Source organism: Streptomyces sp. Act143 (assembly GCF_003143935.1).
GTDB lineage: Bacteria > Actinomycetota > Actinomycetes > Streptomycetales > Streptomycetaceae > Streptomyces.
The window spans coordinates 9308575-9363852 of record NZ_QFRX01000001.1; the positions used below are offsets into that span (position 1 = coordinate 9308575).

At 71.9% G+C, this 55278-nt stretch carries 55 protein-coding genes (1 of these 55 only partly in view); 31 read left to right on the top strand and 24 right to left on the bottom strand.

The window, feature by feature from the left end:
* Both DI272_RS42555 and DI272_RS42560 read right to left on the bottom strand, forming a co-directional pair.
* On the bottom strand, positions 1-365 hold the start of the coding sequence (locus DI272_RS42555) for a hypothetical protein (RefSeq protein WP_109500477.1). The gene continues 496 nt to the left of window position 1, outside the view; 365 of the gene's 861 nt are visible here — the first part of the coding sequence; it begins with the start codon at positions 363-365; its stop codon lies beyond the left edge, outside the window.
* Positions 366-498: 133 nt separating this feature from the next.
* Complete coding sequence (locus tag DI272_RS42560) at positions 499-795, bottom strand: hypothetical protein (RefSeq protein ID WP_109500478.1); 297 nt, start codon at positions 793-795, stop codon at positions 499-501.
* Positions 796-897: 102 nt separating this feature from the next.
* On the opposite strand from DI272_RS42560, the gene DI272_RS42565 reads away from it, so the two are divergent.
* Positions 898-1794, top strand: a complete 897-nt coding sequence (locus DI272_RS42565) for an oxygenase MpaB family protein (RefSeq protein WP_181387482.1) — start codon at positions 898-900, stop codon at positions 1792-1794.
* Here the strand turns inward: DI272_RS42565 and DI272_RS42570 are convergent.
* Entirely contained in the window at positions 1780-2304 is a 525-nt protein-coding gene (locus DI272_RS42570; RefSeq protein ID WP_109500479.1) for a PadR family transcriptional regulator, read from the bottom strand. The genes DI272_RS42565 and DI272_RS42570 overlap by 15 nt on opposite strands.
* A 117-nt stretch (positions 2305-2421) precedes the next feature.
* On the opposite strand from DI272_RS42570, the gene DI272_RS42575 reads away from it, so the two are divergent.
* Positions 2422-3177, top strand: a complete 756-nt coding sequence (locus tag DI272_RS42575) for an alpha/beta fold hydrolase (RefSeq protein WP_109501330.1) — start codon at positions 2422-2424, stop codon at positions 3175-3177.
* 7 nt (positions 3178-3184) lie between these two features.
* On the opposite strand, the gene DI272_RS42580 is transcribed toward DI272_RS42575, so the two are convergent.
* A complete protein-coding gene (locus tag DI272_RS42580; protein ID WP_109501331.1) occupies positions 3185-3784 on the bottom strand; it encodes a class I SAM-dependent methyltransferase in 600 nt (199 codons plus the stop codon).
* Positions 3785-3936: 152 nt separating this feature from the next.
* On the opposite strand from DI272_RS42580, the gene DI272_RS42585 reads away from it, so the two are divergent.
* From DI272_RS42585 to DI272_RS42615, 7 genes are all read left to right on the top strand, one after another.
* Positions 3937-4710 (top strand): MHYT domain-containing protein, encoded by a 774-nt coding sequence (locus tag DI272_RS42585; protein ID WP_109500480.1) that lies wholly within the window; start codon positions 3937-3939, stop codon positions 4708-4710.
* Positions 4711-4753: 43 nt separating this feature from the next.
* Complete coding sequence (locus DI272_RS42590; protein WP_109500481.1) at positions 4754-7345, top strand: nitrate- and nitrite sensing domain-containing protein; 2592 nt, start codon at positions 4754-4756, stop codon at positions 7343-7345.
* On the top strand, positions 7342-7776 hold the full coding sequence (locus tag DI272_RS42595) for a roadblock/LC7 domain-containing protein (protein WP_109500482.1): 435 nt from the start codon (positions 7342-7344) through the stop codon (positions 7774-7776). Before DI272_RS42590 ends, DI272_RS42595 begins: the two co-directional genes overlap by 4 nt.
* Positions 7777-7796: 20 nt before the next feature.
* Positions 7797-8210, top strand: a complete 414-nt coding sequence (locus DI272_RS42600; RefSeq protein WP_109500483.1) for a DUF742 domain-containing protein — start codon at positions 7797-7799, stop codon at positions 8208-8210.
* Positions 8211-8358: 148 nt separating this feature from the next.
* Positions 8359-8964 carry an ATP/GTP-binding protein gene (locus tag DI272_RS42605; RefSeq protein ID WP_109500484.1) on the top strand — a complete coding sequence of 202 codons (606 nt, stop codon included), beginning with the start codon at positions 8359-8361 and terminating at the stop codon, positions 8962-8964.
* A gap of 197 nt (positions 8965-9161) precedes the next feature.
* Positions 9162-9575, top strand: coding sequence for a roadblock/LC7 domain-containing protein (locus DI272_RS42610; RefSeq protein ID WP_109500485.1), 414 nt, complete (start codon positions 9162-9164; stop codon positions 9573-9575).
* Between the two features lie 126 nt (positions 9576-9701).
* Positions 9702-10589: a DUF6397 family protein gene (locus DI272_RS42615; protein WP_109500486.1), complete on the top strand. Its 888-nt coding sequence runs from the start codon at positions 9702-9704 to the stop codon at positions 10587-10589.
* A 34-nt stretch (positions 10590-10623) separates the two neighbouring features.
* Here DI272_RS42615 and DI272_RS42620 read toward each other — a convergent pair whose 3' ends face one another.
* Complete coding sequence (locus tag DI272_RS42620) at positions 10624-11493, bottom strand: acyl-CoA thioesterase II (protein ID WP_109500487.1); 870 nt, start codon at positions 11491-11493, stop codon at positions 10624-10626.
* Between the two features lie 19 nt (positions 11494-11512).
* Complete coding sequence (locus tag DI272_RS42625; RefSeq protein ID WP_109500488.1) at positions 11513-14026, bottom strand: RNA helicase; 2514 nt, start codon at positions 14024-14026, stop codon at positions 11513-11515.
* A gap of 145 nt (positions 14027-14171) precedes the next feature.
* Here DI272_RS42625 and DI272_RS42630 point away from each other — a divergent pair, with 145 nt between their 5' ends.
* Positions 14172-14966 carry a metal-dependent hydrolase gene (locus DI272_RS42630; protein ID WP_109500489.1) on the top strand — a complete coding sequence of 265 codons (795 nt, stop codon included), beginning with the start codon at positions 14172-14174 and terminating at the stop codon, positions 14964-14966.
* Positions 14967-15010: 44 nt separating this feature from the next.
* Here the strand turns inward: DI272_RS42630 and DI272_RS42635 are convergent, their stop codons facing one another.
* The 4 genes from DI272_RS42635 to DI272_RS42650 form a co-directional block, all read right to left on the bottom strand.
* Entirely contained in the window at positions 15011-15271 is a 261-nt protein-coding gene (locus DI272_RS42635) for a type B 50S ribosomal protein L31 (protein ID WP_109500490.1), read from the bottom strand.
* A 15-nt stretch (positions 15272-15286) separates the two neighbouring features.
* A complete protein-coding gene (locus tag DI272_RS42640; protein ID WP_109500491.1) occupies positions 15287-15757 on the bottom strand; it encodes a DUF5709 domain-containing protein in 471 nt (156 codons plus the stop codon).
* Between the two features lie 432 nt (positions 15758-16189).
* A complete protein-coding gene (locus DI272_RS42645; protein ID WP_109500492.1) occupies positions 16190-17971 on the bottom strand; it encodes an ABC transporter ATP-binding protein in 1782 nt (593 codons plus the stop codon).
* Positions 17968-20040 (bottom strand): ABC transporter ATP-binding protein, encoded by a 2073-nt coding sequence (locus tag DI272_RS42650; RefSeq protein WP_109500493.1) that lies wholly within the window; start codon positions 20038-20040, stop codon positions 17968-17970. The genes DI272_RS42645 and DI272_RS42650 overlap by 4 nt, the downstream gene beginning before the upstream one ends.
* A 145-nt stretch (positions 20041-20185) precedes the next feature.
* On the opposite strand from DI272_RS42650, the gene DI272_RS42655 reads away from it, so the two are divergent.
* The 3 genes from DI272_RS42655 (at position 20186) to DI272_RS42665 (ending at position 24116) form a co-directional block, all read left to right on the top strand.
* Positions 20186-20926: a L,D-transpeptidase family protein gene (locus DI272_RS42655; protein WP_258314843.1), complete on the top strand. Its 741-nt coding sequence runs from the start codon at positions 20186-20188 to the stop codon at positions 20924-20926.
* Between the two features lie 57 nt (positions 20927-20983).
* Entirely contained in the window at positions 20984-22582 is a 1599-nt protein-coding gene (locus DI272_RS42660; RefSeq protein WP_258314844.1) for a peptide-N4-asparagine amidase, read from the top strand.
* A 172-nt stretch (positions 22583-22754) separates the two neighbouring features.
* Entirely contained in the window at positions 22755-24116 is a 1362-nt protein-coding gene (locus DI272_RS42665) for a cation:dicarboxylate symporter family transporter (RefSeq protein ID WP_109500496.1), read from the top strand.
* Positions 24117-24169: 53 nt separating this feature from the next.
* On the opposite strand, the gene DI272_RS42670 is transcribed toward DI272_RS42665, so the two are convergent.
* Positions 24170-24658: a MarR family winged helix-turn-helix transcriptional regulator gene (locus tag DI272_RS42670; RefSeq protein ID WP_109500497.1), complete on the bottom strand. Its 489-nt coding sequence runs from the start codon at positions 24656-24658 to the stop codon at positions 24170-24172.
* A 94-nt stretch (positions 24659-24752) separates the two neighbouring features.
* Between DI272_RS42670 and DI272_RS42675 the strand changes: the two genes are divergently transcribed.
* Positions 24753-26561 (top strand): ABC transporter ATP-binding protein, encoded by a 1809-nt coding sequence (locus DI272_RS42675; RefSeq protein WP_109500498.1) that lies wholly within the window; start codon positions 24753-24755, stop codon positions 26559-26561.
* Positions 26562-26604: 43 nt separating this feature from the next.
* Positions 26605-27447: an endolytic transglycosylase MltG gene (gene mltG / locus DI272_RS42680; RefSeq protein ID WP_109500499.1), complete on the top strand. Its 843-nt coding sequence runs from the start codon at positions 26605-26607 to the stop codon at positions 27445-27447.
* An 18-nt stretch (positions 27448-27465) separates the two neighbouring features.
* Here the strand turns inward: mltG and DI272_RS42685 are convergent, their stop codons facing one another.
* The 5 genes from DI272_RS42685 to DI272_RS46365 form a co-directional block, all read right to left on the bottom strand.
* Positions 27466-28533, bottom strand: a complete 1068-nt coding sequence (locus tag DI272_RS42685; RefSeq protein WP_109500500.1) for an NAD(P)-binding domain-containing protein — start codon at positions 28531-28533, stop codon at positions 27466-27468.
* A gap of 35 nt (positions 28534-28568) precedes the next feature.
* Positions 28569-29591, bottom strand: a complete 1023-nt coding sequence (locus tag DI272_RS42690) for an ABC transporter substrate-binding protein (protein ID WP_109500501.1) — start codon at positions 29589-29591, stop codon at positions 28569-28571.
* A gap of 36 nt (positions 29592-29627) precedes the next feature.
* On the bottom strand, positions 29628-30377 hold the full coding sequence (locus DI272_RS42695) for an ABC transporter ATP-binding protein (RefSeq protein ID WP_109500502.1): 750 nt from the start codon (positions 30375-30377) through the stop codon (positions 29628-29630).
* Positions 30350-31225 (bottom strand): ABC transporter permease, encoded by an 876-nt coding sequence (locus tag DI272_RS42700; protein ID WP_109500503.1) that lies wholly within the window; start codon positions 31223-31225, stop codon positions 30350-30352. The genes DI272_RS42695 and DI272_RS42700 overlap by 28 nt, the downstream gene beginning before the upstream one ends.
* A gap of 104 nt (positions 31226-31329) precedes the next feature.
* The gene (locus tag DI272_RS46365; RefSeq protein ID WP_349817350.1) at positions 31330-31413 is read right to left on the bottom strand and encodes a putative leader peptide; all 84 of its coding nucleotides are present in this window, start codon (positions 31411-31413) and stop codon (positions 31330-31332) included.
* Positions 31414-31536: 123 nt separating this feature from the next.
* Between DI272_RS46365 and DI272_RS42705 the strand changes: the two genes are divergently transcribed.
* The 5 genes from DI272_RS42705 (at position 31537) to DI272_RS42725 (ending at position 34857) form a co-directional block, all read left to right on the top strand.
* Complete coding sequence (locus DI272_RS42705) at positions 31537-31965, top strand: YjbQ family protein (RefSeq protein WP_109500504.1); 429 nt, start codon at positions 31537-31539, stop codon at positions 31963-31965.
* Positions 31966-32161: 196 nt separating this feature from the next.
* Positions 32162-32953 (top strand): GNAT family N-acetyltransferase, encoded by a 792-nt coding sequence (locus DI272_RS42710; protein WP_109500505.1) that lies wholly within the window; start codon positions 32162-32164, stop codon positions 32951-32953.
* The gene (gene infA, locus DI272_RS42715) at positions 32950-33174 is read left to right on the top strand and encodes a translation initiation factor IF-1 (protein WP_109500506.1); all 225 of its coding nucleotides are present in this window, start codon (positions 32950-32952) and stop codon (positions 33172-33174) included. The genes DI272_RS42710 and infA overlap by 4 nt, the downstream gene beginning before the upstream one ends.
* 76 nt (positions 33175-33250) lie before the next feature.
* Positions 33251-33856, top strand: coding sequence for a TetR/AcrR family transcriptional regulator (locus DI272_RS42720; protein ID WP_109500507.1), 606 nt, complete (start codon positions 33251-33253; stop codon positions 33854-33856).
* Between the two features lie 26 nt (positions 33857-33882).
* Complete coding sequence (locus tag DI272_RS42725; RefSeq protein WP_375138098.1) at positions 33883-34857, top strand: DMT family transporter; 975 nt, start codon at positions 33883-33885, stop codon at positions 34855-34857.
* Here the strand turns inward: DI272_RS42725 and DI272_RS42730 are convergent.
* Positions 34851-35735: a S1 family peptidase gene (locus DI272_RS42730; RefSeq protein ID WP_109500508.1), complete on the bottom strand. Its 885-nt coding sequence runs from the start codon at positions 35733-35735 to the stop codon at positions 34851-34853. The two genes, DI272_RS42725 and DI272_RS42730, sit on opposite strands and share 7 nt — an antisense overlap.
* 121 nt (positions 35736-35856) lie before the next feature.
* Between DI272_RS42730 and DI272_RS42735 the strand changes: the two genes are divergently transcribed.
* The 3 genes from DI272_RS42735 (at position 35857) to DI272_RS42745 (ending at position 37324) form a co-directional block, all read left to right on the top strand.
* On the top strand, positions 35857-36216 hold the full coding sequence (locus DI272_RS42735; RefSeq protein ID WP_109500509.1) for a zinc ribbon domain-containing protein YjdM: 360 nt from the start codon (positions 35857-35859) through the stop codon (positions 36214-36216).
* Positions 36217-36415: 199 nt separating this feature from the next.
* Entirely contained in the window at positions 36416-36811 is a 396-nt protein-coding gene (locus tag DI272_RS42740) for a pyridoxamine 5'-phosphate oxidase family protein (RefSeq protein WP_109500510.1), read from the top strand.
* Between the two features lie 162 nt (positions 36812-36973).
* Positions 36974-37324 (top strand): metalloregulator ArsR/SmtB family transcription factor, encoded by a 351-nt coding sequence (locus DI272_RS42745; protein ID WP_181387483.1) that lies wholly within the window; start codon positions 36974-36976, stop codon positions 37322-37324.
* 65 nt (positions 37325-37389) lie between these two features.
* On the opposite strand, the gene DI272_RS42750 is transcribed toward DI272_RS42745, so the two are convergent.
* Positions 37390-38136 carry a DUF3152 domain-containing protein gene (locus DI272_RS42750; protein ID WP_258314845.1) on the bottom strand — a complete coding sequence of 249 codons (747 nt, stop codon included), beginning with the start codon at positions 38134-38136 and terminating at the stop codon, positions 37390-37392.
* Positions 38137-38337: 201 nt separating this feature from the next.
* Between DI272_RS42750 and DI272_RS42755 the strand changes: the two genes are divergently transcribed.
* The 3 genes from DI272_RS42755 to DI272_RS42765 are packed head-to-tail and all read left to right on the top strand — an operon-like array spanning position 38338 to position 41116.
* Entirely contained in the window at positions 38338-39030 is a 693-nt protein-coding gene (locus tag DI272_RS42755; RefSeq protein WP_109500512.1) for a response regulator transcription factor, read from the top strand.
* A complete protein-coding gene (locus tag DI272_RS42760) occupies positions 39027-40616 on the top strand; it encodes a cell wall metabolism sensor histidine kinase WalK (protein WP_258314846.1) in 1590 nt (529 codons plus the stop codon). Before DI272_RS42755 ends, DI272_RS42760 begins: the two co-directional genes overlap by 4 nt.
* Positions 40613-41116, top strand: a complete 504-nt coding sequence (locus tag DI272_RS42765) for a hypothetical protein (RefSeq protein ID WP_258314847.1) — start codon at positions 40613-40615, stop codon at positions 41114-41116. The genes DI272_RS42760 and DI272_RS42765 overlap by 4 nt, the downstream gene beginning before the upstream one ends.
* Here the strand turns inward: DI272_RS42765 and DI272_RS42770 are convergent.
* The 4 genes from DI272_RS42770 to DI272_RS42785 all read right to left on the bottom strand — a co-directional run bounded on the left by DI272_RS42770 (position 41082) and on the right by DI272_RS42785 (position 44909).
* Entirely contained in the window at positions 41082-41477 is a 396-nt protein-coding gene (locus DI272_RS42770; RefSeq protein WP_181387484.1) for a LysR substrate-binding domain-containing protein, read from the bottom strand. The genes DI272_RS42765 and DI272_RS42770 overlap by 35 nt on opposite strands.
* Before the next feature lie 19 nt (positions 41478-41496).
* Entirely contained in the window at positions 41497-42906 is a 1410-nt protein-coding gene (locus DI272_RS42775; protein ID WP_109500515.1) for a S9 family peptidase, read from the bottom strand.
* On the bottom strand, positions 42903-44255 hold the full coding sequence (locus DI272_RS42780) for an MFS transporter (RefSeq protein WP_109500516.1): 1353 nt from the start codon (positions 44253-44255) through the stop codon (positions 42903-42905). Before DI272_RS42780 ends, DI272_RS42775 begins: the two co-directional genes overlap by 4 nt.
* Before the next feature lie 195 nt (positions 44256-44450).
* The gene (locus tag DI272_RS42785; RefSeq protein WP_109500517.1) at positions 44451-44909 is read right to left on the bottom strand and encodes a DUF6174 domain-containing protein; all 459 of its coding nucleotides are present in this window, start codon (positions 44907-44909) and stop codon (positions 44451-44453) included.
* Positions 44910-45065: 156 nt separating this feature from the next.
* Here DI272_RS42785 and DI272_RS42790 point away from each other — a divergent pair, with 156 nt between their 5' ends.
* The 5 genes from DI272_RS42790 to DI272_RS42810 all read left to right on the top strand — a co-directional run bounded on the left by DI272_RS42790 (position 45066) and on the right by DI272_RS42810 (position 53540).
* Positions 45066-46271 (top strand): cysteine desulfurase-like protein, encoded by a 1206-nt coding sequence (locus DI272_RS42790; protein ID WP_109500518.1) that lies wholly within the window; start codon positions 45066-45068, stop codon positions 46269-46271.
* 4 nt (positions 46272-46275) lie between these two features.
* Entirely contained in the window at positions 46276-46854 is a 579-nt protein-coding gene (locus DI272_RS42795; protein ID WP_109500519.1) for a barstar family protein, read from the top strand.
* A 362-nt stretch (positions 46855-47216) separates the two neighbouring features.
* On the top strand, positions 47217-48419 hold the full coding sequence (locus DI272_RS42800; RefSeq protein ID WP_109500520.1) for a cytochrome P450: 1203 nt from the start codon (positions 47217-47219) through the stop codon (positions 48417-48419).
* 76 nt (positions 48420-48495) lie between these two features.
* The gene (locus tag DI272_RS42805) at positions 48496-51870 is read left to right on the top strand and encodes a pyruvate carboxylase (RefSeq protein ID WP_109500521.1); all 3375 of its coding nucleotides are present in this window, start codon (positions 48496-48498) and stop codon (positions 51868-51870) included.
* A 194-nt stretch (positions 51871-52064) separates the two neighbouring features.
* Entirely contained in the window at positions 52065-53540 is a 1476-nt protein-coding gene (locus DI272_RS42810) for an MFS transporter (RefSeq protein WP_109501335.1), read from the top strand.
* Here the strand turns inward: DI272_RS42810 and DI272_RS42815 are convergent.
* Both DI272_RS42815 and DI272_RS42820 read right to left on the bottom strand, forming a co-directional pair.
* Positions 53529-54314: a LuxR C-terminal-related transcriptional regulator gene (locus DI272_RS42815; protein WP_375138099.1), complete on the bottom strand. Its 786-nt coding sequence runs from the start codon at positions 54312-54314 to the stop codon at positions 53529-53531. The genes DI272_RS42810 and DI272_RS42815 overlap by 12 nt on opposite strands.
* Before the next feature lie 523 nt (positions 54315-54837).
* Positions 54838-55236 carry a DUF5997 family protein gene (locus DI272_RS42820; protein ID WP_109500522.1) on the bottom strand — a complete coding sequence of 133 codons (399 nt, stop codon included), beginning with the start codon at positions 55234-55236 and terminating at the stop codon, positions 54838-54840.
* Positions 55237-55278 lie beyond the last annotated feature (42 nt).

Here is a 55278-nt window from a genome sequence, read left to right on the forward strand (position 1 = left end):
GGATCGTGCGGCGCGGGCACGCCCGGCGCCGCGACGGCCACGGCCAGGGGCCAGCCCGGCAGGGCGGCGACCACCGTGTGCTCGTCGGGAGACAGGTCGTACTCCATGCCGCAGTCCCACGACGCGATGGCGACCGCGACCAGCGAGACGTCGTCGATGACGACCGTCCATCGTGAGCCGTCGCCGTCCTGCCCGAGCACCAGGCCGTACCCGTCGGCGAGCGGCGCGAGACCGAGCGCCGCACAGGCCTCCGGATAGTCGTCGCCCAGCACGCTCGGGAACTTCGCCGGCGTCAGCAGCACCGCCGTGAGCACATAGAGCGCATCGTCCGCGGCGGCGACGGCGTCCTCGTCCGTCCCGGCCATCCCAGCCTCCCCATCGGTTCGTCCAACGGCGCGCACCCTAGTGCGAGGGGAAGCAGCTTGTCACGACTCCCATGACCCCGGAGCTGCAGTTTTCCGGCCGGACGGGGCGAATCGACCCCGGTTGACACGTCCTTCAGGCGGCCGGAAGCCCCAGCAGGGCACGGGCCACGGTCCGCGGCGACTCGTCGCGCTCCCGCGCGAGCGCGATGACGGCCCGGCACGCCAGCTCGCTCACCCCGAACGACAACGCCTCCGGCGACACCCAGCCCGCCGCCTCGTCGATCTGCTCCTGGTCGTCCTCCGCGCAGGCCGACACATAGGTCGCCGCGGCCTCGAACAGGTTGTGGGTGCGCTTGTCCCGGCCGTCGTCGATGTCGGCGCGCACGGTGTTGACGAATCTGGCGAACGACTTGCGCATCCTGCCCCACATGCTGACCACCTTCCCCCTGCGTGGTTGCCGGCTCGGCCGATCGGTCATCTCTTCCTACTCAACGTAGAGTTGGAGCTTCAACGGCAGAAGGGGGATGCTGCGGTGAAGCGCTTCGAGCGGCTCGCACGGATACGGCGGATGGATCCGTACGAGGACGCCACGGAGATCTACCGGCTGATGGCTGCGTACGAGTTCCCCTGGGACTTCACCCGCTCCCTGGAGCTGGCCCTTTACCGCACCTACGCCGTCCCGAGCATCGGACGGCTGCTCGCCGAGACGGCGGAGCTCACGGACCGGACGCAGAAGCGGTACGACGACACCTCACTGCTTCTGGACGCCGTCGTCGAGCACGGCTTCGGCAGCGAGGAGGGACGGACGGCGGTCCGGCGCATCAACCAGATGCACCGCAGCTACGACATCACCGACGACGACATGCGCTACGTCCTGTGCACTTTCGTCGTGATGCCCAGGCGGTGGATCGACACCTACGCATGGCGTCGGCTGTCCCGTCACGAGATCGTCGCCTCCGCCGTCCACTACCGCACCCTGGGGCGGCACCTGGGCATCAAGGACATTCCCGGGACGTACGAGGAGTTCGAGGCCTGCCTCGACGCCTACGAGGAGGCCCACTTCGGCTGGGACGAGGAGGCGCGGCGCGTCTCGGACGCCACTCTCGACCTGATGGCGTCCTGGTACCCGCGCGCCTTGGCACCGCTGCTGCGCACCTCGACCCTCGCCCTCCTCGACGAACCGCTGCTGCGCGCCTTCCGCTACCCGGCCCCCGGCGCGGCGACGCGCAGGCTGGTGCGGGGCGCGGTCCGGCTGCGCGGCCGTGCGGTCCGGCTGCTCCCACCGCGCAGCGCACCGCACTTCGCCCGGCAGAACTGGGAGATCAAGGGCTATCCGGACGGCTACCGGCTGGCGGACCTGGGTACCCGCCCGGTTCCCGGGGTCCGCGGTTGTCCGGTACGGCACCTGGACGGATCAGCCGTCGAGTGAGGCGAGGGTGTCCCGCAGCCAGGTGAGTTCGGCCCGGGTTGTGGCGCGCGCGATCGTCAGAATCCCGCGCCGGAAGGGGTCGTCCACCTCCTCCGCGCTCAGCGGCCTGTCGCCTTCGTAGAAGAAGCTCGCCGGTTCCTCCAGGAACGCCAGCCTGCGCCGCAGCACGGCCGCCTGCGCGGGCGCGTCCCGCAGGTGCCGGAGGAACGCGAGCAGCGTGAACCAGCGGTTCTCGTCGGTGATGTCGCGCTGCGTCGGCTCGGCGAGCCGGCGGCGCAGGTCACGACGGCCCTCCTCGGTGAGGGTCAGTACATGCCGCGGGGCGGCGACCGCGCCCGGCTCCGTGGAGCGGGCCAGCAGTCCCGCGTTCTCCAGCCGCTTGATCGCCGGGTAGAGCGTGCTCTCGGCGACGGGCTTCACATGCCCGGTCAGCGCGGTGATGCGTTTGCGCAGCTCGTAGCCGTGCAGCGGCGCGTCGTACAGGAATCCGAGGATGGCGAGCTCCAGCATGCCCGCATTCTGTCGTACGAGCGGTGTACATCGCCTGCTTGATACCCCGTCTTTTATATACCTCGTGACCGATGTATGGTCATCGCGACGGTGCCGAGGGCTGACGGGGAGGACTCGATGAAGGACGCCGCATTCGACGACAAGGGGAGTCGCATCCGCTGGACCGAGGTGCCCGGCGAGGAACCCGCGCGCGTGTACGTGCACGGACTGGGATCGGTCTCGTCCGTCTACCACGCCCACATCGCCGCCCGGCCCGAACTCGCGGGCCGGCGCAGCCTCTTCGTGGACCTGCCGGGGCACGGCGTCAGCGACCGGCCCCAGGACTTCGGCTACACGCTCGCCGACCACGCCGACGCCCTGGCGGCCGCGCTGGACGCGGCGGGTCTGAGCGGCACGGAGGTGATCGGGCACAGTATGGGAGGCGCCGTCGCGATCGTGCTCGCTCACCGGCGGCCCGAGCTGGTCTCCCGGCTGGTGCTCACCGAGGCCAACCTGGACCCCTTCCCGCCGCCTACCGCGGGAAGCAGCGGCATCGCCTCCTACGGGGAGGACGCCTTCGTCGAAGAAGGCGTCGCGCGCGTGCTGGAGAAGGCGGGGCCGCTGTGGGCCGCGACGATGCGGCTGGCCGACCCGCGCGCGCTGCACCGCACGGCGGCCGGGCTGCGGCGCGGGTCCGACCCCGTGATGCGCACGATCCTCGAAGGGCTCAGAGTCGACCGCGTCTATCTGCAGGGCGCATCGAGCGGCGAACTCGAAGGCCGTCAGGCGCTGGAGGCCGCAGGTGTCCGTGTGGTGACCGTCCCCGGCGCCGGACACAACGTCATGTTCGACAACCCCGACGCGTTCGTGGCCGCGGTCGCCGGGAAAGTGTGAGGGGCGGTCAGCCCTCGCGGACGGCCAGCGCCAAGAACCGTGCGTCCTCGTCGACGTACGACGTCATCCGCCACCCGGAACCGGCCAGCAGCGGCCGGAGGCTGGGCTCCGCGCGCAGATCGCCCGGCGTGATCTGCCGCCCCTGACGGGCCGCGAGCGCCGCCCTGCCGATCGGATGGAACAGCGCCAGAGCGCCGCCAGGGCGCACCACACGCGCCAACTCCCGCAAATTCTCCGGCGGATCGGGCAGGTGGGAGATCAACCCCGCGCCGAACACCGCGTCCAGGGACTCCGAGCGCAACGGCAGCGCGGCCACGTCGGCGAGCAGCAGCTGCCCGTCCCGGTCCCGGCCCGCCCGAACGGCGGCCCGGAGCATGGCCGGGGTCAGATCGGCCCCGAGCACCGTTCCCGAGGGCCCCACGGCCGCACGCAGGGGCGGCAGCGCACGGCCGGTGCCGCACCCGGCGTCGAGCACGCGATCGCCCTCGCGCAGTCCGAGCTCGGCCACCGCGGCCGCGTAGGCGGGGCCGTCGTCGGGGAAGCGGGCGTCCCAGTCGGCCGCGCGGGCGGTGAAGAACTCCTGGACATGTGTGTGGTCGTCGCTCATGTTCCGCATGATCTCTCACTGGCAAGGAGGACGCCTCGGTGCACACGTTCGAGCGTGACGCGATCGTTCAGGCGCCTCACTGCGTCATATTGCAACACCTTTCGAAATGCGCCCCCTTTGTGCTCCCGTGCCCCCACTAGCGTCCCGGGGCCATGGGACACCTGGACCACGCCGCCCTCGGCTGGCTGACCCCCGCGCTGTCGTACGTGATGGCCTGCACAGGCGCCGCACTCGGCCTGCGCTGCACCATGCGCGCCCTCGGTGCCACCGGGCGCTCGCGCCGCAACTGGCTCATCACCGCGGCCTCGGCGATCGGCACCGGCATCTGGACCATGCACTTCGTGGCCATGCTCGGTTTCGGCGTCAGTGGCACCGACATCCGCTACGACGTGCCGCTCACCATCGTGAGCCTGCTCGTCGCCATGATCGTCGTCTGTGCCGGTGTCTTCGCCGTCGGCTACAGCCGCGACCGCGCCCGCGCACTCCTCCTCGGCGGGCTCACCACCGGACTCGGCGTCGCCAGCATGCACTACCTGGGCATGGCCGCCGTACGCCTGCACGGACAGGTGCGCTACGACCCCGTGCTCGTCGGACTCTCCGTGGTCATCGCCGTCATGGCCGCGACCGCCGCGCTGTGGGCCGCCCTCAACATCAAGTCGCCCGTCGCCGTCACCATCGCCTCGCTGATCATGGGCGCCGCGGTGAGCAGCATGCACTACACCGGGATGTTCGCGGTGAGCGTGCGGGTCACGCCGTCCGGTGCCGCCCTGTCCGGGGCCACGGCGATGCAGTTCATCTTCCCGCTCGCGGTCGGCCTCGGGTCCTATCTGTTCCTCACCTCGGCCTTCGTCGCACTGTCGCCCTCGACGGGGGAGCGCGAGGCCTCCGCCTCGGCCCAGCGGTCCGTCGAGAACGTCGCCCACTGAGGGCCCTCCGGGCAAGCCGAACCACTCTCCGAGGCAGGAGGCCATGCGAACACCCCGTAGGACCCCCACGACCGGCTCCGGGACACCGGACTCCACCCCGGCCCGCGGGCGCCGCGCACACGCCGGACCGCCGGCCGACGAAGGTCCCGACGAGCCGACGGGCGCCGTCCCCGACGACCCGCCCACACGCGCGGGAGGCTGGCGGATACGCCCGCGCACCGTGCGCGCCAAGATCGTCTGCCTGCTGATGGTGCCCGTGGTCTCCCTCCTCGCCCTGTGGGCGTACGCCACCGTGACCACCGCCCAGGACGTCTCCAGGCTGCGGCAGTTGCAGCGCGTCGACACCGGGATCCGCACCCCGGTCGCCGCGGCCGTCGCCGCGCTCCAGGCCGAGCGCGCCGCCGCGGTCCGCTATGCCACGGACCCGGCGGACAACCGCGGCAGCGACCTCAAGACGCTCGCGGACCGCACCGACAAAGCCGTGGCGAAACTGCGGCTCGGCGAGGGCAACACCGTCGCGGACAGCGAGGAGCTGCCCGCCGGAGTGGCCCGGCGCCTCGAGACCTTCGTCAGCGGTGCCGAGGACCTCGGTTCCCTGCGCACCGCGGTCCTCGACCGCCGGGCCGGCTGGGACGAGACGTACGGGCGGTACACGCGCACCATCTCGACGGCCTTCGCCGTCGGCGGCGCCCTCACCGGCATCCAGGACGCCGAACTCGGCTCCGACGCACGCGTGCTGCTGGAGTTCTCCCGCGCGGGCGAGGCCCTGGCCCAGGAGGACGTCGTGCTCTCCAGCGCCCGGCTCGCCGGACGCCTGGACGGAACGCGACTGCGGCTGTTCACCGGCGCCGTCGACACCCGCCGCGCCCTCACCGACGCCGCCGTCGCCGATCTGCGCGGCTCCGAACGCACCGCCTGGCAGGACCTCGCCGACGGCGGTGACTACGTCGCCGTCGCCACCGTCGAGGACAGGGTCCTCACCCGCCGGGCGGGCGCCGCCGCCATCGCCGCGGCACCCGAGGCCGCCTGGGCCAAGGCACACGCACGCGTGCAGGACGGCATGCGGGCCATCGAGGCGGACGCGGGACGCGGAGTCGCGGACCGCGCCGATCCGTACACCCGCGGACTGCTCACCCCGGCCGGCGCCGCCGTCCTTTTCGGCCTCGCCGCCGTCGCCGCCTCCCTGGTGATCTCCGTACGGATCGGACGCGGCCTGGTCGTCGAGCTGGTCAGCCTGCGCAACAGCGCGCTGGAGATCGCCCGGCGCAAACTCCCCGAGGCCATGCGGAAACTGCGGGCCGGGGAGGAGATCGACGTGCACGCGGAGGCCCCGTCCGGACCGCCCTCCGAGGACGAGACGGGACAGGTCGCCGAGGCCCTCGGCACCGTGCACCGGGCCGCGCTGCGCGCCGCCGTGGAGCGCGCAGAGCTCGCCAGCGGCATCTCCGGGGTGTTCGTCAACCTCGCCCGGCGCAGCCAGGTCCTGGTCCACCGTCAGCTGAGCCTGCTGGACAGCATGGAGCGCCGCTCCGAGGACCCGGGCGAGCTGAGCGACCTCTTCCGCCTCGACCACCTCACCACCCGTATGCGACGGCACGCGGAGAGCCTGATCATTCTCTCCGGGGCCGCACCCGGCCGGGCGTGGCGGATGCCGGTCTCCCTGACCAACGTCGTCCGCGCGGCCGTCTCGGAGGTCGAGGACTACGCGCGCGTGGAGGTGCGACAGCTTCCCGAGGCCGCCGTGGTCGGCGGTGCCGTCGCCGACCTCACCCACCTGCTCGCCGAACTCGTCGAGAACGCCGCACAGTTCTCGCCTCCGCACACGCGCGTGCGCGTCACCGGCGAACCCGTCGGCAACGGTTACGCCGTTGAGGTCGAGGACCGCGGGCTAGGCATGGGCAGGGAGACCCTCGCCGAGGCCAACCGCCGCATCGCGCAGTCCGAGGCGCTCGACCTCTTCGACAGCGACCGGCTCGGCCTGTTCGTGGTCAGCCGCCTCTCAGCCCGGCACGGCATCAAGGTGCACCTGCGCACCTCGCCGTACGGCGGCACCACCGCGGTCGTCCTGCTGCCCACCGCCCTGCTGCACGGCGGGGCGGAGGAACGTTCCCTCCGCCAGGCGGCCGAACCGGAACGCGAATACACGCGCGTGCCCGGCGCCGCCCGGCTCCAGGAGTCCGTCCACGCATCGGCCGACCGCCCCGCCCTGGTGCCCCCCGCGCCGGCGCCGGTGGAGACCAGGACGACAGCGAGGGCGGAGAACAGTGCGGCGGCAAGGGCGGAATCCGAGGCGACGGCGAGGGCCGCGTCCGCGGGCGACACCCCGCCCCCCGGAGTCGCCACCCTGCGCCTGCACCGCCCCCAGGAGGACCCCGAAGGTCCGGACGCGTCGGACGACCTGCCGCGCCGCGTCCGGCAGGCAAGCCTGGCTCCCCAGCTGCGTGCGCCGCGTACCGAGGAGCCGGAACCGCAGCCCACCCCACGGGACGACGACCGGCGCACCCCCGAGCTCGTACGGGACCGCATGGCGGCCTACCGCGACGGCTGGGCACGCGGCGACGGCCGACAGCCCGGCCGCGGCGCCCGCCCGGACGCCCCCGCGACAAGACACAGCAGCGAAGGAGACCCCGCATGATCCAGGACCCGGGCATGAGGGCCGCTCAGCGGTCAGGCGAACTCGACTGGCTGCTGGACGACCTGGTGCTGCGCGTCAGCGAGGTACGGCACGCCGTGGTGCTGTCCAACGACGGCCTCGCCGTGGGGGCGTCGACCGACCTGCGCCGCGAGGACGCCGAGCACCTCGCCGCGGTCGCCTCCGGCTTCCACAGTCTCGCCAAGGGCGCAGGGCGCCACTTCGGCGCGGGCGGGGTGCGCCAGACGATGGTCGAGATGGACGACGGCTTCCTGTTCGTGGCCGCCGCGGGCGACGGCTCCTGCCTGGCCCTCCTCACGGCGGTGACCGCCGACATCGGCCTCGTCGCCTACGAGATGGCCCGCCTGGTGAAACGTGTCGGCGAGCACCTGTACACGGCGCCTCGGGTAGCCGCTCGGCCGCCCGTCGGATGAGACGAGAAGGCGGTCCGCCCATGACGGAGGGCATGACGGGCGCCCCGCGCGAGCAGGGCAGCCAGTGGTACGACGGCGAAGCCGGGCCCCTCGTCCGCCCGTACGCCATGACGGGCGGACGGACCAGACCCGGCCCGACCGGAGTGCGCTTCGACCTCATCGCGCTCGTCACCCTGGACGCGGCGGCGCCCGGCCCCGGTGAGGACACCTCGCTGGGGCCGGAGCACCGGGCGCTGATCGAACTGTGCCGCCTGGAGACCCAGTCGGTCGCCGAACTCTCGGCGGGCGCGGACCTCCCCGTGGGGGTCGTCCGGGTGCTCCTCGGTGACCTCCTGGAACTCGGCTGCGTCACCGTCAGCCGCCCGGTGCCGCCGGCGCAGCTTCCTGACGAACGGATTCTGCGCGAGGTGATCGAAGGACTGCGAGCCCTGTAGATGAAACTTCGAAAGCTCACATGCACGAGTCGGTCACATCGGCCTAATAGCGGTCCAACCCCCCCGAAGGGGTGCCGCAGTTGTCATCATGCTGACTTCACGCACCTGCACCGCCGACCGTTGCCGGCGCTCCCGAGAGAAGTGATCGATGGTCTCCGAGACTTCCGATGCCCAGGGCGGCGAGCCGACCGCGCTGGCGTTGAAGATACTGGTCGCCGGCGGATTCGGCGTGGGCAAGACCACCATGGTGGGCGCGGTCAGCGAGATCAGGCCGCTGCGGACCGAGGAACTGCTCAGCGAGGCCGGTCAACTCGTCGACGACACGGACGGCGTGGACCAGAAGGTCACGACGACGGTCGCCATGGACTTCGGCCGGATCACCATCCGCTCCGGCCTCTCCCTCTACCTCTTCGGCACGCCCGGCCAGGACCGCTTCTGGTTCCTGTGGGACGAGTTGTCGCAGGGCGCCCTCGGTGCCGTGGTCCTCGCGGACACCCGGCGCCTCGAGGACTGCTTCCCCGCGGTCGACTACTTCGAGCACCGGCACATCCCGTTCGTGGTGGCCGTCAACTGCTTCACGGGCGCCCGCACCTACGGCGCCCAGGACGTCTCACGCGCCCTCGACCTGGACAGTGGCACCCCGGTGGTGCTCTGCGACGCCCGTGACCGCGACTCGGGGAAAGAAGTGCTGATCCGGCTCGTCGAGTACGCGGGCCGCATGCACACCGCCCGGCTCCTGGACTCGGTGGGCTGATCCCCGGAGGGTCCCGCGGCGACGGACTGACCGTCGGTGCGCCGAGTCCGGAGCGGGCGACCCGGCGGGAACTGACCGAAGGCCGTCGTTCTTACCTGGGCCATGCCCTGTCCTCCTTGCCCCGGACGCCGGTCGTCGGCAAGGGTGGCGAGGAACTCCTCCGGCCAGGGGGAGACGTCACACGGGGAGACGGAGACATGGCGCAGAACCAGGGACTCGGCTGGCTGCTGGACGATCTGACCGAGCGCGTCGACGACGTCCGGCACGCGTTGGTGCTGTCCACCGACGGCCTGGTGGCGGGGGCCAGCACGGGCCTGCGCCGCGAGGACGCCGAGCACCTCGCCGCCGTCGCGTCCGGACTGCACAGCCTGGCCAAGGGCTCCGGCCGGCACTTCGGCGCCGGCAGAGTCCGCCAGACGATGGTCGAGTTCGACGACGCGGTGCTGTTCGTCACCGCGGCGGGCACCGGCAGCTGTCTGTGCGTGCTCAGCGGCGCGCAGGCCGACATCGGACAGATCGCCTACGAGATGACACTGCTCGTCAACCGGGTCGGCGAGCACCTCGGCGTGGACGTCCGACAGCCCGAGCGAAGCCCGGCCGTAGACCTCTGACCTGCTGATTCGCCATCCCCCGTGGAGTTATCCACAGGCCCGCTCCGAGATTCGCCAGACCGGCTACGGTTTTTGTCACGGCGAACGCACACAGCGTGAGCACCGACTCCACGGGGGAGTACGACCATGACCGGCACCACCCTCACCAGGCCCCAGCAGCTCTCGCTCACTCCGGGCCGCGCAGCGCGCGAACTGGGCCTGAAGCGGAACGAGTTCGACCTGGGCGTCCATCTCGGCCATATCCGGACCGTCCCCGACGAAGGGGGAGGGGGCCGCCGGGTCGCCCGCCGCGAACTCGACCGGCTCCGTGCGGAGGACGGCTTCCCCGAAGCGTTCCAGCAGCGCGTGCGGGCCGTGGGCACCACCGAGGGCGCGGAGATCATGGACATCCCCGCCGGCCGGTTCACCCGCCTGGCGCGTCTCGGTGTGGTGGCGCCGGTGCGCTTCTATCTGAACAGGTACCGGGCCGTGGTCTGGCTCTACCTCGCCGAGGAACTGGGGCAGTGCGCCGCCGACGAGCGGAACGCGGTCCTCCTGCACGCCCGCCGGATGCCCGAAGGCATGCGCGCCCTGCTGGACGAGGGCGTTGACCTGCGCCCGCGGAACTGGCGCGCGCGGCACCAGGAGTTCCTGCTGCGGGTGTGCGACGGCCCGTGGGAGAGCGCCGGAGCCCTCGCCGCCTTCCTCGACCCCGCCCAGATCGCGGAGCTCGTCCGGGACCCGTACGAGCGCTCCTACCTGAACCGCTTCCGTCCCCTGCCGCCGCACCAGGGCGCACCGGGCACGCCCGCCGCCCATCTCACCGAGCGGATCATGACGGCCGACGACCCGGACGAGATCAGCCGCCTGCGGATCCGACTGGCCCAGGCCATGGAGGACGCCCGCACGCTCCGGCCCGCGCCCCGCCCTGCGGGGGAGCAGCGGCCGACCGCACCACCGCCCGCACCCCATGAAGCCGCCTCCCGGGACACGCCCCGAGGACTGCTGAGCCGGCTGCGTCGCAGAAGCGCATGACGCAAGCGCGAGAACGGCGGGTGCCCACCTGGACCTACAGCGCCCGGAACAGCCCCTCCTGGACGACGGACACCAGAAGGCGCCCCTCCAGGTCGTAGATCCGCCCACGGGCCAGGCCCCGTCCACCGGTCGCGATGGGGGACTCCTGGTCGTAGAGAAACCACTCGTCCGCGCGGAACGGCCGGTGGAACCACATGGCGTGATCGAGCGAGGCGATGTCGAAACTCCGCGGACCCCACAGCGGTTCGACCGGGAGGCGCACGGCGTCCAGGAGCGTCATGTCGCTGGCGTAGGTCAGCGCGCAGGTGTGCACGACCGGATCGTCCCCGAGCGGTCCCACCGCGCGCATCCACACCGCGCTGCGCGGCTCGGCGTCCTTGACCTCCTCGGGCGTCCAGCGCAGCCGGTCCACATAGCGGATGTCGAAGGGTTGGCGGCGCGCCATCCGCTCCAACTGTTCCGGCAGGGCGCCCAGATGCCCGCGGATCTCCTCCGCGACCGTCGGCAGGGACTCGGGGGCCGGGACCTTGCGGGCCGGTGGCAACTGATGCTCGAACGGCCCTTCCTCGGGCTGGTGAAAGGAGGCGGTGAGATTGAAGATCGTGCGGCCCTGCTGCACGGCGGTGACCCGGCGGGTCGTGAACGACCGGCCGTCCCGCACCCGTTCGACCTGGTACACGATCGGTACCCCCGGCCGGCCCGGGCGCAGGAAGTACGCGTGCAGCGAGTGCACGGGCCGGTCGCCGTCGGTCGTCCGGGCGGCGGCGACCAGCGCCTGGCCGGCGACCTGGCCGCCGAAGACCCGCTGCAAGGACTCCTGCGGGCTGCGGCCACGGAAGATGTCGAGCTCGATCCGCTCCAGGTCGAGCAGGTCGACCAGCCGCTCGGCCGGGTTCGTCGTCATGACTGCGTCTCTCCTGTGCTCACAGCTGGCCGACGTCGGTGACGCGGACGATCGCGCGGCCCTCCGCGTCGGAGGCCGTCAGATCGACCTCCGCGCTGATGCCCCAGTCGTGGTCGTCGTTCGGGTCGTCGAAGATCTGCCGGACGCGCCACAGACGGTTCTCCGGTTCCTCCTCGATCAGGAGCAGCTTGGGGCCGCGGGCGTCGGGGCCGGTGCCGAGGTCGTCGTACTCGTCCCAGTACTTGTCCATCGCCTCGCCCCAGGCCTCCGCGTCCCAGCCCGACTCGGCGTCCATCTCGCCCAGTTCCTCGACCTGGTCCAGGGCGGCGAGCTCCACGCGACGGAACATGGCGTTGCGGACCAGGACCCGGAAGGCGCGGGCGTTGGTGGTGACCGGCTTGACCTCGTCGGCCTTCTCCTGGGCCTCCTCGGCGGTCATCTCCTCCGGGTTGGCGAGCTGCTCCCACTCGTCCAGCAGGCTGGAGTCGACCTGGCGGACCATCTCGCCGAGCCACTCGATGAGGTCCTGGAGGTCCTCGGACTTGAGGTCGTCGGGGATGTTGTGATCCAGCGTCTTGTAGGCACTGGCGAGGTAGCGCAGGACGATGCCCTCGGTGCGGGCGAGCTCGTAGAACGACACCAACTCCGTGAACGACATGGCCCGTTCGTACATGTCGCGGATGACGGACTTCGGGGAGAGCGGGTGGTCGCCGACCCAGGGGTGGCTCTTGCGGTAGGTGTTGTAGGCGTGGAAGAGCAGCTCTTCCAGCGGCTTCGGGTACGTGATGTCCTGGAGACGCTCCATGCGCTCCTCGTACTCCACGCCGTCGGCCTTCATCGCGGCGACGGCCTCGCCCTTGGCCTTGTTCTGCTGGGCGACGAGGATCTGCCGCGGGTCGTCCAGCGTCGACTCGACGACCGAGACCATGTCGAGTGCGTAGGACGGGGACTCCGGGTCCAGGAGCTCGAACGCGGCGAGGGCGAAGGTGGACAGCGGCTGGTTCAGCGCGAAGTCCTGCTGGAGGTCGACCGTGAGGCGGACGATCCGGCCCTCGGCGTCCGGCTCGTCCAGCTTCTCGACGATGCCGCCGTCCAGCAGCGAGCGGTAGATGGCGATCGCCCGGCGGATGTGCTTGAGCTGCGCCTTGCGCGGCTCGTGGTTGTCCTCCAGCAGATGCCGCATCGCCTCGAAGGCGTTGCCGGGGCGGGCGATCACCGACAGCAGCATCGTGTGCGTCACCCGGAAGCGGGACGTCAAAGGCTCCGGCTCGGAGGCGATCAGCTTCTCGAAGGTGTTCTCCGTCCAGCCGACGAAGCCCTCCGGCGCCTTCTTGCGGACCACCTTGCGCCGCTTCTTCGGGTCGTCGCCGGCCTTGGCGAGCGCCTTCTCGTTCTCGATGACGTGCTCTGGCGCCTGCGCGACCACGAAACCCGCCGTGTCGAAGCCGGCCCGCCCGGCACGGCCGGCGATCTGGTGGAACTCACGGTTGCGCAGGGTGCGCACGCGGTTTCCGTCGTACTTCGTCAGCGCGGTGAACAGCACCGTGCGGATGGGGACGTTGACACCGACGCCGAGGGTGTCGGTGCCGCAGATGACCTTCAGCAGACCGGCCTGCGCGAGTTTCTCCACCAGACGCCGGTACTTGGGCAGCATGCCGGCGTGGTGCACCCCGATGCCGTGCCGGACGTAACGGGAGAGGTTGCGGCCGAACTTGGTGGTGAAGCGGAAGTTGCCGATCAGGTCGGCGATCTGCTCCTTCTCCTCCTTCGAGCACATGTTGATGCTCATCAGCGCCTGCGCCCGCTCCACGGCCTGCGCCTGAGTGAAGTGCACGATGTAGACCGGCGCCTGCCTGGTCTGGAGGAGTTCGGTCAGTGTCTCGGTGAGCGGGGTGAACTTGTACTCGTAGGACAGCGGCACGGGACGGGTCGCCGAGCGGACCACCGCCGTCGGGCGGCCGGTGCGCCGGGTCAGGTCCTTCTCGAACATCGAGACGTCGCCGAGCGTGGCCGACATCAGGATGAACTGCGCCTGGGGCAGCTCCAGGATCGGGATCTGCCAGGCCCAGCCGCGGTCGCCCTCCGCGTAGAAGTGGAACTCGTCCATCACGACCTGGCCGACGTCCGCCTGCTTGCCGTCGCGCAGCGCGATGGACGCGAGCACCTCGGCGGTGCAGCAGATGACGGGGGCGTCGGAGTTCACGGAGGCGTCGCCGGTGAGCATGCCCACGTTCTCGGTGCCGAAGATCTTGCACAGCTCGAAGAACTTCTCCGAGACCAGCGCCTTGATCGGAGCCGTGTAGAAGGTGACCTCGTCACGGGCGAGGGCGGCGAAGTGGGCGGCCGCCGCGATCATGCTCTTGCCGGACCCGGTGGGCGTCGACACGATCACGTTCGCCCCGGAGACCACCTCGATCAGCGCCTCCTCCTGATGCGGGTAGAGGGTGAGCCCGCGCTCCTCCGCCCACGACTCGAAGGCTTCGTAGAGGGCGTCGGGGTCTGCGGTCGGCGGCAGCTGATCGATGAGGGTCACCCACCCATCTTGCCTGCCCCACCCCACTACAGGGGAATCGGATGCGGGCACGAAGATCACGAGCAGTACGCTGTGTCGCCGACGAGGCGTCAGGGCATCCGGTCAACTGCGCAGCGGTACACGAGGAATGGGGCGGGCAACGGCGATGATGGGACCAGCACACTCACTGTCGGGGGCCGCGGCCTGGCTCGGCGTCGGAGCGGCCGCCGCCGCGGCGGGCCACGCGATGCCCTGGCCGGTCCTGCTCGCCGGAGCGCTGATCTGCGCGGGGGCCGCCCTCGCCCCCGACCTGGACCACAAGGCGGCCACCATCTCGCGCGCCTTCGGGCCCATCTCGCGAGGGCTGTGCGAGATCGTCGACAAGCTCTCCTACGCCGTCTACAAGGCGACGAAGAAGCAGGGCGACCCGCGTCGCTCCGGCGGGCACCGCACGCTCACCCACACCTGGCTGTGGGCCGTCCTGATCGGTACCGGTGCCTCGGTCGCGGCGATCACCGGAGGCCGCTGGGCCGTCCTGGCGATCCTCTTCGTGCACATGGTGCTCGCCATCGAGGGCCTGCTGTGGCGGGCGACCCGTGGTTCCAGTGCCGACGTCCTGGTGTGGCTGCTGGCCGCGACCAGTGCGTGGATCATCGCCGGGGTCCTCGACAAGCCGGGCAACGGCTCGGACTGGCTGTTCACGGACCCGGGCCAGGAGTACCTGTGGCTGGGGCTGCCGATCGTGCTGGGCGCGCTGGTCCACGACATCGGGGACGCCCTGACGGTCTCGGGCTGCCCGATCCTGTGGCCGATCCCGGTGGGCCGCAAGCGCTGGTACCCGATCGGTCCGCCCAAGGCCATGCGGTTCCGCGCGGGCAGCTGGATCGAGCTGAAGGTGCTGATGCCAGCGTTCATGGTGCTCGGCGGGGTGGGCTGCGCAGCAGCACTGAATTTCATCTGAGGCAGGCGCACGCGGCCGGTGGCGGGGACGGCCGCAGGGGAATCTCACCCCTCGGAGGCCGCTCCGCCGCCGTACCGGCGCTCGAACTGCGCGATGCGCCCTTCGGAGTCCACGGTGCGGGCCTTGCCGGTGTAGAAGGGGTGGCTCTCCGAGGAGATCTCGACGTCCACCACGGGGTAGGTCTCGCCGTCGTCCCAGTCGATGGTCTGGTCGCTCGTGGCGGTGGACCGGGTCAGGAAGGCGTATCCGGCGGCCCGGTCGCGGAAGACCACCGAGTGGTAGTCGGGGTGCTTGTCCTGCTGCATGCGTGCTCCTCGGGGTCAGCCGGACAGGGAGTCCTCGTCGACGATGTGCATCGCGGCCTCCTCGGCGGAGGCGGCGGCGCCGTCGATGCCCACGTCCGTGGCGATCAGGGCGCTCTCCTCGTCCTCGTGGGCACCTTCGTCCGGTGCCACCAGACGGCCGGAGCGACGGGCGCCGACTTCGTTGTCCAGCAGTTCGCCGTCGGTGCCGTCGCAGTCGCCGATGCCGTCGCCGTCGGGCGCGACGACATCCGGCAGTTCCTCGGCGAGCCGCTGCTCCAGGCTCTCGCCCTGCCACCGCTCGGCGGCTGTCACACCGGTGTGCTCCACCGCCCATGGTCTGTCCGGAGGGGACCAGCCGCGGTCGAGGGGGTCGTCGACACCGTCGTTCTCCAGGGTGTCCTCCGCGTCGAGCAGCCCGGAGTCGTCCTGGATCTCGGATCCGTCGGGCTGGTAGACGTCGTCGCCCCATCCGTCGGCGCTGTTCACGGGTACCTCCAGGTGCTGGGGACGGGCGCGGTCCCGCAGCGGCCGATCGTGCGTCGCCGCTGCGCGGGGCACAGACCGCACCCGGGGAACCCGACCGTCCCCGGGCACTCCCCGAGCCGGTGCCGATATCCAGCCTTCCATCCCCTTTCGGGACCGCGCAACGGCACGGGGGCAAGCGGGGGCGCCGGATCCTGGGAGGTGGAGGGGGAGGAGGGGGGCGAAGGAGGCGGACGGCACGAGGGCGTCGAAGGAGACGAGCGAGGCCGAGGCCGCCCGACGGCTGCTCCGTCCAAAGACGCCGCTCCCCGCCCAGCGGCGGAGCATCCCGTCGCACCCGCCCCCCTCATCCGGTCGCACCCGACCCGCTCGGCCGTCGCACCCGCCCCCCTCATCCCGTGGCGCCCGACCCCCTGGGCGTCGCACCCGACCCGCTCAGCCGTGCCAAGACCTCCACAGCGCCGCATACGCCCCGTCCGCCGCGACCAGGTCGTCATGGCTGCCCAGCTCGCTGATGCGGCCGTTCTCGACGACGGCGATGATGTCCGCGTCGTGGGCGGTGTGCAGCCGGTGGGCGATGGCGACGACGGTGCGGCCGTCGAGGACGCGGGCCAGGGACCGCTCCAGGTGACGCGCCGCGCGCGGGTCGAGCAGGGATGTCGCCTCGTCCAGGACCAGCGTGTGCGGATCGGCCAGCACCAGCCGGGCCAGCGCGATCTGCTGGGCCTGCGCCGGCGTGAGCGCGAGGCCACCCGAGCCGACCTCGGTGTCGAGGCCGTCGTCGAGGGCGCGCGCCCAGCCGTCCGCGTCGACCGCGCCCAGCGCCGCCCACAGCTCGGCGTCCTCGGCACCCGTGCGGGCGAGGAGGAGGTTGTCGCGCAGCGAGCCCACGAACACGTGGTGCTCCTGGTTGACGAGGGCGACGTGCGAGCGGACGCCCTCCGCGGTCATCCGGGACAGCTCCGCGCCGCCCAGGGTGATCCGGCCGTCCCGTGGCGCGTAGATGCCCGCGAGCAGCCGTCCCAGCGTCGACTTCCCCGCACCGGACGGGCCGACCAGCGCCATCCGGGTGCCGGGGGCGACCTCCAGAGACACCTTGCGGAGCACGTCGACGCCCTCCAGGTAGCCGAAGTGCACCCGGTCCGCGTGCACATGGCGCCCCTCGGGGGACACCGAGGCGTCACCGGCGTCCGGCTCGACCTCCCGGACGCCGACCAGACGGGCCAGAGACACCTGGGCGACCTGCAACTCGTCGTACCAGCGCAGGATCAGCCCGACCGGGTCGACGAGCATCTGAGCGATCAGCGCCCCGGTCGTCAGCTGGCCGACGTCGATCCAGCCGTGCAGCACCATCACACCGCCGACCATCAGGACCGAGGCGAGGATCATCACGTGGGTGACGTTGATGAACGGGAACAGCACCGACCGCAGCCAGAGCGTGTACCGCTCCCACGCCGTCCACTCCTTGATCCGACGCTCCGACAGCTCGACGCGACGCCGCCCGAGCCGGTGCGCCTCGACGGTGCGCCCGGCGTCCACGGTCTCGGCGAGCGCGGCGGCGACGGCGGCGTACCCGGCGGACTCCGACCGGTAGGCGGACGGCGCCCGCTTGAAGTACCAGCGGCAGCCGATCACCAGCAGCGGCAGGGCCAGCAGTACGGCCGCGGCCAGCGGCGGAGCCGTGACGACGAGCCCGCCGAGCAGCAGCACCACCCACACCGTGCCGATCGCCAGCTGGGGCACGGCCTCGCGCATGGCGTTGGCCAGCCGGTCGATGTCGGTGGTGATGCGGGACAGCAGGTCACCGGTACCGGCCCGTTCCAGTACGCCCGGCGGCAGGCCGACCGAGCGCACGAGGAAGTCCTCGCGCAGGTCGGCCAGCATCCGTTCGCCGAGCATCGCGCCGCGCAGCCGTACCTGTCGTACGAACACGGCCTGGACGACGAGTGCGGCCACGAACAGCCCGGCGGTCAGCTCCAGATGCACCTCCCGGGCTCCCTCCGCGACCCGGTCGACGAGTCCGCCGAGCAGCCAGGGACCCACCATCGACGCCACCACGGACACCGTGTTGACGGTGACGAGGAGGAGAAGGGCACGGCGGTGCCTGCGGAACAGTTCGGCCACATAGGCGCGTACGGTCGCGGTGCCCCCGACGGGCAGGGTGTTCGCCGTCGTCGGGGCCGCCGGGTCGTACGCCGGTGGCGCCACGCCGATCATGCCGTCTCCTCGATCTCTTCCAGTGCGCCCGTCAGGGCGGCTTCGTCGTCGGTCTCGCGCGTGACGACCGCGCGGTACCGGGGTTCCTTGTGCACGAGTTCGCGGTGCACGCCCACCGCCACGACCTCGCCCTCGTGGACCAGGACGACCCGGTCCGCGCGGTCCAGCAGCAGCGGAGAGGAGGTGAACACGACGGTGGTGCGCCCCGTCCTCACGTCCCGTACGCCCTCGGCGATACGGGCCTCGGTGTGCGAGTCCACGGCCGAGGTCGGCTCGTCCAGGACGAGCACCTCGGGGTCGGTGAACAGCGACCTGGCCAGCGCGAGCCGCTGGCGCTGGCCGCCCGACAGGGAACGGCCGCGCTCGGTGATCCGGGCGTCCATCGGGTCCTCGGCGCCGAGCGAGCCCTGCACCAGGGCGGCGAGGACGTCGTCGCACCGTGCGGCCGCCAGCGCCTCGCGGGCGTCCACGTCCCCCGACGCGGGCACGTCGAGGAGTTCGCGCAGGGTGCCGGAGAGCAGAACGGGGTCCTTGTCCTGCACGAGCACGGCAGTGCGCGCGGAGTCGAGCGGCAGCTCGTCCAGCGGCACCCCGCCCAGCAGCACAGACGGGTCTTCCCCGGCCGATGCCGGGTGGCCGCCCAGCCGTTCCGCCAGGCGCCCCGCAGCGTCCGGGTCCCCGCACACCACGGCCGTCAGTCGGCCCGCGGGCGCGAGCAGCCCGGTCGCCGGGTCGTACAGGTCGCCGGACAGGTCACCGGACGGCACCTTCCCGGCCGATGAACTGGTCGACGATCCGGCCGGCGAACCGGCCTCAAAGCCGGCCTTGCCGCCGGTCGACGAGCCGGCCTCAAAGTCGGCCTTGCCGCCGGTCGACGAGCCGGCCTCAAAGTCGGCCTTGCCGCCGGTCGACGAGCCGGACTCGACGCCGGCCTCCGAGCCGGTCGCCGAGCCCGCCCTCGTGCCGCCGTCGGAGACGCCCCCCGAGCCCGCCGTCGTGCCGCCGTCGGTGATGCCCGCAGAGCCCGCCCCCGTGCCGACATCGCAGACGCCCCCCGAGCCGGCCTCGGAAGTGGCCCGCGTCAGCGACAGCACCCGCGCGGCCCGGCGGGCCGAAGGACGGGAGAAGGAGTACGCCATGGCGATCTCCTCGAAGTGCCGCAGCGGATAGGTCAGCACCATGACCGAGCTGTAGACGGTCACGAGTTCGCCGACGGTGATCCGGCCCTCGCGGGCGAGGCCGACGCCGTGCCAGACGACCGCGATCAGCAGCAGCCCCGGCAGCAGCACCTGGATGGCCGAGATCAGCGACCACATCCGGGCGGTGCGCACGGCGGCGTGCCGGACCTCCTGGGAGGCGCTGCGGTACCGGTCGAGGAACAGCTCCTCGCCACCGATGCCGCGCAGCACCCGCAGGCCGGCGACGGTGTCCGAGGCCAGCTCGGTGGCGCGGCCGGCCTTCTCGCGCTGGAGGTCGGCGCGCCGGGTCGCCCGGGGGAGCAGCGGCAGCACCGCGAGCGCCAGCACGGGCAGCCCGACGGCGACGACCACCCCGAGCGCGGGCTGGTAGACGACCAGGCCCACACAGACGAACAGGATGGTGAGCGCGGCGGCGGTGAACCGGGAGACGGCCTCCACGAACCAGCCGATCTTCTCGACGTCGCCGGTGGAGACGGCCACGACCTCACCGGCGGCGACCCGCCGGGTCAGCGCCGAGCCCAGCGTCGCCGCCTTGCGGGCGAGCAGCTGCTGGACGCGCGCGGCGGCCGTGATCCAGTTGGTGATGGCGGCGCGGTGCAGGAAGGTGTCGCCGATCGCGTTGCCGGCGCAGGCCAGCGCCAGCAGCCCGCCCGCGAGGGCGAGCCGGCTGCCGGAGCGGTCGACGACGGCCTGGACGGCGAGGCCCACGCAGAACGGCAGGGTGGACACGGACACGAAGTGCACCAGTCCCCAGGCCAGGGATCTGAGCTGGCCGCCCAGTTGATTCCGGAAGAGCCACCACAGGAATCGGGGACCCGAGCGCGCGTCCGGCACACCCGGGTCGGGATACGGAAGGTCTTGAATCTGCATGACGGATGACGTCCCAGTGGCTCGTGTCAGGGGGTGATGGGGACCGCGGACGGCGGTAGCAAACCGTGAAAGGTTCGCGTCATCGCGCGGTCGGAGGCAACCGGTTTTCCGCGTGTCCGGGCGCACCCGGTGCGACCATGGCCGGGTGTCGATCGATGTACGGCGTGCGGTGCTCTGCGGTTCCCTGGTGCTGGTCCTGGCCGCCTGTTCGGGGCCGAGGGGTGCCGACCCGCCGACGAAACCTCGGGCCGGGGCCGGGACCGCCGCCCCGGAGGACATCCCCGGCGTCGGCGACCGCCTCCGACACCGCATCCCCGCCGACTCCCGCCAGGTCGTCGCGGTCTACGGCGACGGCGTGAACGCGCCGAACGCCACCGTCGTGCTCTACACCCAGCGCGGCTCGGAGAGCGCCTCGAAGCGGGCCTCGCAGCGCGGCACCACCTGGGAGCGCACCCGCAGCTGGCCCGCGCACAACGGCAGGAAGGGCTGGACGACCGACCACCACGAGGGCGACAAGCGCAGCCCCGTGGGCGTGTTCACGCTCAGCGACGCGGGCGGCGTCCTGAAGGACCCCGGATCGAAACTGCCGTACACGCAGTCCGCGGCCTTCACCGCCCCGCGCTGGTGGCCGAGGTCGCACTGGCACGACTTCGACTACGTCATCGCCATCGACTACAACCGCGTCAAGGGCACCCCTCCGAACGACCCGACCCGCCCGGAGGGCGAGCGCAGGGGCGGCGGCATCTGGCTGCACATGGACCACGGCAGCGGTACGTCGGCCTGCGTCAGCCTGTCCAAGTCCGCGATGGAGTACCTGCTGCGCACGCTCGACCCGGACCGGCATCCTGTGGTGGTGATGGGGGACAGGGCCGACCTGGCGGGCTAGTACGCCCGCCGGAGGCGTCATTGCGCCGCACGCCCAACTCGCCGTAGAACACCGGCCATGAAGAGACGGCTTATCATGTCCATGCTCGGCGGAGCGACCCTCCTGGCGAGCACCCTCCTCGGGGCGGCACCGGCCCAGGCCGTTCAACCCGCAGACGTGCCCGCCGAGTTCGGCAGCGACTGGCACGACCCGATCACCGCCGCCCCGCCCGTCACCAAGCCCTCCGGCAGGTCCTGCCAAGTCACGCTCGCGGAAGCCCAGTTCCGTGACTTCACGCCGTACCGGGGGAGTTACACGCCTCCCGAAGGCTGCGGCGACCGCTGGAGCAAGGTGGTCCTGCGGATGGACGGCAAGGTGAAGGGCCGTCAGTACGACCGGCTCGGCCATCTGCGCGTCGGCGGGGTCGAGATCTTCCGCACGTCGACCCCGGAGCCGTCGCCCGACGGGATCGAGTGGTCGGTCGAGAAGGACGTCACGCGCTACAGCGACACCTTCCGCTCCGCCCAGGACGTCGAGATGCTGATCGGCAACGTCGTCGACGACACGTACACGGGCGTCATCGACGTCAAGGTCAGGCTGACGTTCTACGCGGGCCGGCCGTCCGCCGCCCGGACCCCCGACCGGGTCCTGCCCCTCACCGACGGCACCGTCACCACGCCGCGCAACAGCGAACGCATCGTCGCCGAGGTGTACGCCACCGGCTCCGGCGGCGGGTGCGAGGAGTACTGGTACCTGACGGTGCCCGACGCGGCGCCGTACTCCTGCAAGGCCGACAACGGTCCCTACCGCGAGGTGCAGATCAAGGTCGACGGTCAACTGGCCGGAGTCGCGGCGCCGTTCCCGCACGTGTGGACGGGCGGCTGGTCCAACCCCTTCCTCTGGTACGTCATTCCGGGACCGCGCGCCTTCGACGTCAAGCCGATCGAATACGACCTGACACCGTTCGCCGGTCTCCTCAACGACGGCGCGCCGCACCGCGTGCAGGTGGACGTCGTCGGCGTGCCCGAGGGGCAGAGCGGCTGGAGCGCGCCCGTGAACATCGCCGTCTGGCAGGACGCGGAGCGCGCGCACGTCACCGGCGGGCTCACCGCGCACACCGTCGGCGACCTCACCAACTCCTCGGTCCACACGCCCGGTTCGGAGCACCGCCTGGACACCGAGGGCGCCCACCGGCTTACCGTCACCGGATACGTCGACACCTCGCACGGCCGCGTGACCACCACCGTCCGCCGGTCGCTGACGAACACCTCCACGCACCGCTGGGCCGAGGGCGAGAACCTGGACGGTCTCGACGCGACCTGGACGGACACCGAGTCGGTCACCGTCGACGGACGCGGCCCGGCGCACACGACGCGCACCCGGCGGACGTACACGATGAACGGCACGACGACGATCGGCGCGGACGACCGGCTGCGGACCGTGCTGACGCTCGGCGACCGTGCCTCGGTCGACGTCGACGTCGACGGCCGTCACCGGCAACGGCTCGACGACACCTACACCGGCGACGCCACCTGGACCCTCAACGTCCCGCGCGACCAGCGGCACGCGGTCGGCACGACGAGGGAGCGCTACCGGCTGTCCGGCCCGGGCGGCTGCTACGACCGCTCGCTGGCCACCGTTCAGGGGGTGCTGACCGAGGATCGCGCGGGCTGCTGAAGGGAGTTGTGTGCGATGCGTCACTCGAGGCGGGATTTACGCGGCTGAAACACGGCGGTCTTGTGCGAGATCAACGGCACGGTCAGAGTGATCGACACGGAAACCGCTTTCCGTATCGCAGAAGTTCTGCTCCTCGACCTCTGTGTGCCACCGTCCCCCACAAGGAGTGCCCGTGCCGCCGTCCGTCCCGTCCCTGCCGCGACGCGGCGCACGCATACTGCGTACCTCACTCTTCGCGCAGGTCCTCTGCGCACTGGTCCTCGGCATCGTTGTCGGGAAGCTCTGGCCCGGATTGGCCGCCGACCTCCAGCCGCTCGGCGACGGCTTCACCCGGCTCATCAAGACGATCATCTCCCCGCTCGTGTTCTGCGTGGTCGTCGTCGGGATCGCGAAGGCCGGTGACCTGAAGGCGTTCGGCCGGATCGGGCTCAAGGCCCTGATCTGGTTCGAGGTGGCGAGCACGCTCGCGCTGGTCATCGGCCTGCTCGCCGCCAACGTCGGCCGGCCCGGCTCGGGCATGCACGTCGACCCCTCGACGCTGGACGCCTCGGCGGTGGACGCCAAGACCGGCGGCGGTCAGCTGCCCTCGACGACCGAGTTCGTCGTCAACGCGATCCCGACCAGTTTCATCGGCGCGTTCGCCGAGAACGAGCTGCTCCAAGTCCTCATCCTGGCCTGTCTGGTGGGCGCCGCGCTGCTCCACCTCGGCCACGCCAAGGTGCCGCAGATGCTGCCCGCCCTCGAGCAGGCCCAGGAGATCATCTTCGCGGTCGTCGGTTTCATCATGCGTCTCGCCCCGATCGCGGTGTTCGGTGCGATGGCCGTCCTCATCGGCCAGTACGGGCTCGGCGTCATCGAGACCTACGCCAAGCTGATCGTCCTGTGCTACGTGGCCGCCGCGTTCTTCATCGCGCTCCTCGCCGTCGCCCTGCGCCTGGTCACCGGGCTCAGCCTCTGGAAGTTCCTGCGCTACATCCGCGCCGAGATGCTCCTCGCGCTCGGCACCGCGTCCACCGAGTCCGTCATGCCGCGCGTCATGCAGAAGCTGCGCCGGGCGGGGGCCCGCGACGACGCCGTGGGCCTGGTGCTGCCGACCGGCTACTCCTTCAACCTCGACGGCGCTTCGCTCTACCTGTCCATCGGCACGCTGTTCATCGCCCAGGCGGTCGGCGTCGACCTCAGTCCGGGCCAGCAGATCACCGTGGTCCTGGTGCTGATGCTCACCAGCAAGGGCATGGCCGGCATCCCCGGCTCGGCCTTTCTCGCCCTGTCTGCGACCGCGTCCTCGCTGGGGGCGATCCCGGCCGGTGCCGTCGCGCTGCTGCTCGGCGTGGACCGGATCATGGACTCCATGCGCGTGGTGACGAACCTGCTCGGCAACTGCGTCGCCGTCTTCGCGGTGTCGCGGTGGGAGGGGGCGCTGGATCTGGAGAAGGCCAAGAGGGTGCTGAACGGTGAGACCGAGGAGGCCGAAGAGGGCGCGCCCGGGGTCCCCGTCCAGCGGACCAAGGAGACGGTGACCGAGGCCGGCTGACCCCCGTCACCGAAAAGGGCCGCGGCGACCAGCCGCGGCCCTTTCCCATGCCCTCAACAGTGCTTCCCCGCCTCGGGTGGGTCCCCGTCCAGCAACGTGTCCAGCAGCCCGCCCAGCACCTTCCGCTGCTCCTGCGTCAACGGTGCCAGAATCTCCGCCGCCGCCGACCGCCGCGCCCCCCGCAGCTCGCGCAGCGCCTTGCGTCCGTCGTCCGTGAGCTCGATCCGGATCACTCGCCGGTTCGTCGGATCCGGCACCCGCCGCACCTTGCCGCCCGCCTCCAGGCCGTCGACCAGGGTCGTCACCGCGCGCGGGACGACTTCGAGCCGCGCGGCCAGATCGGCCATGCGCGGCGGCGAGCCGTAGTGCGCGAGGGTGCGCAGCAGCCGGGACTGGGCCGGGGTGACACCCATGCCGCTCTGCTCGATGTGCCGCTTCTGGATGCGGTGCACACGCCGCGTGAACCGCAGCAGCTGCTCGGCGAGCAGGGCATCGGGATCGGAGGCGGTCGCGGGGCCGGTCACGGACACGGGGTCGGTCATGCGGGAACAATAACAGGACTATGTGCATTGTGAGTATAGGTAACTATGAGCTAAGGTCCGTAAGTCTCTTACGACGAGCCTCCCGAAGGAGCCCATGCACCCCGACAACGAACTCAAATGGACCCCGCCCGGCGACGCCGGCACGGCGGGGCAGCCCCGGCAGGTCCGCCGCATCCTGAAGCTCTTCCGCCCCTATCGCAGCCGCCTCGCCGTCGTCGGCCTCCTCGTCGGCGCCGCCTCACTGGTCTCCGTCGCCACGCCCTTCCTGCTGAAGGAGACGCTGGACGTCGCGATCCCCGAGGGCCGTACCGGCCTGCTCAGCCTGCTGGCGCTCGGCATGATCCTCAGCGCCGTGCTGACCAGCGTCTTCGGCGTCCTGCAGACCCTGATCTCCACCACCGTCGGTCAGCGCGTCATGCACGACCTGCGCACCGCCGTCTACGACCGCCTCCAGCGCATGTCGCTGGCGTTCTTCACGCGCACGCGCACCGGCGAGGTCCAGTCCCGCATCGCCAACGACATCGGCGGCATGCAGGCCACCGTCACCTCCACCGCGACCTCCCTGGTCTCCAACGCCACCAGCGTCGTCGCCACGATCGTCGCGATGGTCGCCCTCGACTGGCGTCTGACCGTCGTCTCGCTGCTCCTGCTCCCCGTCTTCGTGTGGATCAGCCGCCGGGTCGGCAACGAACGCAAGAAGATCACCACCCAGCGCCAGAAGCAGATGGCCGCGATGGCCGCCACCGTCACCGAGTCCCTCTCGGTCAGCGGCATCCTCCTGGGCCGCACCATGGGCCGCTCCGACTCGCTCACCCAGTCCTTCTCGGAGGAGTCCGAGCGCCTGGTCGACCTCGAGGTGAAGGCGAACATGGCCGGCCGCTGGCGCATGGCCGTCATCACGATCGTCATGGCCGCCATGCCCGCCGTCATCTACTGGACCGCGGGCCTCGCCCTCCAGATGGGCGGCCCGGACGTCTCGATCGGCACGATCGTCGCCTTCGTCTCGCTCCAGCAGGGCCTGTTCCGCCCCGCGGTCAGCCTGCTCGGCACCGGCGTCCAGATACAGGCCTCCCTCGCGTTGTTCCAGCGCATCTTCGAGTACCTCGACCTGCCGTTGGACATCACCGAGCGCGAGAACCCCGTCCACCTGGACACCGTCAAGGGCGAGGTCCGGTTCGAGAACGTCGAGTTCCGCTACGACGAGAAGGGCGCGCCCACGCTCGACGGCGTCGACATCGCCGTCCCCGCGGGCAGCAGCCTCGCGGTCGTCGGCTCGACCGGCGCCGGCAAGTCCACCCTGGGCCACCTGGTGCCGCGGCTCTACGACGTCACCGGCGGCCGGGTCACCCTCGACGGCGTCGACGTCCGCGACCTGGACTTCGACACCCTCGCGCGCGCGGTCGGCGTGGTCTCCCAGGAGACGTACCTCTTCCACGCCACGGTCGCCGACAACCTGCGCTTCGCGAAGCCGGACGCCACCGACGAGGAACTGCACGCGGCGGCGAAGGCGGCCCAGATCCACGATCACATCGCGAACCTGCCCGACGGCTACGACACGGTGGTGGGGGAGCGCGGCCACCGCTTCTCCGGTGGCGAGAAGCAGCGTCTGGCCATCGCCCGCACGATCCTGCGCGATCCGCCGGTGCTGATCCTCGACGAGGCGACCAGCGCCCTGGACAACCGCACCGAGCGGGCCGTCCAGGAGGCCATCGACGCCCTGTCCGCCAACCGCACCACGCTCACCATCGCGCACCGGCTGTCCACCGTCCGGGGTGCCGACCAGATCGTGGTCCTGGACTCCGGCCGCGTCGCGGAACGCGGCACGCACGACGAACTGCTGGAACGGGACGGGCGGTACGCGGCCCTCGTACGCCGGGATGCTCAACTGGAACCGACAAGCTGAAGATATGCCGGGTTTGTAACGATGTGGGGGTTACCGTGCCCGCATGTACCAGAACACTCCGTCACGGAGCACGATTCGACTGACGCGCCGGGGCCGACTCGTCCTCATCGCGACCGGGGCCGTCGTGGCCGGCACCGCCGTGGCGGTGCCGCTGCTGAGCCTGGACAGCGACAAGGACGCCAAGCCCACCTCACTGGTGATCCCCGAGGGCTGGCGCTCCGGCCAGGTGTACGACGCCGTCGACAAGGCCCTCGCCCGTCCGGCCGGCACCACGAAGAAGGCGCTGGCCAAGGCCGCTCTGAAGCTGCCGAACGACGCCGAGGGCAATCCGGAGGGCTACCTCTTCCCGGCGACCTATCCGCTGAACGACAAGTCCACGCCGGAATCGCTGCTGTCGTTCATGGTCAACACCGCGAACCAGAAGTTCAACGGCGCGCCCGTCGCCGCCGGCGCCCAGCGCAACGCGATGAACGTCTACCAGGCCGTCACCATCGCGAGCATCGTCCAGGCCGAGGCCGCCACCAAGGCCGACATGGGCAAGGTGGCCCGGGTCATCTTCAACCGCCTGGAGCGCGGGATGCCGCTCCAGATGGACTCCACCATCAACTACGCGCTGAACCGTGCCACGCTGCGGACGTCCGACGCCGACACCCGGATCGACAGCCCCTACAACTCGTACCAGCGCATGGGGCTGCCCCCGACCCCGATCGACAACCCGGGCGAGGACGCGATGCGCGCCGCGATCTCCCCGACCCCCGGCGACTGGCTGTACTTCGTCACGGTCAAGCCGGGGGACACCCGCTTCACGGCGAACTACGAGGAACACCTGCGCAATGTCGCCGAGTTCAACGCGACCCAGAAGAAGAGCGCGCAGCCCAGGACGTGACGCCGACGGCCTCGGGCATCAGGCGGCGACGGGCTCTCCGGCCAGCAGTCGCCTGATGTCCCGCACGGCCGCCCGTCCGGCCCGGTTGGCGCCGATGGTGCTGGCGGACGGGCCGTAGCCGACGAGGTGCACCCGGGGATCGGCGACCGCGCGCGTGCCCTCGACGCGAATGCCGCCGCCCGGCTCGCGCAGCTTCAGCGGTGCCAGGTGGTCGATGGCGGCACGGAACCCGGTCGCCCACAGGATCACGTCGGCGTCGACGTGCCGCCCGTCCGCCCACTGCACGCCGTGCGGGGTGATCCGCTCGAACATGGGCTGCCGGTCCAGGACCCCGTCGGCGATGGCCTGCCGGATCGCGTCGTTGAGGGGCAGCCCGGTCACCGACACCACGCTCTTGGGCGGCAGCCCCTGCCGCACCCGCTCCTCGACCGATGCCACGGCCGACCGGCCCACGTCCTCGGTGAAGGGGCCCGCACGGAAGACGGGCGGCCGTCGGGTCACCCAGGTGGTGGCGAGCGCGTAGGGGGCGATCTCCATCAGATGCTGGGTGCCGGACGCACCCCCGCCCACCACCACGACCCGCTGCCCGGCGAACTCCTCGGGCCCGGGGTACTGCGCGGTGTGCAACTGCCGCCCGCGGAAGGTCGCCTGCCCCGGATAGCGCGGCCAGAAGGGCCGGTCCCAGGTGCCGGTCGCGTTGATCAGGGCGCGCGTCGCCCAGGTCCCGGCCGAGGTCTCGACGACCAGCCGCCCGTCCTCACCGTCCCGCACCGCGCGCACGTCCACCGGCCGCCGCACCCGCAGACCGAAGGTCCGCTCGTACGTGTCGAAGTACTCGGCGATCACCTCGGCGGACGGCCGCGCCGGATCGGCGTCCGTCAGCTCCATCCCCGGCAGCGAGTGCATCCCGTGCACCTTGCCGTACGTCAGCGAGGGCCACCGGAACTGCCAGGCGCCGCCCGGGCCGGGGGAGTGGTCCAGCACGACGAAGTCGCGCGCGGGCTCGAAACCGGTCCGGCGCAGGTGATAGGCGCTGGACAGACCGGCCTGACCAGCGCCTATGACGACGACCTCAGTGTTGTTCACGCTTCTACCAACTCTGCCGAGGTCGCAGATCTTCCCTACGGCTGCGCTGTGCGCGCGGGCGTGGTCGACGGCGGCAGGCCACCGTTGAACCGCGTGTCCACGAAATCACCGAAGTCGACCTTCCCCGGGATCAGCTTGAGCTCGGTGAAGGTGTCGGCGATCTCCTGCTCCGACGCCACCAGCGGCTTGTCGACCGCGACCGAGATCCGGGTGGCGTTGGTCCGCCGCACCGAGGCCAGCGCGACCTCGTAGGGCAGCCCGGTGTCCTTCGCCCAGACCTTCGCCCACTCCTCCTGATGGTCGTGCACCCACGCCGTGGCCCGCCGCAGCCGCCCCAGATAGTCCTCGATGGCGGCGGCCTTGGCCTTGTCCCGCAGCGCGGAGGGCGCGGCCACCTGGAAGGTGAGCCCGTTGGTGACCCCCTCCCCGGTGGTCAGTATCCGCCCCTGCTTGGCCTGGAGCACTTGAGAGGTGTACGGGTCCCACACCGCCCACGCGTCGACCTTGCCGGAGGTGAAGGCGGCGAGTGCGTCGGCGGGCTGGAGGTACTTGACGTGCACGTCGCCGAGCTTCAGCCCGGCCTTCTTCAGGGAGGCGACCAGTTGGTAGTTGGCGGACGAACCCTGCGCCACGGCAACGGACTTGCCCTTGAGCTGCTCGGGCCCGGTCAGTTTCGAGCCGTTCGGTACGAGGATGGCGTCGCCCTCGGACGTGCCGTGGAAGGCGGACACGACCGTGATCTTCGAGCCCGCGCCCGCGGCGAACACCGGCGGGGTGTTGCCGACCCCGCCGATGTCGACGGCCTCGGCGTTGACGGCTTCCAGCAGCGGCGGTCCGGAGGTGAACGTGGACCACTTGATCTTGTAGTCGAGGCCCTCGAGTTCGCCGGCGGCCCGCAGGATCGCCTCCGAACCGCCCTTCTGGTCACCGACGTCGAGCGTGAGCGAGCCCTGGCCGTCGGTGTCGGAACCGGTGCCGGCGGTCGCACTGCCGCCGCAGGCGGTGAGCAGCAGGGCCAGAGGGAGGAGCAGGGCGGCGGGGACGAGGCGTCGTCGCATGACGGATGTTCCGTTCGTGAGGGCGGGGACGGTGGTTCAGGCGGCTGCGGCGGCGGTGTCGACGCCGAGCCGTTCCAGCAGGCCGGCGCGGAGCTCGGCGAAGCGCGGATCGGTGAGGTCGCGGGGACGGTCGAGGCCGATGCGCTGCTCATGGGCGATGACCCCGTCGTCCATCACCAGGACGCGGTCGGCGAGCAGCACGGCCTCCTCGACGTCGTGCGTGACGAGCAGGACCGCGCAGCCGCGCCGCTGCCACAACTCGCCCACCAGGCGCTGGGCCTTGATGCGGGTGAGGGCGTCGAGCGCCCCGAACGGCTCGTCGAGCAGCAGGAGATCGGGTTCGCGGACCAACGCCCTGGCGAGGGCGGCACGCTGGGCCTCGCCGCCGGAGAGGGTCTTGGGCCAGGCGTCCGCGCGGTGACCGAGACCGACCTCCTCCAGCGCTCGCTCGGCGACCTCGCGCGCGGGCTTTCCGGGCAGCCCCAGCAGGACGTTGCGCCACACCTTCTTCCACGGCATCAGCCGGGGCGCCTGGAAGGCGACGGCCCTGCGGCGCGGCACCAGGACGCTGCCCTCGATGTCCCGGTCGAGACCGGCCAGGATGCGCAGCAGGGTGGACTTGCCGCAGCCGCTGCGGCCGAGGAGTGCCACGAACTCGCCCCGGTCGATGTTGAGTTGCAGAGCGTCGATGACGGCACGGCCGTCGAAGGAGCGGGTCAGCCCCGCCACCCGCACCGCAGGAGTGCTCCGGTGCGGACTCACCGGCCGGTGAACGTCGGTCGCCATTGCAGCAGCAGCCTTTCGAGGGAGCGGACGACGAAGTCGGCCAGCAGGCCGAGGAGGGCGTAGACGATGAGGCAGACCACGATGACGTCGGTCCGCAGGAAGTCCCGCGCCTGCACCATGAGGAACCCGATGCCGGAGTCCGCGTTGACCTGCTCGGCGAAGACCAGCGCGAGCCAGGCGATGCCGAGCGAGTAGCGCAGCCCGGTCAGGGCGCCGGGCAGCGCGCCCGGCAGCACGACATGCCGCACGAGCCCCCACCGTGACAGCCCCGACGACTCACCGGCCTCGATGAGGTGGGCGTCCACGCCGCGAATGCCGGCGTACACGTTGAGGTAGAGCGGGAAGGTCACGCCGAGCGTGATGATGGCGACCTTCGGTGCCTCACCGATGCCGAACCAGATGATGAACAGCGGGATCAGCCCGACGAACGGCACGGTCCGCAGCATCTGGACGGGCGCGTCCACGAGATCCTCGCCGATCCTGAACAGGCCCGAGATCAGGGCGAGTCCGGTGCCGACGAGAATGCCGAGGAGCAGTCCGGCGGCGACCCGCTGGAGCGAGGTGCCCATGGCGGAGGCCAGCGAGCCGTCGGCGATCAGGTCGCTCGCGACCCGGGCGATCCGCCCGGGCGAGGCGAGTGCGTCGGAGGTCAGCAGACCTGTGGCGCTGAGGACTTGCCACAGCAGGAGCAGTACCGCCGGACCGGTGGTGCGGCGCAGCCAGCGCGGGACGCGGGTGCGCCGGGAGGAGGCGGGGACGAGGGGTTCGAGGGCGAGAGGGCCACCAGCGGCGGGCATACCGGAAATATCCGGTTCGGCGGCGCTGGGCGGGGCATGACTGATGCTCACGAGTGCTCCACGGAGGGGGAGAACGGGGTACGCCGGAGCGCCGCCGCGTCAGAAACGCGGACGGGCAGAAAGTGGCGCGGGGGTGAGAGGAGAAGGAGGGGGCGTCAGCAGCCGCGGCGACACGCGGCGGAGGCCACCCGCAGCAGGTCGATGTGACCGCGCGTGGTGAGCAGGGCTGAACGCAACATGCCGCCGAACGTAGCCAGATGGCGTGGTCATGGTCAATGGCGTCTCGCGGACTGGACCCGCCGTATCGCGGGACGGGCGGCAGATCGCTCACCGGGCCGGGCGCATGGGTGAGGATGGGAGGCATGTCAGATGCGTTCACCACCCGGGTCCTGAACATCACCTCCGGATCGACGGAGCGGGTCGTCGACCTCACCGGCGACTGCGCGGCCTTCCTGCGCGAGGCCGCGGCCGGCCGCGACGGCCTGCTCAACATCTTCGTCCCGCACGCCACCGCGGGCATCGCCGTCATCGAGACGGGCGCCGGCAGCGACGACGACCTCCTCGCCGCCCTGCACACCCTGCTCCCCGCCGACGATCGCTGGCAGCACCGTCACGGCAGCCCCGGCCACGGCCGCGACCACGTCCTGCCCGCCTTCGTGCCGCCGCACGCGACACTGCCCGTGATCGACGGACAGTTGGAGCTGGGGACCTGGCAGTCGGTGTGCCTGGTCGACACGAACAAGGACAACCCGCGGCGCCAGGTGCGCCTCACCTTCCTCGCGGGCTCCTGAGGCCGTTCCGAAAAGGCTTTGAGCGAGGCGGCGACCCGCTGCTACGTTCACGGCGGACCGTGAAGTCGTCGTAGGGAGGTGAGCCCCGTGAACACAGTCACCCATGGGTGCTCCCTTATCCCGCCACGGTCCTGCGGCTGACGTTCGGTGTCGCCAGGAGCGCCTGAGATCGAGGCACTCCTGGGAGGAGACGCCGATGAACACCACGCCTTTCACTTCCTGCCCGGGCGACGACGCGGTGATGATCACGCGTGTCGCGGAACGGCAGTGGCATGCCCTGGACGACGACTTGGTGGTCGGCCGCGGACTTGCCCAACACCGGCCTGACGGACGCCTGTTCGTCACCGTCGACGCCTGGCGCGACGCCGCCTTCGACCGGCTGGCCGAGACGATGGTGGCGCATCTGCCGGCGCCGCTGTACACGGTCGTCGACGAGGCCGACGCCGAGTCGGCGGCCGGCTGGAGGCGGGCCGGCTTCGCGGTCCGGCGCCGCGAGTGGGAGTACGTCGTACCGACCGACCCGCGGGTCACCGGGCTCGAAGCGGTCGAGCCGCCCTCCGGCGTGACGATCGTGCCCTTCGGGCAGGCGGACGAGGGCCTGCTGCGGGCGGTGGACCGCGCGATCCGTGACGAGGTCGAGGCGAGCGTCGGCTGGGAGTCGATGCCCGCGGAGGTCGTTCCCCGCCCCGCCGGCGACACCGTGGTCGATCCGTCGACGTACGCGGTGGCCGCGGCGCCGGACCGCTACCTGGGGCTGATCCGGGTGGTCCGGGTGAAGCGGCCGCGCATCGGACTGGTCGCGGTCCGGGCCGGAGAGCAGCGCCGGGGCATCGCGCGGGCGCTGCTCTCCCACGCGCTCACCACGCTGCACCGCTCCGGGTCCGACGCGGCCTGGACCGAGATCAATGAGTCCAACCACGCGGCCGCCGCCCTGTTCGGGGGCGCCGGCGCCCGGCCGGTGGGCAGCAACCTGGAGCTGGTCCGATGACGAAGCACAAGAACGTCATCGAGGTCGAGGGCAGGGTCGTCGAGTGTCTGCGCAGCGCCATGTTCACCGTGGAACTGGAGAACGGCCATCAGGTGCTCGCGCACATCAGCGGAAAGATCCGCAAGAACTACATCAAGATCGTGCTGGAGGACCGGGTGCTGGTGGAGCTTCCGCCGTACGACCTGACACGCGGCCGGATCGTGTTCCGGTACCGCGGCTAGGGCCCGGTGGCCGGGGTGTCCCGGTTTCGCCGTCCGCTACAATATAGGTAGATCTACCTACCTAGTTTGGATGGCGATGAGCGACACCGACGCGAGTACGGGCGGGAGGCCACGCCGGCGTCCCGCCCGGGAGCGGCTGCTGGCGGCAGCGGCCCGCCGGTTCTACGCCGACGGGGTGGCCGCGACCGGCATCGACACGATCACCGCCGATGCCGGTGTGGCGAAGATGAGCCTGTACAACAACTTCTCCTCCAAGGCCGAACTGGTCCGCGCCTATCTGGACGCGCGGCACGAGGAATGGTTCGGCTTGTACCGGGCGCGGTTGGAGCAGGCCCACGGGCCGCGTGACGGTGTGCTGGCGGTCTTCGACGCCTACGCCGATCACGCGGCCTTCGCCTACGAGCACGGGTTCCGCGGCTGCGGTCTGCTCAACGCCGCCGCCGAACTTCCGGCCGGGGACGAGGGGCGGGCCCTGGTCCGCGCCCACAAGGAGGAGGTCGAGGGGTTGATCGCCGGGCATCTGGAGCACCTGCTGCCCGATCGCCCCGACACCGCCCACGCCCTGGCCGAGCACCTCTCCTTCCTGCTGGAGGGCGCGATGGCCCGGGCCGGCCTGGAAGGCGACGGCGTGCGCCTCCAGCACGCCCGCTCACTCGCGGCGGCCCTGCTGGACCGGTTGTGAGAGGTGCCGGAGGCGACGGATCCGCCGTGACGGGGGCCCTGTGCGTGCTGGCCGCCTCCGTGCTGTGGGGGACGACGGGTACGGCCGCCACCCTGGCCCCGGAGGTGGGCCCGCTCGCCATCGGTGCCGTCGCGATGGGCCTCGGCGGACTCCTCCAGGCCCTCGTCGCCGCACCGCAGATCGCCCGCGACGCCGGACGGCTGCGTGCGCGGCGCGGCACGGTGCTCCTCGGCGCGGTCTCGGTGGCGATCTACCCGCCGGCCTTCTACACCTCGATGCACCTGGCCGGAGTCGCCGTCGGCACCGTGGTCTCCCTCGGCACCGCCCCGCTGGCCTCGGCGGTGATCGAACGCGTCCTGGACCGCCGCCGGCTCACCCGCCGCTGGATGCTCGCCGCCGTCCTCGGCCTGCTCGGCACCGCGCTGCTGTGCGTCGCCGAGGCCGCCCGCGCCACCGACGCCGGCGGAACGGCGTCCGTGACGGCCACGCTGCTCGGCATCGGCCTCGGCCTGGTCGCCGCCACGACGTACGCCCTGTACTCCTGGGCCGCACACCGGCTCATCCGGCGCGGGATCGCCTCCCGCGCCGCGATGGGCGCCGTGTTCGGGATCGGCGGACTGCTCCTCGTCCCCGTCCTGCTCGCCACCGGTGGCGCGCTCGTCGGCTCCTGGTCCAACGCGGCGGTCGGCGGCTACCTGGCCGTGGTCCCCATGTTCGCCGGGTACATGCTGTTCGGCTGGGGGCTCGCGCACGTCCCCGCCAGCACCGCCACCACGCTGTCCCTGCTCGAACCGGCGGTCGCGGCCGTACTCGCCGTCCTGGTCGTGAACGAGCGGCTCCCCGCCGCCGGTTGGGCCGGTATCGCGTTCGTCGTCGCCTGCCTCGCCGTCCTCACCGCCCCGGCGCCCGGCGTGCGACGCCGGCAGCGCGGACCGGGCGACGGGGAAGCCGTGCTCCACGGTGCCGCGGCGGCCCGGCTCGGCGACCGCGGAGCTCAGTAGACCGTCAACCCGTAGGCGTTCAGCGCCTCCTGGACCGGCTGGTAGTAGGTGGTCCCGCCCGTGGTGCAGTCGCCGGAGCCGCCGGAGAGGATGCCGATGACCTTGTCACCGGCGTAGAGCGGGCCGCCGCTGTCGCCCGGCTCGGCGCAGATGCTGGTCTGGATCAGGCCGTAGACGATGTCACCGCCGCCGTAGTTGACGGTCGCGTTCAGCGCGGTGACCCGGCCGCAGTGGACGCCGGTGGCCGCTCCGCGGCGGCAGACGCTCTGGCCGACGTAGGCGGTGGCGGTTCCGGTGACGTCGACGGTGCCGATGGTGCCCGGGTGCGGTACGGCCGCATTGGTGTAGCGGACGACACCGAAGTCGTCGCCGGGGAAGCTGGTGCCGGTGGTGGGGCCGATCGCCGTTGCCGCCGTGGCGCTCGTGTACCAGGTGGCCGTCCCGTCGGTGCAGTGGCCCGCGGTGATGAAGTAGTACGTGGCGCCGCTCTGCACGTTGACCCCGGCCGAGCAGCGCCGGGCCGCCGTGTAGATGCCGTCACCGCCGGACAGGAGGGTGCGCAGGCGGCCGTCGAGCCGTTCGAGGGTGGCGGCGCCGGTGAAACGTCCGGTGGTCTGCCGCAGTCTGGTCAGGTCCCGGTCCGAGACGGAGGCGTCGGCCAGGACCCGCAGCCGTCCGGTGCCCTCGTCCACGGCCCAGCTCGTCCCGGCGATCCCCAGCGATTCGACGGCGGCGGTCGCGCCGGTCACCGAGGCGTGGCCCGCGGGCGCCGCTGCGGCGCCGGTGCCGGACCCCGCGAGGGCGGCGAGGACCAGCAGGCCCAGGGCCGCGGCGGACGAGCGTGAGTGTCTGACGATGGTGCGGCGGGATCTGAACACCGGAGTCTCCCTGGGGACGGTCGGCCGGGTGGGGAGCGCGTTGCCGGTGTCCCAGTCTGATGGGACCCGTGCGGGGCGGGTAGGCCGCCTTCGGCCGAAGGCGGCTGGTTACCCTGACGGGATGATCGAGAATCCTCCCCCCTGTCCGAAGTGCTCCTGCGAGTACACCTACGAGATGAACGCCCTGGTGGTGTGCCCCGAGTGCGGCCACGAATGGGTGCCCGCCGAGGGCTCCACCGGTGACGCTGACGGTGACGGCCGGCGGGTCGTCAAGGACTCCGTGGGCAATGTGCTCCAGGACGGCGACACGGTCGTGGTCGTCAAGGCGCTCAAGGTCAAGGGCAGCCCCTCCGGGATCAAGGCCGGGACCAAGGTGCGCAACATCCGGCTGGTCGACGGCGTCGACGGGCATGACATCGACTGCAAGGTCGACGGTTTCGGGGCGATGCAGTTGAAGTCGAGCGTGGTGAAGAAGGGCTGACACCACGAGCGGTCCCGCTCGGCGGCGGGGTCGCAGGCGCCGCATCTTGGTGCTTAATTGCATAATTTCGCAATTGGTTAGATGCTGTGATGTCTGTGCCCGCAGGTAGCCGCGGGCACAGCCTGCCTGCCCTCCGGACGGCAGGGCTGCTGCCCCGCGCCGAGTCCCCGTTCCGAACCTCCAGGGAGGAAGCCGTCCGATGAGTACACCCCCCGCTCTCCTCCGCATGGTCGAGCTCTCCGGCGCGGAGGCGATGTGGCTGCTGGAGGGCGGCGGCCTGGGCCGGCTGGTGCTCGTCCGGCGCGAGCTGACCACGGTCCGGCCCGCCCGGCACGTCTGGGAGTACGGCCGTCTGATCATCCGTACGCCGGTCCCGTCCCGGGCGGCTACCTACCAGGTGGACGAGATCCGTGCCGTACCGGGCACCGGTTGGACGGTGACCGTGAGCGGTCCCGCCGAGGTGATCACCGATCCGCACGAGGCCGCCCACCACCAGCGCGCCCTGCCCGGCTGGACCCATGGCCCGCACGACACGCTCCTGCGCCTGCACCCCAAGGCGGTCGCCGGGTTCCGGCTCGCCCGCGCGGTGGGGTGAGCGGTGGCGGCGCGGCGCGGGCACCCCGGTTCCGGGACCGGATTCGGTGCTGCCGGAAGGACAGGCGAGGATGGGGGACATGGACGTGACGTGTGGGTCGACGCGAGGGGCCGGGGCCCGGCCGACGGGGCCGTGCTCCCGTACCGGGGAGGCGACGGCAGGGTGAGTACGCCGCTGTACCAACTGAAGGCCGAGTTCTTCAAGACGCTCGGTCATCCGGCCCGCATCCGGGTCCTGGAGCTGCTCAGCGAGCGTGAGCACGCCGTCGCCGAGATGCTGCCCGAGGTGGGCATCGAGCCCGCCCATCTCTCCCAGCAGCTGGCCGTGCTGCGGCGGGCCAACCTGGTCGTGACCCGCAAGGAGGGGTCGAACGTGTACTACTCGCTGACCAGCCCGCACGTCGTGGAACTCCTCCGGGTCGCCCGCACCATCCTCTCCGGGGTCCTGGCCGGCCAGGCCGAGCTGCTCGCCGATCTGCAGGCGGCGCAGGGGGAGGCGAAGCCCCGGGCGTAGCGGGGCCGGGGCGGGAGCGGTGCCGGACGGCCGGCGGGTGCGGCGACGCCGCCGAGGGCACCGCGTCACGGAGCGGCGGGGCCGGTGATGAACCGGCCCTCGGAGTCGTACGGCCAGACATTGGGGACGCAGCCGTGCATGCCCTTGATCTGCTGCATCATCGCGGGGGCCGGCTCCCCCTTGCCGGGGCAGGTGACATGGCCGTGGTGGAGGAAGTGGCCCACCTCGTGGTTGATGATCAGGGCGCGGTAGGCGGTGACGTCCTCGGCGTAGACGGGGGTCGCCAGCACCCAGCGGTCGAGGTTGACCATGACCTGGTCGCCGGTGTTGCAGTTGTACCGGCCGCCCGTGTCGAGGCCGCCCCGGCCGCAGACGGCGTCGACGGTCGCGGGGGTGGCGAGGCGGACCACGAAGTCGGTCGGGCCGTGGGCGACCCGCTGGAACGCCGAGTGCCCGTCGGCGGTCCAGCCGCGGGGATCGCCGAGGATGCGGTCCACCGTCTCGGCGGTCTCCGCGGCGGACAGGTCGATGTTCTTCTCCACCTCGACCCGGTAGCGCAAGGCCGTCCCCTTGCCGGCCTTCGCGCTCCCGCCGGGTGCGGTGACATACGTTCCGGGGCCCTGCCGGGGGAGGGCGGGGGGCTTCGCGGGGGAGGGGGACGTGCGCGGAGCGGGGGTGCCGCTCGGCTTCCTGGCCGGTGGCGGTGACGTGCGCGTGGCCGGTTCCGCCGGTGAGCTCTCCGACGGCCGGCCCGACGTGTCCGGCTGCGGCCAGGCCAACACCGTGCAGCCGACGGCCCCGAGAACGGCCAACGCGGCGAGGCCGAAGGCCGGTTGAACCGTGCGGCGTCGGTCAGGGGTCGTTACGGAACCCCTGCGACGGTGGCTGCTGACGGGTTTTCGCTTGTGCTTGGTCACGATCGTTTACGTTGTGATCGCAATGTGATCGGACCTGGCTCGTCGGATAACGAAAAGGTAACTCCCGTCCTGGTCGTCCCTGTGGATACTGACCCCATGCCACGTGTGCTGTTGATCGAAGACGACCGCGCCGTCCGCGAGGGCGTCGCGCTGGCGCTGCGCCGTCAGAACCACGACGTCGCCGCCACTGCGACGGGGGAGGAGGGGCTGGCGCACCTGCGGTCGTTCCGGCCGGACATCGTGGTCCTCGATCTGATGCTGCCCGGCAAGAGCGGACTCGACGTCTGCCGCGGGATACGGGCCGTCGACCAGGCGCTGCCGATCATCATGGCCACGGCCCGCGGTGACGAGGTGGACATCGTCATCGGCCTGGAGGCGGGGGCCGACGACTACGTCGTCAAACCCGTCACGGCCCGGGTGCTCGACGCCCGCATCCGCGCCGTCCTGCGCCGCGCGGGCGGCACGCCCACCGGTGAAGGCCTTCCGAAGATCGACACCTATGGGGAACTCTCCGTCGACCGGGCCGGGTTGACGGTCAGACTGGGCGGCGAGCCGATCGCGCTCGCCCCCTCCGAACTGCGGCTGCTGCTCACCCTCTCCGCCTCGCCGGGCCAGGTCTTCAGCCGGCAGCAACTGCTGGAGGCGGTCTGGGAGCACGACTTCCACGGCGACGCCCGGCTGGTGGACGCCTGCGTCAAACGCCTGCGCACCAAGATGTCCGAACCGCCCCGCGCGCCCCGGTACATCCACACGGTCCGCGGTTTCGGCTACCGCTTCGCCGCCCCGTGAGACGCCGTCGGCTGCGCGGCCTGCGCGCACGGCTCGTGGTCGCCTTCGGACTCGTCGCGGCCGTCGCCGCCGCCACGACCGGAGCCCTCACCTTCCGGGAGGCGCGCACCGGTGTGCTCCAGCAGAGCCAGGACGCCGTCATCCGGCAGCTGCGGTCCCAGCTCGACCAGCGCGCCCCCGAACTCGGCTACCCTCCCGACCGGTTGACGCTGCAGCGGCTCGCCACCGGCGTGGCGGATAGTGAGGCCACGGGAAGCTGGCGGGTCCTGGCCACGTACCGCGGGCTGAGCGCCGGGTCCGTCCCCGGCGACGCCTTCCCCGAAGTGACGCCCGCCGTCCGCGCAGCGGTCGCGGCCAGCCGGGCCACCGTCTTCCAGCGGGTGCGCGCGGACGGACGGACCTCGCTCGTCGTCGGCATGTCGATCACCTTCGGCGACCCGGACCACTCGCGGCTGGCGTCCGGCGTCCGGGTGTTCCTGGTCGTCCCGCAGACCACCGAACAGGCATACGTCGACGCGCTCGTCGACGCCGTCGAACGGGCCCTGGTTCCCGCCCTGCTGCTCGCCGTCGTCCTCGCCCTGTTCGCCGCCCGTGGGGTCCTGCGGCCGGTGCGGGCGCTGCGGCACGCCACCCGCCGGGTCGCCGAGGGGCGTCTGGACACCCGCCTCGCGGTGCACGGCTCCGACGAACTCGCCGAACTCTCCCACACGTTCAACGAGACCGCCGCCGCGCTGGAGGCGTCGGTGGCGGAGCTGCGCGACATGGAGGCACGGGCCCGCCGCTTCGCCGCGGACGTCTCCCACGAACTGCGCACCCCGCTGGCCGCCATGTCCGCAGTCACCGACGTCCTCGACGAGGACGCCGCCCGGCTCGACCCGGACACCGCCACCGCGGTCCGGCTCATCAGCGAGGAGACCGTGAAACTCACCCGTCTCGTCGCCGACTTGATGGAGATCTCCCGGTTCGACGCGGGTGCGGCGGTGCTGCACCTGGACGAGATCGACCTCGCCGAGTCGATCCGGCGCACGCTCGCCTCCCGCGGCTGGACGGACGCGGTCGAGACGGAGCTGCCGCCGCCCGACGCGGTGCGCGGCCGTGTCGACCCGCGCCGCCTCGACGTCGTCGTCGCCAACCTGGTCGGCAACGCCCTCAAGCACGGCGCGCGTCCGGTACGGGTGCGGCTGAGCGTGGCCGGTTCCGGTGCCCACCGGGCCGTGATCGAGGTACGGGACAGCGGTCCCGGCATCCCCGACGACGTACTGCCCCATGTGTTCGAACGGTTCTACAAGTCGGACACCGCCAGGCCCCGGTCCGAGGGCAGCGGCCTCGGCCTGTCGATCAGCGCCGAGAACGTCCGCATCCACGGCGGCAGCGTCCGTGCCGCGAACCATCCGGCGGGCGGCGCGGTGTTCACCGTCGAACTTCCGCTGGTGCGGGACGAGATGCCGCCGGACGACATGACGAAGGACGGCGTGCCTGGCACGGCGCCCTCGAACTCGAAGAACTCGAAGAACTCGAAGAACTCCAAGAACTCGAATAACTCCAAGAACGCGAAGAACCCGGAGAACTCGGAGCGGCTGTCGTGAAGTTCCCTTTCACCGCGGCCCTGTTGGTGGCACCGGCCCTCCTCGCGCTGTCCTCCTGCGGCATCCCCGCGACCGGCGTGGTGGAGGCCGGCGGACCCGCGAGCGGGATCACCCCGGTCACGTCGGTCTACTTCGTCCAGAACGGCACGCTGGTCGCGGTCCCGCGCACCACGGCGTTCCCGGGCGACGCGGCGGCGGCCCTGGAACTGCTGATCGGCGGCCCGACCTTCGATGAGGCGCGCAAGAGGCTGGGCACCGCCATGCCCCGCCCGCGCGCCCCCGCGGCACCGCCGACCGTGACGGGGCGGGGCGACGCCCTGCTGGTGAAACTGCCCCCGGGCATGGGCCCGTTGGCCGACCTCGCGACCCGACAGGTCATCTGCACGGCCGCCGCCGCCCGCCACCTCACCGACGAGTCCGCCGCGACGGTCACCATCGAGGTGACCGACAGCCGCGGCAGGCGTGTCAGGGGGACCGACGAGGGCTGCCCGGGTCGGTGAGAGCCAGGCGCGGCAGCGCCGTCGCCGTCGCGACGAGGCAGTCCACGAGATGCGTCACCGCCGCGCCGGACCGCCCCTGGGTGGCTGCCCACAACCGGCGCGGCGGCGGGAGCGGACGCAGTGGGCGGACCGTGACGTCCGGCGGGGGAGCGGCGAGCGCCGGACTCGGCACCAGGGCGGTACCGTGCCCGGCCGCCACCATGGCCGGCGTGGCCGGACAGCGGTTGGAGTCGAGGGCGATCACCGGGGTGAACCCGGCGACGCCGCAGATGGCCCGCAGGGACTCAGCGCAGGCGAACGAAGTGCCCCTGATCCACGCCTCCTCGGCCGGCGCCCCTACCTCGACGACCTCTTCCGGCACCGGCCCGGTAGGAGCTGACTCACCCCGCGTCACCCGGGTGGGTCAGGTCGTACGGCCGCAGGTACGGCGTCGGTCGGTACGTCGCATAGCGGGCGGGCGTCGAGGGGTCGGCCGCCGCCGCACGGGAGTTGAGGGCGCCCGCGTCGACGCCCCGCCACGCGCCCGAGCCGATCCGGTCCTCCAGGGCGTGCAGCGCGGCCAGTTGCTCGGCCGGACTGAACGTGCAGTGGCCCGCGTTGTCGACGTACGCCTGCCGCAGCAGGTGCGACGCCCCGGCGGCGGTGACCGCCCGCTTCAGGGCGCTCTCCGTCTGGACCGGGACGAGGGCGTCGCCGGTGGTGTGCACGGACAGCTGCGGTTTGGTGAGGCGGCCGGTGAAGGAGCTCGTGCCGCCCATCCAGGCGACGGCCGTCGGGTCGGCGCTGATGCGCGGGGCGCGGTCGAGGGCTCCGAGGTCGGCCTTCAGGGAGAGCCCGGCCTTCTTGTAGAGCTCGGTGACCTCCTTGCGTACCGACGACTTGCCGAGGAGGCGCGCGTAGTCGACGCCGGTGTTCCAGGACATGTTGCCGCCCGCCCGCGTCTCGGCCTCCTGCCGCCAGTTGAACGCGGCGGTCTTCAACAGGCCCTTGATCGCCGCGTACTGGTTGGCCTGCCGGGCGTCCCAGTCGGTCTCGGCGGGCCGCGGCTGGGTCGGCTGGTTCCAGCCCGGGATGTTGTGCAGGGCGGCGGCGAGGGCGATCCGGGCCCGGCCCCGGTCCGTCGTCTGGGCCGCATCCACGGCGCCGGTCAGGGCGTCGGCCGCGTTCGTGGCGGTCGCCTGGTCCGGCAGACCGGTCAGGGGGATGTCGGCGTCCGGGGCGAGCAGCGTCTTGAGGGCGAACACCGGGTCCAGGGTGTTGTTCCAGTTGGCGACACCGCCGTGGACGAGGCCGCACAGGGAGAGCGAGCCGTCGATGCGGTCGGCGTGCCGTTCCGCGATCGCGGTGGTGACGAGGCCGCCGTACGACTGCCCCCAGGCCAGGGTGCGCCGTGCCGTCCCGAAGCGGTCGGTGAAGAGGGAGAGCGTGGCCAACTGGTCGGGTACCGCGTCCGTCACCGCCCAGCCGGTGGTGGCGTAGGACGAGCCGATGAGCGCGTAACCCTGGTCGAGCAGGAGCGATTTCGTGGTGTCGTCGGTGACGTTGCGGGCCGGGTTGGCGGGGCCGGGGGTGTAACCGTGGCTGAAGAGCAGGACGGTGCCGTTCCAGGACGCGGGGACGTCCATCATGTAGGCCGCGCCGGAGGGGAGCCGGCCCTCCAGATGGCTGACGTCCGTGGTGGTGCCGGCCGCCGCTGTCGCGGTGGGCAGGGCGGCCAGGGTGAGCAGGAGTGCGAGCGCGGACGCCGTGCGGGTACGAGGACGGGTGCGGGTACGGGTTCCGGTCGTCATGCGGAGATCTCCTCCGTGTGGGGGGCGGTGGGACGTGCGGCGGACCCGGCCAGGTCGGTGCGGTGGGTCTCGCGGACGAAGCACACGGTCAGGGCGGTGATCGCGGCGCCACCGCACAGCAGCAGCGCGACGGGCGTGCTGCTGCCGCTGCCGGCCACCAGGCTCCCGGCGATCATGGGGGAGAAGCCGGCGCCGACGAGGGTGGCGCCCTGGTAGCCGAGGGAGGCGCCGGTGTAGCGGATCTCGGTGCCGAACATCTCGGTGAGCAGCGCGCCGAGCGGGCCGTACATCGTGGACTGGGCGATGCCGTGGCCGAGGACGACGGCCAGGATCAGCAGGCCCGGCGACTTCGAGTCGACGAGCGCCAGCACCGGGAAGGCGAGCGCGGCCGAGGCGACGGCTCCGGCGAGGACGACCGGGCGGCGGCCGACGCGGTCGGAGAGCACGGAGGCGCACGGCAGCACGACGAGGGCCACGCAGGCGGAGACGGTGAGGGCGTCCAGCACCTGCGGGCGGGCGTACCCGATGCCGGTGGCGTACGCGATCAGGTAACTGGTCAGCAGGGACTGGGCGGTGAACGCGCCGATGCCCACGCAGCACGCCAGCAGCACCGGGCGCGGGTTGCGCAGGACGTCGAGGATCGGCAGCCGCGACTCGGCGCGGTCCTTCTTCACCTGGGCGAACAGCGGGCTCTCCACCACCCTCAGGCGGACGAAGAGGCCGACGCCGAGCAGGACGACGCTCAGCAGGAACGGCACCCGCCAGCCCCAGGCCGCGAAATCGTCCTTCGGGAGCGTGACGACGTACGCCACGACGGCCGTGGACAGCAGCGAGCCGAGCGGCGCTCCCATCTGCGTGAAGCTGGACCACAGACCGCGCCGCCGCTCGCCCGCGTGCTCGACGACCATCAGGGTGGCGCCGCCCCATTCGCCGCCGATCGCGATGCCCTGGACGACGCGCAGGGTGATCAGCAGGACGGGGGCCCAGACGCCGATCGTGTCGTACGTGGGCAGCAGGCCGATGAGGAAACTGGCGCCGCCCATCAGGCCCATCGTGAGGAGCAGCATCGACTTGCGGCCGAGCCGGTCGCCGAAGTGGCCGAAGAGGACGCCGCCGAGCGGGCGGGCGACATAGCCGGCCGCGAAGGTGCCGAAGGCGGCGATCGTGCCGACGGCGGGATCGGCGCCGGGGAAGAACAGTTCGCCGAAGACGAGTGCGGCGACCGTTCCGTACACGAGGAAGTCGTAGAACTCCACGGCGGTGCCGAGCAGTCCGGAAGCCGCGACGAGGCGCAGCTGCCGGGTCCGCTCGGCGGCCGTGGAGGGTGATGCGACGGGGGACGAGGGCATCGCGGTCTCCCTTGAGAGCGGTCCGCCGTGAGAGCGGTCTCCATGAGAGAGCGGTCTCCATGAGCGGAGAAGGACATCGCGAAATTAGGCCCTCAGATTACGGCCGTCAATAAAGTGCACAACATTGAGTCCGAGGCTCCGTCGTGCGATCAGATCCGCCGAGCGGCGGGAAGCTTCTCGTCGGGACGCGAGCGGTCAGGCCGGTTCGTACGCCTCGACGACGTACCGGGCCTCGTCGTCCAGGGCGTTCTCGTCCCAGTCCAGGAAGATCCGCGCGGGGTGCCCATCGGTCGCGTACTCGGCCTCCGCGGTGTCCGCGGCATCGCGCCGGGCCTGTGCCAGCTCGGCCAACAGGGCTCCCAGGGTGGGTACTTGGTCGGGCGTCTGTGCCACGAACCGCCGCGCGCTGTCGTCGAGCCCGACCGCCTCGGTGACCTCGCCGTCCCGGACCGTGATCCGGAAGGTGCCGATGAGGGACCGTTCGCCCTCGCTCGACGTCAGCGTGTAGGTGTAGGCGGCGGGCTCCTTCCAAGTCGTCTCTTCCGAGGGCGAGTTCGCGGAACCCTTCGTGCCGCAGGCGCCGACCGTGCAGATCAGGGCTGCGGTCAGCGCGGTGGTGGAGAGCAGCCCGGCCCGTCCGCGTACGGCAGTCATGGTGGTCCCTTCGTCCTGTCGCCCCTGCGGAGCGCGTCGTCACTCCTGGGACGCCCGGCCGGTCTCATACGTTCGAGCCCGCCGCGGGGGGCGGGGTCGCCTCGGCCCGGGCGATGAGGTTGACTCGTGCACCGGCCACCATCGAAGGAGCTGCACGTGACGTACGACATCGCCGCCCTCCGCTCCCGGTTCCCCGCCCTCGCGGCCGGCACAGCCCACTTCGACGGCCCCGGCGGCACCCAGACACCCCGGCCCGTCATCGACGCCATCGCCGATGCCCTGGCGCACCCCCTGTCGAACCGTGGTCACACAGTGCCGGGGGAGCGCAACGCCGAGGCGATCGTCACCGGGACCCGCGCGGCCCTCGCCGACCTGCTGGGAGCGGAGCCGTCCGGGATCGTCTTCGGCCGCAGCGCCACCCAGCTCACCTACGAGTTCTCCCGGACCCTCGCCAAGACCTGGTCGCCCGGCGACGAGGTCGTCGTCACCCGCCTCGACCACGACGCCAACATCCGCCCGTGGGTGCAGGCCGCCGAAGCGGCCGGAGCCGTCGTCCGCTGGGCCGACTTCGACCCCGCCACCGGCGAGCTGACCGTCGACGACATCCGCGCGGTGCTGTCCGAGCGCACCCGCCTGGTCGCCGTCACCGCCGCGTCCAACCTCATCGGCACTCGCCCGGACATCCCCGCGATCTCCCGACTGGCCCATGAGACCGGCGCGTTGGCCTGGGTCGACGGCGTCCACCACGCCGCGCACACACTGATCGACCTGGAGCGGCTCGGCGCCGACTTCTACATCTGCTCCCCGTACAAGTTCCTCGGCCCGCACCACGGAGTCCTGGCCGCCCGCCCCGAGTTGCTGGAGACACTGCACCCCGACAAGCTCCTCCCGTCCACCGACGCCGTCCCGGAACGCTTCGAACTGGGCACGCTGCCCTACGAGTTCCTCGCCGGCACCAGGGCGGCGGTGGACTTCCTCGCGGGCCTGGACGCGGAGGCGACCGGAACGCGGCGGCAGCGTCTGGAAGCGTCCTTCGCGGGCCTCGAAGCGCACGAGCAGATCCTGCGCGCCCAGCTGGACAAGGGCCTCGCCGCCCTCGACGGGATCACGATCCACTCCCGCGCGGCCGACCGCACGCCCACCCTGCTGCTGACCTTCGAGGCGCACGACACGGTGGACGCGTACCGCTTCCTCGCGGAGCGTGGCGTCCACGCGCCGTCGGGCTCCTTCTACGCGATCGAGGCCTCCCGCCGGCTCGGCCTCGGTGACACCGGCGGCCTGCGCATCGGCCTCGCGCCCTACAACGACGCGGACGACGTCGACCGGCTCTTGGCGGGCCTGGCCGATTTCCTGGCGAGCTGAGGTCATGGGCGCCGTGCGCACGCTCACCCTCGCCGAGCGCCGGCCGCCCTGGGTGGTCCTCGCCCGCCGGGACGACCCGTGGGTGACGGCCGAAACCGTTGCGCTCCGGGCGCGGGGCGGACAGGTGTTCCGCCTGGACGGACGCCAACTGCCCGACCCGGACGCGGTGTTCACGTCCTTTGCCCGCGCGCTCTCCTTCCCCGGCCATTTCGGCCACAACTGGGACGCGCTCGTGGACTGCCTCCACGACCGGCACGGCCATGGGGGCAGCACGCAGGGGGTGGCCGTCCTGGTCGACCACGCCGACGCTCTGGGGCACGCCGATTTCCTCGGGCTGTTCGTCTCCGTCCTGTGCCAGGCCGCCTGGCAGGCCAATCTGCGGCTCGACGCCGACGGCCTGCCACAGGACCTGCCGGCGTTCGCCCTGCACTTCGTCCTCCTCCTGGACGACACTGCGCCCGCCGCCTTCGCCGTGGCCGTGGCGGGCGGCATGGACGTGCGCGTGGCTCTCGACGAAGGACGCCTGACGGCGACGCTCACCGCCGAGGACTGGCCCGCGGCGGCCGGGCCGGTCGCCAGGTGACGACCGGCCCGGACGCCGAGTTCGCTTCGCCACCCGGCGACCGGCGCCGGATCGCCACCTGGCACATCGGCGGACCGTGCCGCGACGCCGCGTCCGCGAGTGCGCGGTGGTTCGGCCGGGGCCGACGGACACCGGGACGACGACCGGCCGACCGCGATGACGAACGGTGCCAGCCGCGACCGGGGGACCGACCACAGGGACAACCACCGCCCCGCGCCGTCCCCGCCGTTCCACCCCGTCCTGTTCCCGCCGCATCACCCTGTCCTGACTCCGCCGTTCCACCCCGTCCTGTCTCCGCTGCATCACCCCGTCCTGCTCCCGCCACCCCACCCCGCCCTTTCCCCACCGCCCCCTGGATCACCATGCCCCTGGTCACCCCCTTTCCCCTCGGTGCGGCCACCACCCTCGCCGAACTCGCCGACAACCCGCACCCCCGTCTCGCCCTGCTCCGCGCCCACGAGCCCGTGTCCTGGGTGCCCGAGTTGAACGGCTGGCTGGTCACCCGGCGAGATCTCGCGCTCACGGTGATGCGGGACGCCACGGCCTTCACCGTCGACGACCCCCGCTTCTCCACCGCCCAGGTCATCGGCCCGAGCATGCTCTCCCTGGACGGCCCCGAGCACGCCCGGCACCGTGACCCCTTCGCCGCCCCCTTCCGGCCCCGGCGCACGCACGACCGGTTCGCCGCGTTCGTCGAGCAGGAGACCGACCGGCTCGTCACCGCCCTCGCCCCGGCGGGCGCCGCCGAACTGCGCCGTTCCTTCGCCGGCCCCCTCGCGGTCGCCGTCGTCACCGAGGCGCTCGGCCTGTCCGGCACCACCACCGACACCGTGCTCTCCTGGTACGACGCCATCGTGCGGTCGGTCTCGGACATCACCGCCGGACACGCCCCCAGCGCCGCCGGCGCCGCCGCCTACGCCGAGCTGCGGGCGGCCGTGGCGGCCACCGTCACCGCGGGCGACGTCACCTCCTTGCTCGGCGCCGCCGCCGACCGGCTCCCCCTGCCCGAGGTCGCCGCCAACGCCGCGGTCCTGATGTTCGGCGGCATCGAGACCACCGAGGCGATGATCACCAACGCCCTCCTCCACCTCCTGCGCCACCCCGGTCAACTCGCCCTCGTCCAAGCCGAACCCGGCCTCCTCGACAGTGCGATCGAAGAGTCCCTGCGCCTGGAACCCGGCGCCGCCGTCGTCGACCGCTACGCCACCCGCGACACCACCCTCGGCGCGGTCACCGTCCGCCGCGGCGACCTCGTCACCGTCTCCCTCGCGGGCGCCAACCGCGATCCGGCCGTCTTCCCCGACCCCGACCGCTTCGACGTCCGCCGCGACAACGCCCGCCTCCACCTGGCCTTCGCCCACGGCCCCCACCACTGCCTCGCCGCGCACCTCGCCCGCCTGGAGACCCGCGTCGCCCTGCACGCCCTCCTCACCCGGCTGCCGGCCCTCCGACTCGACGAGGAGCACCCGGCGGCGCCGTACGGTCTGGTCTTCCGGAAGCCGGCCGCGCTGCACACCCGATGGGGACGGAGCGGTCAAACAGGTGAAATCGCCGTTTCCGAGTGACCTGCCTCTCATGGCACCCGGGGGCCGTAGCCGCGACCATGGTGTGCGTCACCGGCAGGCCGCGAAGGGATCGGGAATGCTCCGCAAGGTACTGGTCGCCAACCGAGGCGAGATCGCGATTCGCGCCTTCCGCGCCGGATACGAACTGGGCGCGAGGACCGTCGCCGTCTTCCCCCACGAGGACCGCAACTCACTGCACCGGCTCAAGGCGGACGAGGCGTACGAGATCGGCGAGCCCGGGCACCCCGTACGGGCCTACCTCTCCGTGGAGGAGATCATCCGGGCCGCCCGGCAGGCGGGTGCCGACGCCGTCTACCCCGGCTACGGGTTCCTCTCCGAGAACCCCGAGCTGGCCCGGGCCTGCGAGGAAGCCGGCATCACCTTCGTCGGGCCGAGCGCCGACATCCTCGAACTCACCGGCAACAAGGCCCGTGCCGTCGCCGCCGCCCGCGCGGCCGGCGTACCGGTCCTCGGCTCCTCCGAGCCCTCCAGCGACGTGGACGAGCTGGTGCGGGCGGCCGAGGAGATCGGCTTCCCCGTGTTCGTGAAGGCCGTCGCAGGCGGTGGCGGGCGTGGCATGCGGCGGGTCGAGGACCGCGCCCAGTTGCGGGAGTCCATCGAGGCGGCGGCCCGTGAGGCGGCCTCCGCGTTCGGCGACCCCACCGTCTTCCTGGAGAAGGCCGTCGTCGACCCCCGCCACATCGAGGTGCAGATCCTCGCCGACGGGCAGGGCAATGTCATCCACCTCTTCGAGCGGGACTGCTCCGTCCAGCGCCGCCACCAGAAGGTCATCGAGCTGGCGCCCGCGCCCAACCTCGACACGGCCCTGCGCGACCGCATCTGCGCCGACGCCGTCCGCTTCGCCCGCGAGATCGGCTACCGCAACGCCGGCACCGTGGAGTTCCTCCTCGACCCCGACGGCAACCACGTCTTCATCGAGATGAACCCCCGCATCCAGGTCGAGCACACGGTCACCGAGGAGGTCACCGACGTCGACCTCGTCCAGTCCCAACTGCGCATCGCCGCCGGGGAATCGCTGGCCGACCTCGGGCTGTCCCAGGAGACGGTCACCCTGCACGGCGCCGCCCTCCAGTGCCGGATCACCACCGAGGACCCCGCCAACGGCTTCCGCCCGGACACCGGCCGCATCAGCGCCTACCGCTCACCCGGCGGCTCGGGCATCCGCCTCGACGGCGGAACCACCCACGCCGGTACGGAGATCAGCGCGCACTTCGACTCCATGCTGGTCAAACTCACCTGCCGGGGCCGCGACTTCGGCACCGCCGTCAAGCGCGCCCGGCGTGCCGTCGCCGAGTTCCGCATCCGCGGCGTCGCCACCAACATCCCTTTCCTCCAAGCCGTGTTGGACGACCCGGACTTCCAGGCGGGCCGCGTCACCACGTCCTTCATCGAGCAGCGCCCCCACCTGCTCACCTCCCGCACCTCCGCCGACCGCGGCACCAAGCTCCTCACCTACCTCGCCGACGTCACCGTCAACAAGCCGCACGGCGAGCGCCCCCAGCTGATCGACCCGACGACCAAGCTCCCGAAGCAGTCCGTCGAGGTGCCGCCCGCCGGTTCCAAGCAGAGGCTCACCGAGCTGGGCCCCGAGGGCTTCGCCCGTTGGCTGCGCGAGTCCCCGACCATCGGCGTCACCGACACCACCTTCCGCGACGCCCACCAGTCGCTGCTCGCGACCCGTGTGCGCACCAAGGACCTCCTCGCCGTCGCCCCCGTCGTCGCCCGCACCCTGCCCGAGCTGCTCTCCCTGGAGTGCTGGGGCGGCGCCACCTACGACGTAGCCCTGCGCTTCCTCGCCGAGGACCCCTGGGAGCGCCTCGCCGCGCTCCGCGAGGCGGTGCCCAACATCTGCCTCCAGATGCTGCTGCGCGGCCGCAACACCGTGGGCTACACCCCGTACCCGACCGAGGTGACGGACGCCTTCGTGCAGGAGGCCGCCGCCACCGGCATCGACATCTTCCGCATCTTCGACGCGCTCAACGACGTCGGCCAGATGCGGCCCGCCATCGAGGCCGTGCGCGAGACCGGCACCGCGATCGCCGAGGTCGCCCTCTGCTACACCTCCGACCTGTCGAACCCGGCCGAACGCCTCTACACCCTCGACTACTACCTGCGGCTCGCCGAGCAGATCGTCGAGGCGGGCGCCCACGTCCTGGCCGTCAAGGACATGGCGGGCCTGCTCCGGGCCCCGGCCGTGGCGACCCTCGTGTCCGCCCTGCGCCGGGAGTTCGACCTCCCCGTCCACATCCACACCCACGACACCGCGGGCGGCCAGCTCGCCACCTACCTGGCCGCGATCCAGGCCGGCGCCGACGCCGTGGACGGGGCGGTGGCCTCCATGGCCGGTACGACGTCCCAGCCGTCGCTGTCGGCGATCGTCGCCGCCACCGACCACTCCGCCCGGCCCACCGGCCTCGACCTGCTCGCGGTCGGCGACCTGGAGCCGTACTGGGAGAGCGTCCGCAAGATCTACGCCCCCTTCGAGGCGGGCCTCGCCTCGCCGACGGGCCGCGTCTACGACCACGAGATCCCCGGCGGCCAGCTCTCCAACCTGCGCACCCAGGCCGTCGCCCTCGGGCTCGGGGACCGCTTCGAGGACATCGAGGCCATGTACGCCGCCGCCGACAAGATCCTCGGCCATCTCGTGAAGGTCACCCCGTCCTCCAAGGTGGTCGGCGACCTCGCCCTGCACCTGGTCGGCGCCGGGGTGTCGCCGGAGGAGTTCGAGGCGACGCCGGAACGGTTCGACATCCCCGACTCCGTCATCGGCTTCCTCCGCGGCGAGCTGGGCACCCCGCCCGGCGGCTGGCCGGAGCCGTTCCGCAGCCGGGCCCTGGAGGGCCGCGCCGGTCCCAAGCCGGCCCCGGAGCTGACGTCCGAGGACCGCGACGGCCTGGAGAAGGACCGCCGCGCCACCCTCAACCGCCTCCTCTTCCCCGGCCCGACCCGGGAGTTCGAGGCCCACCGCCAGACCTACGGCGACACCAGCGTCCTCGACAGCAAGGACTTCTTCTACGGTCTGCGCCCGGGCCAGGAGTACGCCGTCGACCTGGAGCCGGGTGTGCGGCTCCTCATGGGCCTGGAGGCCGTCGGCGAGGCCGACGAGCGCGGCATGCGGACCGTGATGTCCACCCTGAACGGCCAGTTGCGCCCCATCCAGGTCCGCGATGTCGCCGCCGCCTCCGACCTCCCCGTGACCGAGAAGGCCGACCGCTCCAACCCCGGCCATGTGGCCGCCCCGTTCGCGGGCGTGGTCACCCTCGCGGTCGCCGAGGGCGACGAGGTCGCGGCGGGCGGCACGGTCGCCACCATCGAGGCGATGAAGATGGAGGCCGCGATCACCGCACCCAAGGCCGGCAAGGTGTCCCGGCTCGCGATCAACCGCATCCAGCAGGTGGAGGGCGGGGATCTGCTGTTCGTGATCGCGTGACGGCAGCGGCCGGCCGGTCGGGTTTCCCGATCGGGTGGTGACGGGTGTCACACCGGCGTACGGTCGTCTAGTGGACGGCACCGTTCACTGACCCGCGGTGAGGGTGCCACTCCCGAGAGTGCGGCACGCCCATGACCAGCAGCAGCTCCACCGTGAAGACGGCCACCCCCGGCACCGGGGGTGGCGGAAACGCCATGGCGCTGCTGGTCATCGCCTCGTGTCAGCTGATGGTGGTCCTCGACATCACCATCGTGAACATCGCCCTGCCGGACATCCAGCGCTCCCTGGACTTCTCCACCACCAGCCTGTCCTGGGTGGTCAACGCCTACACGCTCACCTTCGGCGGGCTGCTGCTGCTCGGCGGGCGGACCGGCGACATCCTCGGCCGCCGCCGGATGTTCATCATCGGTGTGCTGCTCTTCGTGCTCGCCTCCCTGCTCGGCGGGCTCTCCCAGAACGAGGGCCAACTCCTCGCCGCGCGCGCCTTCCAGGGCGTCGGCGGCGCCATCGCCTCGCCCACCGCGCTCGCCCTGATCAGCACGACGTTCCGGGAAGGCCCCGAACGCAACCGGGCGTTCGGCGTGTTCGCCGCGGTCTCGGCGGGCGGCGGCGCCATCGGACTGCTCGCGGGCGGCATCCTCGTCGAGTGGCTCAACTGGCGCTGGGTGCTGTTCGTCAACGTCCCCATCGGGCTGCTCATCGCGCTCGCCGCGCCCCGCTGGATCAGGGAGTCCGAGCGGCATCCCGGCCACTTCGACATCGCCGGCGCCCTGACCTCGACCGTGGGCATGGTGCTGCTGGTGTACGGGTTCATCAGGGCCGCCCAGGAGGGCTGGCGGGACCCGTACACGCTGGGTTCGTTCGGCGCGGCCGTCGTCGTCCTCACCGCGTTCGTCCTCATCGAACGGCGCTCCCGGCAGCCGATCACCCCGCTGCACATGTTCGCCGACCGCAACCGGGCCGGGACGTACGGGATCATGCTCTGCCTCGCCGCGGCGATCTTCGGGATGTTCTTCTTCCTCACCCTCTTCGTCCAGAACGTCCTGGACTTCAGCCCGTTGCAGGCCGGGTTCGCGTTCCTGCCGGTCAGTGCGGTCATCGCGGTGGGTGCCGGACTGGCCTCGCGGTTCCTGCCCGTCTACGGGCCCAAGCCCTTCATGGTGGCCGGCGCGATCCTCGCCGCGGCGGGCCTCGCCTGGCTGACCCTGACCGACGTCCACTCCACCTACGCGGGCAGTGTCCTCGGCCCGATGCTGGTGTTCAGCCTCGGCATGGGCATGGAGTTCGTGTCGCTGACGCTGATGGCGCTCTCCGACGTCCCCGTGCAGGAGACCGGCGCGGCCTCCGGGCTCCTCAACGCCACCCAGCAGGTGGGCGGTTCGCTGGGTCTGTCCATCCTCGTGACGACGTTCGGCACGGCCAGCACCAACGAGACCGAGAAGTTCTTCCAGCAGGCCACCCCGGCCGAGCGGCTGTTCTTCCAGCGCACGGGACAGCTGCCCGGGAAGTGGGCCGACCAGGTCCTCACCGCGGGTGTCTCGGCCGCGTTCGTCGTCGCGGCGATCTTCACCGCGCTCGCCGCGCTGATCGCCGTACTCGCCATCCAGGTACGGCCGTCCGACCTGGCGCGGCTGAAGGGCGACGGCGGCGGCATGCCCTCACCGCAGTGAGGCGGGCGCCGGGACGAGCCCCAGCTGCTGGGCGCGCAGCACCGTCCCGAGGCGGTCGTGGGTGCCGAGCTTGCGGTAGATGTTCGCGACGTGCTTGTGCACCGTCCGCTCCGAGATGCCGAGCCGGCGGCCCATGGCGGCGGCGGTCAGCGCGTCGGTGAGCAGGAGCAGCACGGTCGTCTCCCGGGGCGTCAGGCCCGCGTCGGCCGCACCGGAGTCCGGCGCGGCCACCCGGCGCCAGCGCTCCAGGAGCTGCCGCTGCTGCTCGATCCCGGCGAGCAGCGGCTGGAGCCGGCCCGCGAGGCACACCTCGTCCTCGGTGAAGTCCCGCCCGGAGCGGTAGACCAGACAGCCGGTGATGGGTGAGCCGGACCCCGGCAGCGGTATCCCCAGCGCGTGGTCGACGTCGATGAGGTCGCCGAGCAGCCGCGCGGTCCGGCTCGCCCCCCAGGCCCGCCCCGCGGCTGTTCGGGCCGTCACCGGCGTCCTGTCCGGCACGGTCGCGTAGTGCCCGGCGAAGGGGTACCCCGCGCGCAGCAGCCCGGTCGCCTCGGCCCCCAGACCGCCGAACTCCGCGGCGATGCCGGAGGACAGGCCCAGCGTGCCGCCGTCCTCGCTCCAGTCGTCCAGCTTGTAGATCAGCGCCTCGCCGCCGCACAGTTCCGGCAGGACCGCCGCCACCAGTGGCCAGAGCAGCTCGGGGTCCCGTTCGTGCAGCGCGGCGACGGCCACCGACAGCATCCGCTCGTAGGCCCCGCCCAGCCCCTGTGCCACGTTCCCTCTCCGCCCGCTCGTGTACGCAGTTCTACCCATACCTGCGTGTCACCCCGCCGTCCCAGAATGCAACAGCGGGGGGAGAACAGGCCCGGAGGGGGTGCCTGGTTCTCTCCCTCTTCCGTGCGGGCCGCCGGAACGGGGGACCGGCGGCCCGCACGACGGCCTGCCCGCACGGCCCCCGGCCGGGCCGCGTCGAGGGGGACTTCACGCCCGTGCGGGGCAGGTAGCGGGCTCGGGGCCGGACACCGGGGGATAGCCCTGGGCGCGGTCAGGTAAGTCCCCCGCGTCACCTCGCGCACCCGGTACCGCACCTCCGGTGCGCGCGAGGCGAAGTCTGCGATGACCTGGAGGGCGGCAGGGCGCGCATCCTGACTCAGGAGACGCGGATCGGCCGGCTCGCCGAGGTACCGGCCGACGAGCGCCCCGCCCCGATGCTCAAGGGGCACCGGGCACCGGGCATGGCTGGACGGGCCGGTCCGCACGGCCTCCGCGTGACCGCTCAGCCCGTCGCCGAAGGCGGTCAGGAGCGGTCGGCGCGGGCCGCCTTCTCCGCGTGCAGCTTCTTGATGCGGGCGCCTTCCTTGCGGACCTCGGCCTGCGTGGCGCGCTCCTTCACCAGCCACTCGGGCTGCTCCTGCTTCAGCGCCTCGATCTGCTCCGTCGTGAGCGGCTCGGTCACGCCGCCGCGCGCCAGCCCCGCGATGGACACGCCGAGCTTGGCCGCGACCACCGGACGCGGGTGCGGGCCGTTGGCGCGCAGGTCCTGGAGCCACTGTGGCGGATTGTTCTGGAGCTCGTTGAGCTCGGCCCGCGAGACGACACCCTCACGGAACTCGGCGGGGGTGGCCTCGAGGTACACACCCAGCTTCTTCGCCGCGGTCGCGGCCTTCATCGTCTGGGTGCTCTGGTGCTGCGTCATGGAGTCAAGGGTATCGACTGGGTGAACCTCCGCCGACCACGG

Excerpts from the sequence above, each read along its gene's own strand:
- DI272_RS42560 (WP_109500478.1), bottom strand. The coding sequence starts at position 795 with ATGTGGGGCAGGATGCGCAAGTCGTTCGCCAGATTCGTCAACACCGTG.
- DI272_RS42570 (WP_109500479.1), bottom strand. The coding sequence starts at position 2,304 with ATGCTGGAGCTCGCCATCCTCGGATTCCTGTACGACGCGCCGCTGCAC.
- DI272_RS42575 (WP_109501330.1), top strand. The coding sequence starts at position 2,422 with ATGAAGGACGCCGCATTCGACGACAAGGGGAGTCGCATCCGCTGGACC.
- DI272_RS42580 (WP_109501331.1), bottom strand. The coding sequence starts at position 3,784 with ATGAGCGACGACCACACACATGTCCAGGAGTTCTTCACCGCCCGCGCG.
- DI272_RS42585 (WP_109500480.1), top strand. The coding sequence starts at position 3,937 with ATGGGACACCTGGACCACGCCGCCCTCGGCTGGCTGACCCCCGCGCTG.
- DI272_RS42590 (WP_109500481.1), top strand. The coding sequence starts at position 4,754 with ATGCGAACACCCCGTAGGACCCCCACGACCGGCTCCGGGACACCGGAC.
- DI272_RS42595 (WP_109500482.1), top strand. The coding sequence starts at position 7,342 with ATGATCCAGGACCCGGGCATGAGGGCCGCTCAGCGGTCAGGCGAACTC.
- DI272_RS42600 (WP_109500483.1), top strand. The coding sequence starts at position 7,797 with ATGACGGAGGGCATGACGGGCGCCCCGCGCGAGCAGGGCAGCCAGTGG.
- DI272_RS42605 (WP_109500484.1), top strand. The coding sequence starts at position 8,359 with ATGGTCTCCGAGACTTCCGATGCCCAGGGCGGCGAGCCGACCGCGCTG.
- DI272_RS42610 (WP_109500485.1), top strand. The coding sequence starts at position 9,162 with ATGGCGCAGAACCAGGGACTCGGCTGGCTGCTGGACGATCTGACCGAG.
- DI272_RS42615 (WP_109500486.1), top strand. The coding sequence starts at position 9,702 with ATGACCGGCACCACCCTCACCAGGCCCCAGCAGCTCTCGCTCACTCCG.
- DI272_RS42620 (WP_109500487.1), bottom strand. The coding sequence starts at position 11,493 with ATGACGACGAACCCGGCCGAGCGGCTGGTCGACCTGCTCGACCTGGAG.
- DI272_RS42630 (WP_109500489.1), top strand. The coding sequence starts at position 14,172 with ATGATGGGACCAGCACACTCACTGTCGGGGGCCGCGGCCTGGCTCGGC.
- DI272_RS42635 (WP_109500490.1), bottom strand. The coding sequence starts at position 15,271 with ATGCAGCAGGACAAGCACCCCGACTACCACTCGGTGGTCTTCCGCGAC.
- DI272_RS42645 (WP_109500492.1), bottom strand. The coding sequence starts at position 17,971 with ATGATCGGCGTGGCGCCACCGGCGTACGACCCGGCGGCCCCGACGACG.
- DI272_RS42650 (WP_109500493.1), bottom strand. The coding sequence starts at position 20,040 with ATGCAGATTCAAGACCTTCCGTATCCCGACCCGGGTGTGCCGGACGCG.
- DI272_RS42660 (WP_258314844.1), top strand. The coding sequence starts at position 20,984 with ATGAAGAGACGGCTTATCATGTCCATGCTCGGCGGAGCGACCCTCCTG.
- DI272_RS42670 (WP_109500497.1), bottom strand. The coding sequence starts at position 24,658 with ATGACCGACCCCGTGTCCGTGACCGGCCCCGCGACCGCCTCCGATCCC.
- DI272_RS42675 (WP_109500498.1), top strand. The coding sequence starts at position 24,753 with ATGCACCCCGACAACGAACTCAAATGGACCCCGCCCGGCGACGCCGGC.
- mltG (WP_109500499.1), top strand. The coding sequence starts at position 26,605 with ATGTACCAGAACACTCCGTCACGGAGCACGATTCGACTGACGCGCCGG.
- DI272_RS42690 (WP_109500501.1), bottom strand. The coding sequence starts at position 29,591 with ATGCGACGACGCCTCGTCCCCGCCGCCCTGCTCCTCCCTCTGGCCCTG.
- DI272_RS42695 (WP_109500502.1), bottom strand. The coding sequence starts at position 30,377 with ATGGCGACCGACGTTCACCGGCCGGTGAGTCCGCACCGGAGCACTCCT.
- DI272_RS46365 (WP_349817350.1), bottom strand. The coding sequence starts at position 31,413 with ATGTTGCGTTCAGCCCTGCTCACCACGCGCGGTCACATCGACCTGCTG.
- DI272_RS42705 (WP_109500504.1), top strand. The coding sequence starts at position 31,537 with ATGTCAGATGCGTTCACCACCCGGGTCCTGAACATCACCTCCGGATCG.
- DI272_RS42710 (WP_109500505.1), top strand. The coding sequence starts at position 32,162 with ATGAACACCACGCCTTTCACTTCCTGCCCGGGCGACGACGCGGTGATG.
- infA (WP_109500506.1), top strand. The coding sequence starts at position 32,950 with ATGACGAAGCACAAGAACGTCATCGAGGTCGAGGGCAGGGTCGTCGAG.
- DI272_RS42720 (WP_109500507.1), top strand. The coding sequence starts at position 33,251 with ATGAGCGACACCGACGCGAGTACGGGCGGGAGGCCACGCCGGCGTCCC.
- DI272_RS42735 (WP_109500509.1), top strand. The coding sequence starts at position 35,857 with ATGATCGAGAATCCTCCCCCCTGTCCGAAGTGCTCCTGCGAGTACACC.
- DI272_RS42740 (WP_109500510.1), top strand. The coding sequence starts at position 36,416 with ATGAGTACACCCCCCGCTCTCCTCCGCATGGTCGAGCTCTCCGGCGCG.
- DI272_RS42755 (WP_109500512.1), top strand. The coding sequence starts at position 38,338 with ATGCCACGTGTGCTGTTGATCGAAGACGACCGCGCCGTCCGCGAGGGC.
- DI272_RS42775 (WP_109500515.1), bottom strand. The coding sequence starts at position 42,906 with ATGACGACCGGAACCCGTACCCGCACCCGTCCTCGTACCCGCACGGCG.
- DI272_RS42780 (WP_109500516.1), bottom strand. The coding sequence starts at position 44,255 with ATGCCCTCGTCCCCCGTCGCATCACCCTCCACGGCCGCCGAGCGGACC.
- DI272_RS42785 (WP_109500517.1), bottom strand. The coding sequence starts at position 44,909 with ATGACTGCCGTACGCGGACGGGCCGGGCTGCTCTCCACCACCGCGCTG.
- DI272_RS42795 (WP_109500519.1), top strand. The coding sequence starts at position 46,276 with ATGGGCGCCGTGCGCACGCTCACCCTCGCCGAGCGCCGGCCGCCCTGG.
- DI272_RS42800 (WP_109500520.1), top strand. The coding sequence starts at position 47,217 with ATGCCCCTGGTCACCCCCTTTCCCCTCGGTGCGGCCACCACCCTCGCC.
- DI272_RS42805 (WP_109500521.1), top strand. The coding sequence starts at position 48,496 with ATGCTCCGCAAGGTACTGGTCGCCAACCGAGGCGAGATCGCGATTCGC.
- DI272_RS42810 (WP_109501335.1), top strand. The coding sequence starts at position 52,065 with ATGGCGCTGCTGGTCATCGCCTCGTGTCAGCTGATGGTGGTCCTCGAC.
- DI272_RS42820 (WP_109500522.1), bottom strand. The coding sequence starts at position 55,236 with ATGACGCAGCACCAGAGCACCCAGACGATGAAGGCCGCGACCGCGGCG.